Genomic DNA, 57,671 nt, shown 5'->3' on the forward strand with positions numbered 1-57,671 from the left:
GTTCATTGGATGGAGAAGATCGTGAAATGTTGACCGATTCTCTTTTCACAGAGAAGTATCAAAAATTATATGAAGATTTGTCTCAGGATTCAACATTTCTGCAATAGCTCTAGATAGAAATATTACTGAACTTTTCTAGAATGACAAAATTTGACTATTGAAGGAACATGTTGAAAAAGCGTAATTGTATATGAAAATTGCTATCTGGCATAACTTACCAAGTGGTGGTGGAAAGAGAGCCTTATATTATCACGTAAAAGGCTTATTGGAGCGCGGTCACACTTTAGAATCTTGGTGTCCTCCAACGGCAGACCAATCCTATCTTCCTTTAAATGAATTAATCAAAGAAAATATAGTACCACTTGCTCAGTCACCTATGAAAAGAAGGAGTAAGTTTATAAAACAGCCATTTTCACCTTATTTTCATGCGTTGAATAGCATCCAAGCGATGGATGCACATTGTCAACAATGTGCTGCTGAAATTAACTGTGGTGGCTTCGATGTACTTTTCGCCAATGCCTGTACTTTTTTTCGCACGACTGCAATTGGTCGATATGTCAAAGTACCAACAGCTATTTATCTTCAAGAACCTAATCGGGAGCTATACGAAGCGATGCCAAGCTTGCCTTGGGCAGCTATACCACCTCCGGCAAAGGCTTGGTGGTCGAGTAGTTATGTCTCAGCATTTCTCAAAAATCTGATTCAGGTACAAGGGTATAGACTTCAAGTTCGAGAAGAATTACAGAATGCGCGAGCGTTCGATGTAGTTTTAGTTAATTCCCTTTTTAGCCGAGAAAGTGTTTTAAGAGCTTATGGATTAGATGCTAAAGTTTGTTATTTAGGAATTGATACCGAACTCTTTAAGCCATCACAAGTTCCTCGAAAGAATATTGTCGTTGGTCTTGGAAGTATTTATTCTGGCAAAGGACTTGAGCGTGCAGTTCGCGCTATCGGCACAATACAGAAAGAAAAAAGACCAGATTTAATCTGGATCGGAAATTTTTCTGTCAATAGTTATCAGCAGAAAATTGCACAGCTTGCTAGAACTTTAGAAGTTAACTTCATACCCAAGGTGCGGATCGTTGATGATGAGATCGTCAAACTTTTGAGCCAAGCTTCAGTTATGATTTATACTCCTTTTTTAGAACCATTTGGTTTTGCGCCTCTTGAAGCAAATGCTTGTGAAACTCCGGTTGTGGCGATCGCTGAAGGAGGAGTTAGAGAAAGTATCAAAGATGGAATTAATGGTTTTTTAATTAATGGTGACGATCCAATTCTGATTGGTAAAGCTATCTCTTCTCTTTTAGATAATCCTGATATAGTAGAAAAAATGGGCGAACGAGCTAGAAAATACGTACTAGAAAATTGGAGTTGGAAGCAAGCAAATGACTGTTTAGAGAATCATTTACTGAGCTTAATAGTTAAACGTTAGAAACTGCTCGGGACGCGCTCGGTTCTGCGGTTGTCTCGATCGCACAAAGAATTACAAACTATCTGCCTGTCTGACACTGTTGCCAAGGTATTGTCAACTTAACCGCAATGTAAAATAATCGTACTGGTTCCACTCGGTTTGCGACTGCTTGTCCATGTACTCCCGTGAGTGATTAAGCGCCGAAATCATCAGCTACTGTGTCTGGCTCTACTAGACGTTTTTCGGCTGCGTCAATTGAGCGATTACCATCACTCAGGAATCGTCGTGCTTAATTTTGAATTTTTCCTGTTAAGTTGACAATGCCACTGAGAGTGATGCGTTACGCTGAAGTTTTTTTGTATACTACTGCTCCCTGCTCCCTTATCCCTATTCGGTCAAAAGTTAAAAAAACTGATGTTATGTGATGATGTGCAAGCACTCTTGAGTAAAAGATCCGCAACGGCGAAAAGAAAATGAGTAATACCAATTCTGTTTATTATTGCACTAGATTCGATCCCCCCTAGCCCCCCTTGATAAGGGGAGCCACTTGCGTGCGGAGGTGTCCTCCGTTGAGCAAAGTGGCGTGGGTTGGGGGATCTTCTGTGGCGTAGTTTTAAAGAAATGGTATAAGCCATCCCGAGCGGCTAGAAGTCTTCAACTTTGGTGTTCGGCAACTTTTGCTTTCAGCCAGTTAGCTACGAGTTCTGGTTGTTTTTTCTGGGCAAAAGTTCGTCCTGCATGGTAGCAGACTTTTTCCCGCAGTCGGTAAACTTGCCGCACGTCCAAATTTAATTGGTTGGCGATCGCCTGCTGCGATTTACCTTGGAGATAAAGCTGCAACCACTGTACTGCTTTCATCCCCAGTTTTACCTGCAAATAATCGGACAATTCTTGTTTGACAGCATCGTGCATCGCTTTTTGTTCTGCCTCGGTTTCAGCTTCTTGATATGCAACTAAGGCATGGCTATCCAGCCAGCTGAAAGAATTGTCGCTTTCCTCCGTGAAAAATTCGTCTGACACGAGTTGTAATTGCTCGCTGTTAGGTGAGTAAGTGATTCCGCCCCGTACCGTACGCTGTAAATAGTCAATCGTCCGATAGACTAACAGCGGTCGACCGCGGATCGGACGCATGGAATATTCTTCTATACTGGCGAATAGTAAAACACTACGGAGTTGGGAATTGTGAGTACACTGGGCAATCCAGGCTACTTGTTGTTGAATGTAGCGATCGCGCAGCAATAATTCCTGCAAGACTTCTTGAATGACATCTACCACAGTGCGGTGGCGATCGCGGCTGAGGGCGACTAAAGCGCGAATTTTGTGCCGCAGTACCAATAAACTACTCAAACGACTGATGAGGTGACGATAAGCTCGTTCTGGTGGTATGCCTAAATAACGCTTTTGCAGAATTCGATAGCGAAATGACAATCCTTGTTGAGTCATGTGTAGTTGAGCTGAAGTCAGGTTGTCAAATCGTTCTAAGTCATCGCCAAGCAACCACCGAACAATACTTTCCCTGTTGGCTACACTGGCTTGCGGGTAGTCTTCAGCTAATTGCGATCGCCATGTCTGTGTTAGTTGTACCATTGTAATTTTGGACATCCTCCGACTACCTCCTATGCTTGCTCCTTGTCATACTGTCGCAATGGTTCTAATCTACGAGCAGCAAGGGTGCGATCGCATCGAATAAATGTCATTTCCTGACCATTACATTTGTCATAGCAGTGGTAGTTGGTAGTTGGTAGTTGTTGGTTAGAAAGTGGTGCGTGATGCGTGGTGCGTGGTGCGTGGTACGTGTTTTTTCTCCCTCAGCAACCTTGCGCTCCCGATCGCTCCGCGACTCTCACTTCGCCCCCTTGTCTCCCTTGTCTCCCTTGTCCTCTCATTTTGCCCTAGCGGTAGCAGTTCCTAGCCCCTACTCTTTCAGCCAGGAGAGAAATGCATTGGCAATAATCGCGGCTTGGGTGCGATCGCGTAAATCCAAGCGCGTCAAAATTCGAGAAATATGATTTCTGACTGTCCCTTCAGAAAGAAAAAGCGTCTGAGCGATTTCTCGATTGCTAGCACCTGCGGCGATTTGGCGTAACACCTGTCGTTCGCGTTGCGTTAGTTCTGTAAATCCTGGTGGCGGTTCTTCTGGGGGTGGAGTTGGTGCTGAGGAGGGTGTCGTGGGAGCAATTTTTTCGATAATGCCAGGACCAAATTGAGTATATCCTTTATGAACGCTGCGGATGGCTTCTGCTAGCTCCTCCGCAGGAGTATCTTTCAATAAATATCCCTTCGCACCAAAGCGTAGAGCTTCCGATACATAATTGGCATCGTCAAATGTAGTTAGAACTAAAACTTTAATATTGGTAAATTCCTGGCACATTTGTTGAGTCGCCGTCACGCCATCCATAACTGGCATCCGAATATCCATGAGGACAATATCTGGTGGATCGGATTTGGCGTATAGCGATCTGACTGCGTCAATTGCTTGCTGTCCGTTACTAGCTTCTCCCACTACTTGCAAGTCAGGTTTAATTTCCAGCAAGGTTTTCAAGCCGCGTCGGACAATCTCTTGATCTTCAACCAGTAGCACCCGGATCATTTTAATTGGTAATTGGTAATTGGTAATTGGTAATTGGTAATTTGTATTTTTGCTACTCACCACGCACCAGGCACTACTCTCGATCTCTACTCCCGACTCCGGTACGGGCGGGTTTATCCGCAGAACTCTTTGTTTTACTAAAAGTATGCTCTAAAAACCCGCCCCTACACGACTCCCTCATTTCTAGGAAATCTGGCTGTAATTCTACATCCTTTGCCAGGTGCGCTGGTAATTTCTAACTGTCCTCCAACCGCTAGCACTCGTTCGCGCATTCCCTGCAATCCAAAGCCATTCTGGTTTTCATCCACACAAAAGCCGCCACCATTATCTTGCAGCTTCAGTGATAGCTCGGTGGGCGTGGTTTGAATTTGTAACTGAACAGATGTAGCTTTTGCATATTTGCAAATATTTGTCAATCCTTCTTGCACAATTCGATACACGACAGTATTGACTGAGTTGGAAAAGGGTAGGGAGAGATCGAGCTGACACTCAGGGGCGATGCCTGTTGTATGATGAAACTCTTGAATTAAGCCAGCGATCGCCCGATCTAATAATTGACCTTGCAGCGGATCTGACCTAATATCTGTTACCGAGCGGCGAACGGCGTTTAATGCCTCAGTGCCTAGTTTTTTTGCTTCGCCCAGAAACTCAAAAGCGCGATCGGGTGCTGTTTGCCAAAGCGTTAGCGCGGTTTCCATTTGAATGTTGAGTCCGACTAAAATATGTCCCAGAGAGTCGTGAATGTCACGGGCGATGCGATGGCGTTCTTCTATTGCAGTCATTTCTTCGATCCGCTGGTTTAATGTCCGTTCCTGTTCCAAGGCGCGGCGGAGATCGGCTTCTGCTTGCTGCAAGCGATCGTTTTGGGTTTGTAATGCCACTTGCATCCGACGTAAAGATAGCTGCGTTTCAATGCGGGCGAAGACTTCCTCTTCTTGAAATGGTTTGGTGATGTAATCGACTCCACCAAATGTAAAGGCTTTGACTTTATCCAAAACTTCGTTTAACGCACTGATAAAAATGATGGGAATATTTTGAGTCAGATGATTTGCTTTGAGGCGCTGACAAACTTCATACCCGTTCATTTCCGGCATATTAATATCTAATAATATTAAGTCTGGTGGCTGTGCCTGCGCTCCCATTAAAGCTGCCGCTCCGCTCATGACTGCGCGTATTTCATAGCCGCGATCGCTCAACATAGCAGATAATAGCCGTAGGTTGTCCGGCTTGTCATCGACGATCAGAATATCTCCATTTTTCTCATGCTGCATAAAAATAATTGACTCGTCTGATAATTATATAGAGTAATCCGACTGGATTCGTGAGATCTTGTGTAATGGTTGTCATTCGTTATTGGTCACTAGTCATTTGTATTTACTAATGACAAATGACAAATGACAAATGACAAAAGTAGATAAATTGGCAACTTAACAAAAACTTCTTATTGATGACCAAGCAAGTTCTTCGCAGGATATATCTCGTTGCATTGGTAATTTTGGCAATATTGGTAGCCATTTGGTGGCAACGCATCCAAACGCCTCAACCAATGAGAGAAGCTGTGTTTGAACGCATAGAAACCGTACAAGTGGATGAACCGATTCAACCAATTCCACTCCAGATTTCCTTGGATCGAGGTAAGGTAGCATTGGGCGAGCAACTGTTTCACGATCGGCGACTCTCCTCAGATAATAAAATTTCTTGCCTCAGTTGTCACGCTCTCAATCGCGGAGGGGCAGATCGCAAGGCTTTTTCAATTGGCGTGAATGGTGCGATAGGTAACGTTAACACCCCGACTGTATATAATTCAGCATTTAATGCTTACTTGAATTGGAATGGTAAATTTGCCACGTTGGAAGACTTCACCACAGCCGTGATTCAAAATCCAACAGCAATGGGAATTGAATGGCAAGTTTTGCTGCCAAAGTTGCAACAGGTTCCAGAGTACGTACGGGCATTTAACCAAAATTATCCTGATGGTTTGACAGCAACAAATGTTGTCAGTGCGATCGCCACTTATTTGCGATCGCTATACACTCCCAATTCGCGCTTCGATCGCTACTTACGCGGCGATAAATCTGCGATTAATGCTACCGAAAAAGAAGGTTATCGACTATTCCAAGCTTACGGTTGCGTCAGTTGCCATCAAGGAATGAATGTGGGAGGCAATTTGTTTCAAAAGTTTGGCATTATGGGCGACTATTTTCGCGATCGCGGTAAGATTGCGAAAGTAGATTTAGGGCGCTATAACGTCACTCAAGATGAGGCGGATATGTTTGTCTTTCGCGTCCCCAGCCTCCGCAATGTTGCCTTAACAGCACCCTATTTTCACGATGGTTCCGCTCGGACATTAGAGCAGGCAATTAACATTATGGCAAAGTATCAACTGGGGCGATCGCTTTCTGCTAAAGATACCCAGTTAATCGTTCAGTTCCTCCGCACTCTCACGGGAGAGCATTCTGAATTAAAATCTGGCGATCGGTAATTGGTAATTGATATGCGTCCACTGCATTTGAAAAAGTTCGTTTCTATCCTGAGTGGCTATTTGTTGCCAACAGGTGCAGTTATCTTATTTCTGCTGCTGTGGATGAAGTCACAGGCGATCGATCCCAATCGACACAATCGCTACATTAGTAATTTACTACGAATTCAAGAACTCGATGCGCGGATAAATCAAAATGTCTTACAAGCACGGTTGGGATTGCTGCCGTACTACGATCCAATCGTACATGAATTGGCAAAACTGAAACGAACTCAAGCAGATTTACAACAAATTCCGGCGTTTATGGATGCAGGCGAACGACAGTCAATCGATCGCGCTATTAAACTACATATTCAACTCTATCAGGACAAGGAAAGCCAGATCGAACAGTTTAAGTCTCAAATAGCTATTTTGCGTAATTCTGAATCATATTTCCCTGTTTCTGTCAATAGTTTGCTCCAGAATCAGACGATCGATCCAACTTTAGCAGCTCTTCTGAATAAATTATTGCAGGACGTACTGTTATTCAACCTCACCACCAGCCAAGAATTAAAACCACAGATTGAAGGTACAATTTCTCAAATTCTTGCTGTATCTCGCCCTATAGCTCAACGTGCGGATGTAGAACGAGCGATCGCCCATGCGCGAATCATCTTAACGCGCCGTCCCCAAGGAGATCGCTTAGTAAATCACATATTGTCGCTACCGACTGGCGATCGCGGTGAAGACATTGCCCAAACTTACTACAACGCCTATCAACAAGCACTCGATACTGCAAGTCTGAATCGACTGGCACTTTATTTACTCTCTACATTACTAGTCATTGGAATTGCCACTTCAATTATTTGGAAACTCCGCACCTCTGCAATCGCCGTACAACAAAGCGAAGTAAAATTACGGGCAATTTTTGAGAACTCCCTGTTCGGCATTTTTCGCGTGCGGCTAGAAGATGGCTTAATTTTGGCTGCCAACCAGCGATGTGCAAATATGTTAGGGCATGAATCGCCAGCAGAAATCGTCGGACACAAGCGTACTACTGATTTTTACGTCGATCTTAGCCAACGACAGTCTATTTTAGAGATCGTGCAACAGCAGGGCGAAATTAATAACTTCGAGCAGCAAGTTCGCCGACAAGACGGAACGACATTCTGGGGGTTATTTTCGGCACGGTTAAACGTTGTAGAAGGATGTTTGGAAGGCGCGATCGCCGATATTAGCGATCGCAAAGCTGCTGAAGCCGCCCTAGCGCAGGCAAAAGAAGCCGCAGAAGTCGCAAATGATGCCAAAACTCAGTTTCTCTCCCACATGAGTCACGAATTACGCACTCCCTTAAGCGTAATTTTAGGCTTTACGCAACTCCTGACTCGCAGCAACCAACTCGATCCCAAACAACAGGAATATCTCGATACGATTAGTCGCAGTGGGGAACACCTCCTCGCCTTAATTAACGACGTGCTGGAAATGTCCAAAATTGAAGCAGACAGAATTACGCTCAACGAGCAAGATTTCAACCTGCATCATTTACTGGATGGACTGCAACAAATGTTTCAATTGAGAGCCACATCCAAAGGGTTAGAATTTATCGTCGAGCGATCGCCCGATCTACCTGAATGCATTCGCACCGACGAAAGTAAACTGCGTCAGGTTTTAGTCAATCTAATTGGCAACGCGATTAAATTTACTCAGGCTGGAAGTGTAACTCTGCGCGTTAGTTTGGGGAGTCGGGAGTCGGGAGTCGGAAGCAGGGAGCAGGGGGGACAAGGGGGACAAGGGGGACAAGGGAGACAAGGAAGCAATTCTAGTCACCAGCCACTAGCCACTAGCCACTCATTCTCACTACTCACTTTTTCAGTCACAGACACTGGAGTCGGAATCGCTCCAGCAGAAGTCGATCGCCTTTTCGATCCGTTCGTGCAAGCGGAAGCGGGTATTAGTTCTCAGGAGGGAACGGGGTTGGGATTGCCGATTAGTCGTAAATTCGTGCAATTGATGGGTGGAAATATTACGGTGGAAAGCCGTTTGGGTGAGGGAAGTTGCTTTGAGTTTTATATTCAAGCAGAGAATATCGCAGCCGATGTCATTCCATCACCAACAACCTCCAGACAAGTTATCGGGTTAGCTGCGGGACAGCCTGCATATCGGATTTTGATTGTGGAGGATAAGCCCAGCAATCGACAGTTGTTATTAGAACTACTCCAGCCTGTAGGGTTTGACGTGCGAGAAGCAGAGAATGGACGAGAGGCGATCGCAATTTGGCAAAGTTGGCAACCGCACCTAATCTGGATGGATCTGCGAATGCCTGTCATGGATGGATACGCAGCCACCAAACAAATCAAATCAGCCCCAGATGCTCCCATTATCATTGTCTTAACTGGTAGTGCTTTTGAGGAAGAACGCCAAATTGCCGTTGCTACTGGCTGCGATGACTTTATCCGCAAGCCCTTCCGTGCCGAAGTCCTATTTGAGAAAATGACTGAATATCTTGGCGTGCAGTATATTTACAAGGAGGAAGAAGGGAGAAAAGCGATCGATTCAACCCGCAATCTTCATGCTTCATCCTTACAAGTCATGCCTGTTGAATGGATCGAACAATTGCGCCAAGCGGCAATTTGCGTTAATGCTAAGTTATTACATCAATTAATCGCCCAAATTCCTCCATCACATGCATCTTTAGCCCAGTCGATCGCGCATTTAGTCGATAATTTCCAGTTTGAAGAAATTGTAAATTTGACGAGTGCTTTCTGACACTAGTTCCAGTTCAGGGCGATCGCGACTTGGTTAGCCAAAGCTAATAAATCGAATGGTTTAGCGATCGCCACAATTACACCTAAATCAAGCGATTGTGGTAACTGATAAGAGTGTATGGTATTAGTTAATAAAATCACGGGAATATTCTGAGTCACGGGATTTTGCTGTAGTTGTTGTAAAATTGTTGACCAGTCGCGAACGGGTGTTAGCTCTGCTGCAACTTCTACTGAGCGATCGCTATACTTGGTAGTGCAGGCATCCAAGTCTAATAAAATCGCATCGACTTGTCTTGTCTGGGCTAAGACAATAATTTCGCAACGTGAATCAGCAACTAGAACTTCCCAGCCAGCAGCGATTTCTAAACAAAGCTGAGCTAGTTCTCGAATCGCATTCTCATTCTCAATCAGTAAAACACGGCGAGATGCACGATTAACCACAATTATCAGTTATCAGTTATCAGTTACCGTAGGGGCGGGTTTAGCAAAAGATTTACACCTGGCGGCAATTGATCTCGGTTCAAAACCCGCCCGTACATCGTAGAGTTGGGTTTAGCAAAAGATCGATCGCTAAAGTAATAAATCTCGGTTTAAAATCCGCCCGTACATGAATCATTTATCATTTGTTCGTCACTATTGAACCAGGACTTACGCAATCGATCCCCCAAACCCCCGCCAAATCGGGGGCTTAAAGTCCTCCCTTAAAAAGGGGGGAACCAGGGAGGATCGAGATCTCAGATTTCAACTGCGTAACTCCTGTGACTAATAGCTAGTAACAAAGAACATTGACAAAAGGCGAGATGACTACATTTCATCTTGTAGCGTAGACGAAAAATATGAATAATTCATGAAGGATGTAAACAGTCAATAATATATAAGCAAAAAGATATAGTTATAAGACTCTACAAACTACGTAATTCGACTCATAGAAAACAATATGAATAATTATTTATTTAAGTACCAAAATGTTTCATGACTTAGCAGCAATCAAAACTTGCTCGATTTGATTAGTCAAGGTAAAAGGATCGTAAGGCTTAGTAATTACTGCCGCTACCTGAATTTGTGTAAACTGTCTCTGTTCCGCAGGTTGAGCTTTAGCAGTGAGTAAAATCACAGGAATACTTTGCGTCAAAGGATGGGCTTGCAACTCTTGGAATGTGGTTAATCCATCCATATCCGGCATCATCACATCTAATAGAATCGCGTCAGGCTGTTCGGATGCAGCTGTCACCAATCCCTCTGCACCAGAGCTAGCTGTCAGCACTTCCCATTCCCCTGAGATCTCCAGGCAAATTTGAGTTGCTTCGCGAATATCCTGCTCGTCATCAATGATTAAAATGCGTTTCATGGTCATTGGTCATTGGTCATTGGTCATTGGTTGATAGTTGTTAGTCGTTAGACTCAACTCTTGCCACCAGCCACTAGTCATTAGTCACTCTCTACTGATAACTAGTCACTGTTTTGCGCTAAGGGTAGGGTGAAGGAGAAAGTACTGCCTGCGCCTAAAACACTTTCGACCCAGATTTGTCCTCCGTGTTGCTGTACAATGCTACGGCAAATTGCTAATCCTAAACCAGTCCCGCCTTGATGACCGGAGTTAGAAGCATCGACTTGCTGAAAGCGTTCAAAAATCGATTCGAGTTTATCAGCAGGAATACCGCGTCCGGTGTCTTTGACTTGGAATGTGATGAAAGAAGTCGGGAATTGGGAGTCGGGAGTCGGGAAAGGGTGTAGGGTGTGGGGTGTAGTGTGGGGTGTAGTGTTTGTGTTATTCTCTCCCTCAGCTCCCTCAGCTCCCTCAGCTCTCTTCTCTCCCTTGTCCCCCTTGTCCCCCTTGTCCCCCTTGTCCCCCTCAGCTCCCTCAGCTCCCTGCCCCCTGCTCCCTAATTCCGCACTCAGCCAAACTGTAGATCCTGGGGAGGAAAATTTAATCGCATTACTAAGTAGGTTAGTCAACGTCTGTACGATCCGGTCTGGATCTACGCATAACTTTGCTGATACTGGTGTGACGCACAGATTAATTTCTGCTTTCTCAGCCATTGCTTGCATAACTTCTGCCGATTGGACGATCAACTCAGATGCATCGCAAAGCTGTTTGTGCATGATGACTTTGCCAGAATTGATCCGTTCGATGTCAAGGATGTCGCTAATGAGCCGGACTAAACGGTTGGTATTGTCAAACGCAATTTCTAACATCCGCTGCCGTTTGGCTGGTTGAGTCTCCAGAAAACCCCGCGCTAGCAAACCCAAAGCAGTACGAATTGAAGTGAGAGGAGTTCGGAGTTCGTGGCTGACGACTGAGACAAACTCATCCTTCATTCGCTCGACTATTTGGCGCTCGGTAATGTCTTTAAATATGACAACTGCACCGACAATCTTTCCCTGTTCTCGAATTGGAGTGCTAACGTATTCAACTGGAAATTTTGACCCGTCGCGACGATAAAAGATATCGTTGGTTATGTATTGTACTGCTCCAGTTTGGAGGGTGGCGTAAATCGGGCTGTCTTCCCAAGTGTAAGGAGTGCCGTCCGGTTTGGAGTGGTTGAGGATGGCATGGATAAATTTAGCGTTGGAGCGATCGCGCGTTTCTGGTAAAAAGTAACTGGAATGAATTTCTAAATCGCGATCGCAATTAGATCCAATTAGCTCTCTAACTCGGTATCCCAACATCCTTGCTGCAGCGGGATTGACAAAAGTAATTTTGCCTTGAGCGTTTAAACCGTAAATTCCTTCGCCTGCCGAGTTGAGAATTAATTCATTTTGGCGGCTGAGGCGTTCTAAGGAAGCTTGCGCCTGTTCGCGCACGCTAATTTCTCTGAGTAAATCGACATTAGCACGTTGTAGTTCTGCGGTTCGCTCCTCGACTCTTTGCTCTAATTGGGCATTTAAAGCACAAATTTTAATCTCTGCTTGCTTGCGTTCTTGAATGTCGCGAGATAAATCGGCGTTGAGGGCATGAACTTGTAAATAAAGTTCATATTGCTGAATTGCTAGAGCAAAATGGCTACTTAAAGCTTGCACTAGTTCTATTTCCGCACTCGTCCAGGCTTGCGCTTGCCCTTGTTTTAATTCTCGCCAAGTTTCAAAAGATTGAATCGGGCGTAAGTGGCGCGGATCGTCGCGGTCGGGTCGTCGCGCCCATAGGGTTTCAATCTCAATTTCCCGTCGAAATACGCTCAAATAACCTAAAATTTGCTGTCGGTACTGCAAGCGCACGATTAACAAACCGCGAATTCGTACCGGAAACCATGCTAAAGCCAATTCTGGAGGAATTTCTAAACCGTGCCAATCGGCGATCGCCCAAGTACAGCGATCGTCATCAATAGTTGTTTGTGCGTCTAGCCACGATCGCCAACTCGAATATTCTTCCAGATACAACTGGCATCCCGCTTCAGACTGCCAAATTGGTTGTTCGCCACAAGTCAACAACTGCGCTGCGGTTCCTGGTCTTTGAGGACTAATATAAACTCTGCCACCCGTTCCCCCTAGCGCCGAGATAGTTAGCTCTAACGCTTGCTGTAACTGCATCTCGGTCATGGAATGCAATAATTTAGCCACGCGGTTAATCGTGGCTTCTTGTTGGGCTTGGAGGCGAGTTTGTTTGAGCAAGGTACTTTGGGCGATCGCAATTGATAATTGATCTGCTACCAACTGCACCACCTGCAACTCTCGGTCTGTAACTTGTCGGGGTAAACTGTGATGGGATACTAACAACCCCCACAGGCGATCGCGATGTAAGATCGGCACGACTAGAGAAGACTGCACCCCCATCGAAGTCAGATACTCCACATGACAGGGATCGACAGGGCGAAATCGGATGTCAATTTCTGGAAGCGATACTCCAGTAACCGGACAATCCAACGAACTTGAGCCAATTTCCTGTGCTGCCACATCGACAATCGAACGCTGACGCGCCTTCAAAAATAACTCTCGCGCCAGGGGCGGAATATCTTCGGCAGGAAAGTGTTGTCCCAGTAAAGATGGTAAACGTTCTTCCTGCACTGATTCTGCTACGACTTCGCCACTACCATCTAAATCGAACCGATAAACCATCACGCGATCGGTTCCCAAAAAGGCACGCACTTCAGCAACAGTTCCTGAGAGAATCGCAGGCAACTCCAAAGATTGACGGATGCGATTCATCATCCGATGTAGCAACACTTCCAGCGAAGCGATCTGTTCTTCGCTTGAAGCGGAACTTGACAGGGAACGATTTGTTTGCATTTGACTACAGTTATCAGTTACTTACGACTTACGACTTACTACTGAATGCTCTGCATTAATCGCATTTGCCCCAAGCGATTAAAAATCTGAGTCACGAGTTCCGTACCTAAAATCGACTTGCTCAAACAATCGTTTGCACCTGCGGTAAAGACTTGTTGTATGGTGCGATCGTCAGTGTGAGCTGTAAGAAAGAGGACGGGTAGTTTATGCCAACGTGGTTCGTTACGCACGATTTGACACAGATCGATGCCGTTAAACTGAGGCATTTCTACATCAAGTACGAGCATATCGGGGGCAAATTCTTCTAAAATTGCCCAAAAACGCGATGGTTCTTCCAACGTGTTGAGCTGAATGCCCCAAGGTTCTAATAACGCTTGCATTAGCGTCAGAATCTCTGGATCGTCATCCACAACTAGAATTTTGGTGGGATGAGAGCGAGTTTGTTGCAATCTCGTAACTGCTGCTAGCACCTCCTCTGGGTTGAAAGGTTGTCGTAAAAAAGCGTGAACGCCCAAACGAGACAGCTCGATTCGATCGCTTAATCGATCGCCTCTGGTACAGAGTAAGACTGGAATTGGTGGAGTACGGTTTGTCAGTTCGGCAAGAATGGCTAAATCTGCGGCGGTGGTATTGGCAAGGGAAAGATTGAGTATGACTACATCGGCTGGCGATAGGCGATTGAACTTTTCTAAATGGGCGATCGCTGCTTTTGCTGCTGATATATTCGGCGCAATTTTTACTCCCATCCCTGCGGTTGCAGCCAACTTGACGATTTGCTCTGCTAGTCCGGCATCGCCATCAATTGCTAGCATGACAATCGATTGCTGGCGCGGTAAGGGACGATCGAGCTGGCTCAGGCTAGGTCGTTGAATTTCTCGTTTTAATGCCATCACCATTTCATATACATGTAGCGCCTCACTACGGTCTAAAATTACGTCAGCTTGCCAGATATCCTCAATGTGTTTTGCCAACCGCGAACCTTTGGCAAACCCGAAAATACCCAACGCTCCTGCTAACTTGTGTGCTGCTTGTCGCGCTTTTTGACGCAATTCTTCTGTGAGCTTGTTGTCGAGTAAGGATATGGTTGCTTGCTCTAACACGGCAACGCGATCGCTACTTTGATGTTTGAGTTTTTCCCAAACTTCTGCCAAGGCTGCTTTTGTCTGCTGCTGGATCGAGTCCTGACTTTGGGGTAAAGACGCGCCGCGCAGTTTGGTTTTTTTAGTTGTCGGTGCGGGATGTTTCAGGCGATAACCCAGACCGTATACTGTTTCTATTAAATCGGCAGGTGCGCCGACTTGTTTCAATTTCTGTCGCAAACCCTTAATATGAGCCGTCACCGTGTCTTCTTTAGGGGCTTCTGGAACTGCCCAAACTCGATCTAAAATCTCACCACGGCTTAAGACGAGCTGAGGATGGCGCAGGAAAAGCTCTAGCAGACGATATTCGTTCGGTGTCAAATGCAAGACGCGATCGCCATATGTCACCTCGCACGTCCCGCATTGTAGTCGTAAGTCTCCCCACTCTAAAGCTTGTAAAATTGGTTTACTTTGTCGTCGCAACAGTACGCGAATTCGAGCCAGTAATTCTGGCATATCGAAAGGTTTGACGAGATAATCATCTGCGCCTGCATCTAATCCCATCACTTTGCGATCGCTAGAGTCTTGCGCCGTAATTAATAGCACGGGGGTTTGATATTTGCGATCGCGCAATCGTTGGCAAAGTTTAATACCATCAAGCTTAGGCAGGATCACATCTAGCAAAATTAAGTCATAGGTGAAAGTTTGAATGAGATCCCACCCAGTCTGACCATCAGTTGCAGTATCGACGACATAGTTTTGCTGCTGAAGCACATTTTTTAAAGCCTTAGCAACACATTCATCGTCTTCTATGAGTAAAATTCTCATTTTGTATCACCTATTAAATAAGTGAGTTGGTAATTGGTAATTGGTAATTGGTCAGTGAGAGATGCATGTTAGAACTTACGATTTATGACTTACGACTTCTCCCTCTTCCTTATCTTCACAAGTAAGTTCATAAAATCAAGCCGGATTCCTATAGCTAGCTAAGAATTACTAGCAGTCAATACTTCTTACGAAATATCCAAATTTCTAAGCCAGCAGTTACAAAGCGACAGTTATGTTATTTTTGTTACATTTCAATCTGCGATCGGGGATCGAATTGCTAGAAAGCTTCTAGCTAGAACGTTTACTCAAGCTATATCCTAGAATCTTAGCTATTAAAATGCTAAGTGTGAATGCCTCCGTGTCAATATATTTTTTGAGTAAGTTTTTTTACTAGTGGATATAAGTAGACGATGTTTCTTATTTGACAAATATTATTCACAAATCTCTAATTTTAGTCTGCTTATAGCAAGTAAAATTAATGTTTCTTAATCTATTTTTAACTTTTAGTGAGTCAATGCTCATTGAGGAACAAAAGACTTTTTGGGAGTTGCTGCTAACAAGCACATTGAGTTGCAAGTATCTGATAGTAAGGGCGATCGCGACTTCAAGGCAAGCGATCGCGCGAGCGTTTTCTTGGTAAAAATATTACTTTTTGTAAACGAATTTCATTTCTTCATTGGTTCTTCAGGTTTTTTCCCTATTCTCAAATACAATCAACGTCCAACAAGTTTTGTTGCTCCTACTTTGATTGCTTTGATTCGACTATCAAAAGTCAACTCATCGCATCAGGATTAAAACGCTGTTGCGGTGGGAAATTTCTCGCCCTTTATTAAACATCTATTCTCATGGTGTCAAAGACAGACAGTGCGATCGCGACTCCAACTCGTGGCGATCCTACTGAACAGATCCCAGTCACTAATGAATTAAAAAAACGCCAAAGCACTAGTATTTGGGATCGCTTTTGTAATTGGGTGACTAGTACTGAAAATCGGCTATATATCGGCTGGTTTGGAGTACTAATGATTCCCTGTATGCTGACAGCAGCCAGCGTGTTTATCGTTGCCATTATTGCCGCACCAGCAGTAGATATGGACGGTATGAGTTCGCCGATTACCGGCTCTCTACTAGACGGCAATAATATTATTACGGCTGCTGTCGTACCAACATCAGCGGCGATCGGACTGCATTTTTATCCACTTTGGGAAGCAGCCTCTTTAGATGAGTGGCTCTACAACGGTGGACCTTATCAACTGATCGTGCTGCATTTCTTGATCGGCATTATTTGCTATCAAGATCGCGAATGGGAATTGAGCTATCGCTTGGGAATGCGACCTTGGATTTCTTTAGCATTTACTGCACCCGTTGCGGCTTCAATTTCGGTCTTCTTAGTCTATCCAGTCGGACAAGGTAGCTTCTCAGCAGGAATGCCACTGGGAATTTCTGGAACTTTCAACTTCATGTTGCGGTTTCAAGCAGACCATAACATTCTCATGAGTCCTTTTCACGTCTTGGGAGTCATCGGAGTTTTGGGTGGTGCTTTCTTATGCGCTATGCACGGTTCCCTAGTGACTTCTACCTTGATCCGTACGGATGGCGATCGCATCGATGAATTGAGCGAATCGACCAATGCCGGATACAAGCTCGGTCAAAAGCGCCCGACCTACAGTTTTAGGGCAGCTCAACTGTACTTGTGGCGGTTAATTTGGCGGGGAACTAGCTTTCCTAATTCGCGCCGATTGCATTTTTTCCTAGCAGCTTTTCCAGTAGCAGGAATCTGGTCTGCGGCTTTAGGGGTTGACATTGCAGCATTCAACTTTGAAAAGTTGAACTTCGAGCCGACCCACATCGAGAGCCAAGGCAGAACGGTAAATACATGGGCAGACGCGATCTCGCTGGCAAATCTAGGCATAGATATGGCACGCGATCGCCAGTTGCACCAGTTCCCTACTGACTTGTAAAGAGTGGTGCGTGGTGCGTGGTATTTTTTCTCCCTCAGCTCCCTCAGCATCATAAGCTCCCTCAGCTCTCTTCTCCCCTGCTCCCTGCTCCCGTAATAACTGATAACTGATAACTGACATATGACTACAGTTTTACAGCGTCAATTAAACCGCGTCCCTGCGTGGGAAAGGTTCTGTAATTGGGTGACTAGCACGGAAAATCGGTTATATATCGGCTGGTTTGGCGTGCTGATGATTCCCCTTTTAGGAGTCTCCATTTGCGTCTTTACCATCGCTTTTATCGCAGCACCGCCTGTAGATATCGATGGTATCCGCGAACCAGTAGCAGGTTCTTTACTCTACGGCAATAACATCATTACTGGAGCCGTAGTGCCGATGTCTAATGCCATTGGCTTGCACTTTTACCCTATTTGGGAAGCAGCATCGATGGATGAGTGGCTTTACAATGGTGGACCCTATCAGATGATAGGTTTTCACTACATTCCAGCTCTGTGTTGTTATGCAGGGCGCGAATGGGAGTTGTCCTATCGTTTGGGGATGCGTCCTTGGATTGCAGTTGCTTATACCGCTCCCGTTGCTGCCACATCATCGGTGTTCTTGGTTTATCCCATCGGACAAGGTAGCTTCTCTGATGGTCTGCCAATGGGCATCAGCGGTACTTTCAATTTCATGTTTGTCTTCCAAGCCGAACACAATATTCTGATGCATCCCTTCCATATGTTGGGAGTCGCAGGAGTGTTGGGAGGTTCGTTGTTCTGCGCCATGCATGGTTCGTTGGTGACATCCAGCTTAATTCGCGAAACCAGCGAGAGCGAATCGCAGAACTACGGCTACAAGTTCGGACAAGAATCGGAGACTTACAATATCGTCGCCGCCCACGGTTATTTCGGTCGCCTGATTTTCCAGTATGCCAGCTTCAACAACAGTCGCTCGTTGCACTTCTTTTTAGCAGCTTGGCCCGTGGTCTGTATTTGGGCTACGGCATTGGGTATCAGTACGATGGCATTTAATCTGAACGGGTTTAACTTCAATAACTCAGTCCTCGACTCGCAAGGTCGCGTGTTACCTACCTGGGCTGATGTATTGAATCGGGCAAATCTAGGGTTTGAAGTCATGCACGAACGCAATGCTCATAACTTCCCTCTCGATCTTGCTTGTGGCAATGTCGTTCCAGTAGCGTTCAAAGCGCCAACAATTGGTGAAGTTACACCACAGGCGATCGCAAGTTAAGCACTCATTTAGCTATCCTCTGGCTATTTATTGGCAAGTCTTTTGACTTTCCGATTGGCTTGCCAATTTTACTCAAACCAACTTGACAAAATGACTTAGCAATTTTTAGGAGAAAACAATGAGCATTGTTACCGAATTAATTCTGAATGCCGACAGTGAATCTCGCTATCCTGCACCAAAAGAAATTCAGGTCTATCAAAATTTTGTTAAAACAGGCGAACAGAGAATTCGGATCGCCAAAATATTAGCAGAAAACGAGCAAAGAATCGTTCAAAATGGTAGCGCGAGATTTTGGGAACGAGTGCCCAATACTCCTAGCAATAGCGGTAACGAGCGCAAAACAGCTTCTTGCCAGCGCGATCAAGGTTGGTATATTCGTCTGATCGCCTATTCTATATTAGCAGGTAGCGAAAAGCCTCTAGAAGAAATCGGCACGATTGGCATCAAAGAGATGTACAACAACCTCGAAATTCCGCTCAGAAACATAGTTGAATGTATGCGCTGTTTGAAAGAAGAAGCACTATCGCTTATGAGCGAAGAAGATGCTTTAGAAGTATCCGCATATTTTGACTACGTGATGCGATCGCTCTCTTAGAGGGAGTAGGGAGTAGTGTTTTGACTTTTAACTTCCCCATTATCCATTATCAATTACCCAAATTCAGGAGATAAACAATGCAAGACGCAATTACTGCTTTAATTAATTCCTCTGACGTTCAAGGCAGATATCTAGATCCGAATTCTTTGGATAAGTTGCAAAACTACTTTCAAAGTGGTGATATGCGAGCAAAAACTGCGATCGCAGTCAGTGCAAACGCTAAAAACATTGTCACCAAAACAGTAGCAAAATCTTTGCTTTATACAGATATCACCGCTCCTGGTGGCAATATGTATACTTGTCGTCGCTATGCTGCTTGCGTGCGCGATTTAGATTACTTTTTGCGCTATGCCACCTACGCAATGTTAGCTGGTGATACCTCAATTTTAGACGAGCGTATTCTCAACGGTTTAAGAGAAACTTACAACTCTTTAGGCGTGCCAATTGGAGCCACAATTCGCTCCGTACAAGCCATGAAAGAAGTTGTCACTAGTTTAGTTGGTGCTGATGCAGGCAGAGAAATGGGTGTTTATTTCGACCACATTGCTGCTGGTTTGAGTTAATTAGTGAGTAGTGACTAGTGGCTAGTGAATAGACAAGATTCTAGCCACTAGTCACCAGCCACCAGCCACCGATCAATTACCCATTACCAATTACCAATGAGTATCATCACCAAAGCAATTGCTAGCGCCGATCGCGAAGCTCGTTATTTAAGTCCTGGGGAGTTGCGGACAATTCGCGACTTCTATAATGGCGGAAAAAATCGTTTGCGAATCGCTACAACTCTAATTGAAAACAGACAAGAAATTGTTGAAAGAGGTAGTTTGAAGTTTTGGGAATGCTGTCCCGACACGCCAAGCAATAGCGGTAATAGAACTTATCGGGCATCTTGTTTGCGCGATCAAGATTGGTATATCCGCCTAATTGCTTATACAGTTATTGTCGGAGATTTTGAAACTCTAAAAGACATCGGAATTGTAGGTGTAAAAGAAATGTACGAATCCCTGGAAATTCCTTTAAGAAATTGGGTGGAATGCATTCGTTGTCTAAAAGAAGTGACTTTAGACCTTTTAAGTCGGGAAGATGCTGCTGAAGTCACACCGTATTTTGATTGTTTGATTCAGGGAATGACTCCATAATTCGGAATTCGGAATTCGGAATTCGGAATTGAAAAGATAACCACCAATTACCAATTACCAATTACCAACTACCGTTTTAACAATGAGTGTAAAAGCAAGTGGTGGAAGTCCGGTAACTCAACCGCAACGATATCATACTGTCCCAGTTGCAGTGATTTCTCATGCGGTACAACAAGACCGTTGTTTAAAAAATACCGAACTACAAGAACTCGCTGATTTTTTCAGTTCTGGCGTGAAATTGTTAGAAATTGCCAACACGCTGACTCAACACGCTGATGAAATTGTCTTAGCTGGGGCTAACCGAATTTTTGTTGGCGGTTCGCCGATGGCTTATTTAGAAAAGCCCAAAGAAAAGATTGGATTGCCTGGTTCTGGTTACTACGTCGGTGAAGATTTTCTCACAGCTGCTAGAAGAAAAGCTGGGGCTATGATGGTCAAAGAGGCTTTAAAAATCCAAGAAGTTGCCTACTACAGCAATCCTTTGAGTGGTTGGTTGCAGCGTCTTCGCGACCTATTTAATAATCAAGATCCTTTGCCTGGTGGTTTTCGCTTCATCAACGTGTCTCGCTATGGTGCAGTCAGGATGAAGCGATCGCTGCGGGACTTGGCGTGGTTTTTACGCTATATCACCTATGCAATTGTGGCGGGTGATGGCAGTATTTTAAGTGCCAACGTCAGGGGCTTGCGTGGTGTGATTCCTGAAGATGTCACGGAAGCTACTATTGTGGCACTGCGGGCAATGCGGCGACAGTCGCTCGACTATTTTTTAGAAGATGGCGAGGCAACCCAATTAGTTAAGGGTTACTTTGACTTACTGATTGCCGAATATCTGACCGATAAACCTTCAAATCAAGTCAGAATCGGTGTTTCCAACGACCAACAAGGGTTGCAACTGCCGCAAAGTTATTCTATGTCAGCAGAAGTGCGACCGAAGTTTGTCTTCAAGCAGGGAGCAACGTTAACGCAGAAACAAGAGGCGATCGCAGCTATCTATCGTCACGTATTCGAGCGCGATGTCACCGATACGTATGGGTTTACCCAAAAAGCCGAGTTAGAATCTCAGCTCATTGGTGGAAATATCTCGGTGAAGGAGTTCGTGCGCCGTTTGGGTAAATCTCGTCTCTACCGCAGATTATTCTATGAACCTTTTACCATTAGTCGGGCGATCGAACTGGCGGCGCGACACTTCTTGGGACGGGGATTGAGCAGTCGCGAGGAATTTCAGACATACTTTGATGTCATGACTAAAGGTGGTTTGCCTGCCTTGGTCGATGCGTTTGTCGATTCTGCGGAGTACAGCGATTATTTTGGTGAAGAGACAGTCCCGTATTTGCGGGGATTGGGTCAAGAAGCGCAAGAATGTCGCAACTGGGGACCGCAGCTAGATTTATTTAAATACAGCGCTCCAGTGCGGAAAGTCCCTCAGTTTATTACTCTATTCGGTAGTTACCAAAAACCCCTACCCGAACAGCATCCATACGGTTGCGGTAATGACCCACTAGAAATTCAATTTGGGGCAATTTTTCCCCAAGAAACCCGCAATCCCCACCCTCAACCTGCATTTTTTAACAAGGATACGCGCCGCATTCTGATCGGTTCTGGTGCGGGTAGTCCTGACAAGCTCAACGGTCACGCTTTGGGTAAAGTGCCTGGTTCGTTAGGTACTAGGGTACTGAAGCTAGAACCCGTGCATCATGCCAACGGGAAATCAAACGGTGTGAGTCAGCCAGGGCATCAGAGTCCTAGCGTCAATCTTTTACATCACTCATCCCCAGCATTTATTGAAGGAGCCTATCGGCAGGTATTTGGACGCTCTTTATATGAAGGTCAGCGGCAACCGCTATCCAGTGCCGAATCAAAGCTGCTAGGGGGTGAAATTAGCGTGCGGGAGTTCGTGCGGCAGTTAGCCAAGTCGAAAGTCTTCCGTAGCTTATATTGGGATTCGCTTTACGTGACGAAGGCAATCGAATACATCCATCGACGGTTAATGGGTCGCCCCACCTACGGACGACAAGAAATGAATCGCTACTATGACATCTGCGCCACGAGAGGCTTCTACGCGCTGATCGATGCCATTATCGACAGTCCCGAATACTTAGAGTGTTTTGGAGAAAATACAGTGCCTTACGAACGCTACGTCACTGCAAGGGGTTACTTGATGCGATCGCCGCATCACGAAAATCAGCTACGGCGCGATCGAGAAGCAGAAACCGTTCCCGATAAATACAACCCTAGAAAAGCGAATTGGGCAGCACTATCGCAGTTTGTCGAACAACCGATTCTGAATCAAATTACCAGCGATGGGCGATCGAACAGAGCAACCGAGATGAGACATGCGGAAATAGTAGGCGATCGCAGTAATTCACCAGAAGAGAGCTTAGAGGAGAGCTATGAGTATAGTCAAGCAAATGATTCTGAACGCTGATGAAGAGGTACGCTACCTGACTCCTGGTGAAATTCACGCCCTGCAAAATTTCTATAGATCGGGAACAGAGCGTATTCGTCTGGCGAAAGTTCTAGCACAGAATGAAAAAAAGATTGTCGAACGAGCGACGCAAAAATTTTGGAAGATCTGCCCCAGAACCCCTAGTAATAGCGGTAACGCCCGTAAAACTGAGGCAGCTATGCGCGATATCGGGTGGTACATCCGTCTGGTGAGTTATTGCCTGCTAGCCGGAAATGAAAAACCGTTAGAGGAAATTGGCTTAATTGGGATGAGAGAACTCTACAACAGCGTCGGCATCCCCTTAGAAAATGTGCGCCAATATATGCTTTGCGTCAAAGCAGAAGTTAACGCCATGCTAACACCAGAAGATGCAGCCGAAGTTATTCCTTACTTCGACCTCATTTTACAGGTCATTTCCTCTCCAGGCGCACCCTATTTTCAAAATAACGGTCGAACAGATTGGCAACGGTAAGGGAGTAGGGAGCAGGGAGCAGGGGAGCAGAGGAGAGCTGAGGAAACTGAGGGAGCAACTACCGATTACCAATTACCAATTACCAATTACCCATTACCAATTACCCATTACCAATGACCAATGACCCATTCAAAAGGAATTTAACATATGACTATAGCAATTCGATCTACCCAAATTGGGTGGGGATGGTTCGGTGTACTCGATGACTGGCTGAAGCGCGATCGCTTTGTCTTTATCGGCTGGTCTGGTTTGTTGCTCTTTCCCTGCTCTTATATGGCAATTGGCGGATGGTTCACTGGCACTACCTTTGTGACCTCCTGGTATACCCACGGTGTTGTCAGTTCTTACATGGAAGGTTGCAATTTTCTCACCACTGCTGTCTCTACTCCAGCCGATAGTATGGGTCATTCTCTACTATTTTTATGGGGACCAGAAGCTAATTGGGATTTTACCCGTTGGTGTCAAATCGGTGGCTTGTGGAGTTTTGTCACTCTACACGGCGTTTTCGGTTTAATTGGTTTTTGTCTGCGGCAGATGGAAATTGCCAGAGTTGTAGGTATCCGTCCCTACAATGCCTTAGCATTCACTGCTCCAATTTCTGTGTTTGTGAGCGTCTTTTTAATTTATCCTTTAGGACAATCTAGCTGGTTTTTTGCGCCTTCCTACGGAGTCGCCGGAATTTTCCGTTTCTTACTATTCTTCCAAGCTTTTCACAACTTTACGCTTAACCCATTTCACATGATGGGGGTAACTGGTGTTTTAGGTGGAGCTTTGTTGTGTGCAATTCACGGGGCTACGGTACAAAATACTCTATTTAGAGATACCAAAGGCTTTAATTCTTTTCGGGGGTTTTCTACTACCCAAGCAGAAGAAACCTATTCTTTTGTGACAGCTAATCGCTACTGGTCGCAGATTTTTGGAATTGCCTTCTCTAACAAACGCTGGCTGCACTTTTTCATGTTATTCGTGCCAGTTACAGGTTTGTGGATGAGTGCGATTGGCATGGTGGGCTTAGCGTTTAACGTGCGGGCATACGACTTTGTTTCTCAAGAATTGCGTGCCGCAGAAGACCCAGAATTTGAAACTTTCTACACCAAGAATATTCTCCTCAACGAAGGAGCCAGAGCTTGGTTAGCACCCCAAGACCAACCTCACGAAAAATTCCAATTCCCCGAAGAAGTCTTACCGCGTGGAAATGCCCTGTAGGAGTGGTGCGTAAACTAACCAATTAACGCGATGTGGTAGTTTCTCTTGTTCCTCCCTTTCCAAGGGGGGCTAGGGGGGATCTTTCGAGGAGGTAACTTAATTTTTCGATCTCCCAACCCCCTTAAAAAGGGGGCAATAGATAAGTCGCGTAAATACCAATTACCCATTACCAAGTTAACAATGGAAACACCTTTCGATCGCTCAATTACAACAACAACTAATGTCGATACGCCCAGAGAGGGACGGGATGAAGCGTCTACTGGATATGCTTGGTGGGCTGGAAATGCACGGTTTATCAACTTGTCCGGTCGCTTTTTAGGCGCTCACGTTGCTCATGCTGGATTAGTGGCTTTCTGGGCGGGCGCAATGCTGATGTTTGAAGTTGCCCACTACGTACCGGAAAAACCAATGTACGAGCAGGGTTTAATTTTAATGCCCCACATTGCTACGTTGGGTTTTGGTGTGGGGCAAGGTGGTCAAGTCGTTGATATTTTTCCATTTTTTGCGATCGCCGCCATACATCTCATCGGCTCGGCAGTTCTCGGTTTTGGTGGTGTCTATCACTCGATTAAAGGACCGGAAAGGTTAGCAGGTTTCTACGATTTTGACTGGACTGATAAAGATAAGGTCACGAGCATCTTGGGATATCATTTGATTGCTCTGGGCTTGGGAGCGCTCTTGTTAGTCGCCAGGGCTATGTATTTGGGTGGCTTGTACGATACGTGGGCACCAGGCGGCGGCGATGTGCGTGTCGTGACCAATCCCACCCTCGACCCCAGAATCATTTTTGGCTATCTCTTCAAAGGTTTTACTGGTGGTGCGGGTAACATTGCTAGCGTCAGCAACTTAGAAGATATAGTTGGCGGTCACATTTGGATGGGAGCAATCTTGATTGCTGGAGGCATTTGGCACGTTTTAACTAAGCCCTTCAAGTGGGCGGAGCGCGTTTTCATCTGGTCGGGTGAAGCGTACCTGTCTCAAAGTCTGGGAAATGTGGCTGGACAAGCTTTAATTGCTGCCTGTTTTATTTGGTTTAATAACACCGCCTATCCCAGCGAGTTTTATGGACCCACTGCGCCAGAAGCATCGCAGGCGCAAGCATTGAACTTCTTGGTACGCGACCAGCAGTTAGGAGCAAACGTGGTTTCAGCCCAAGGTCCGACGGGGTTGGGTAAATATCTGATGCGATCGCCGACTGGAGAAATTATCTTTGGTGGTGAGACAATGCGTTTCTGGGATTTCAAAGGTCCCTGGTTAGAGCCACTACGCGGTCCCAACGGACTCGACCTGGAGAAAATCAGATATGACATTCAACCTTGGCAAATTCGGCGTGCTTCTGAGTACATGACTCATGCACCTCTGGGTTCTCTCAACTCTGTAGGTGGTGTGGCTACGGAGATTAACTCCTTTAACTATGTATCTCCTCGCGCTTGGCTGGCTTCAGCTCACTTTGTCTTTGCTTTTCTATTTCTAGTCGGTCACTTGTGGCACGCCGGACGCGCTAGAGCTGCGGCTGCTGGTTTTGAAAGAGGCATCGATCGCGAAGACGAACCAGTTTTATCTATGCCCCCGCTCGACTAGACAAGTTTGGAGCGCAGCGGGAAGAAGATTGTTCTGGCTTCTTCCCCTTTTCTTGGTCATTGGTCATTGGTCATTGGTCATTTGTATTTTCAATTTACATAGCAATCGATGACTAATGACAAAACCCGCAATGATTTTATCACTTGAATAGGGTTCACAGCTTAGATTCCAGCATGTAAAACATTGTCAAAATTTAAAAAACTACTTTTCATTCATTGTTTTTAGTCAAATACCATGCAAAAAACAGTTCAGAAGAAAATTCTCGATCCCATAATTGATTGGATTTTACTATTTGTTCTCGTCTTGTTTTTGATTGGAATAAAATACTTTTTTCCCAATTTTATATCGAGAACCTACCTACAACTTTTTGTTTGATGGGACAGTAAGTAGTGAGTAGTAAAGAGTAGCGATTGACCAGCGATCGTAGACCAATTACCAATTACCAATTACCAATTACCAATTACCAAAAGGAGCATAATTAATGGGATTACCTTGGTATCGAGTGCATACATCGGTCATAAATGACCCAGGACGACTCATTGCCGTACACCTAATGCATAACGCTCTGTGTGCGGGTTTTGCTGGTTCCATGCTGTTATTTGAACTAGCATTGTATGACTCTAGCGATCCAGTTTTAAACCCCATGTGGCGACAGGGATGTTTTTTAATGCCTTTTGTGGCTCGCCTGGGGGTGACTAATTCCTGGCAAGGTTGGAGTATTACGGGTGAATCGGTCGCCGATCCTGGTTTTTGGACGTTTGAAACTGTGGCGATCGCCCATATTATTTTCTCAGGATTAGAATTTCTTGCCGCTTGTTGGCATTGGGTTTATTGGGATCTGGCGACATTTTTCGACTCCAAAACAAACGAGCCAGTGTTAGATCTTCCCAGAATTTTTGGCATTCATTTATTGTTGGCAGGGTTACTCTGTTTTGGTTTTGGTGCTTTCCACTTAACGGGAATTTTTGGTCCTGGGATGTGGGTCAGCGATCCGTATGGATTAACTGGTCACGTCCAAGGCGTTGCGCCTGTCTGGGGAGCAGAAGGCTTTAATCCTTACAATCCTGGTGGTGTGGTGGCGCACCACATTGCGGCGGGAATTGTCGGTATTATTGGCGGATTGTTCCATATTGTGACGCGACCGCCAGAGGTACTGTATAAAGCCTTGAGAATGGGAAATATTGAAGGCGCACTTGCTAGCGGGTTGGCAGTATTCTTCTTCGCTGGTTTTGTTGCTTGCGGTTCGATGTGGTATGGCACTGCTACCACTCCGATTGAATTGTGGGGTCCTACTCGGTTTCAATGGGATCAAAATTACTTCAGAAAAGAGATCGATCGCCGCGTTCAATCTGATTTAGCTGAAGGTAAAAGCCTCTCGGAAGCTTGGTCGGCAATTCCTGAAAAGCTGGCATTTTACGATTATGTTGGCAACAGTCCGGCAAAAGGCGGTTTGTTCCGAGTTGGTCGGATGGTGGATGGAGATGGAGTCGCCAAAACTTGGCTCGGTCATGCCATTTTTAAAGATGACGAAGGAAGAGAATTAACTGTGCGGAGAATGCCAAATTTCTTTGAAACCTTCCCAGTCGTTTTGACAGATAAAGATGATGTCGTCCGCGCTGATATTCCTTTCCGCAGAGCAGAAGCCAAGTATAGCTTCGAGCAAAAAGGCGTTACGGTTAGCTTTGTGGGTGGCACATTAGACGGTCAAGCATATACAGAACCAAACACGGTGAAGAAATTTGCCCGTCAAGCTCAACTCGGTGAAGTCTTTGATTTCGATCGCGAAACCTATAACTCTGACGGCGTATTTCGCACTAGCAATCGCGGATTCTTTGCCTTTTTCCATTGTTGCTTTGCTTTAGTGTGGTTCTTCGGGCATATTTGGCACGGTTCCCGCGCTATCTTCCGCGATGTCTTTGCTGGTATCGATCCTGGTTTGGACGAACAGGTGGAGTTTGGTGTCTTCCAGAAGGTAGGAGACCTTACTACACGTAAGAAAATACCTGTCGCAGCTATGGCTGGAGCCAGAGAACCTGCTGCATAACTGGGGAGTCGGGAGTCGGGAGTCGGGAGTCGATAAATTCCCCCTTGTCTCCCTTGTCCCCCTTGTCCCCCTTGTCCCCCTTGTCTTCCTTGTCTTCCTTGTCTCCCTTATCTCCCTCACCCCTCATTTATGCAACAACCAAAATATCAACCTAAAAAAACTGCCCCCGTGCAGTACTTTTTCAGAAATTTCAATTCGGAAGCTGGTAAAGTTGCCCCTGGTTGGGGTACAACACCGTTAATGGTGGCTTTAATGCTGTTGTTTTTCTTGTTTTTATTAATCATTTTGGAGCTTGCCAATGCCTCACTCATGGTTCGAGGTATTCATGTAGGTTGGTAGAAACTCGGATAGATCGCCTTGCTGCGATCGCGTTAGAATCTTGACTTTGAGGTGGTTTCATGCATCACATCTATTATTTTGCCTACGGTGAAGGGCAATTCGCTTCAACTGCAACTGGAGTTTTATTTGGTTTATTAGCAGCCTTTTTATTGTGCTTTCTCTTAATTGTGTACGCATCGAGTACGTATCCCGCAGATCGCCGTTAGCCTCGGTGCGATCGCCTGGTTCAGACAAAAAACCTGATTTGACAAGAATCCAGGTTCAAAATCCTTAATGTTTCAAAAGTCCGCTGGTGCGGACTTTGTTTGTTTCTTCGTATCAGACTATACCCGACAAAGTACAATTAAGGTAGACTTTGAGATAGTGGAGTATGCCAATGTCTGATGCGATTAAAGCTTACAACTCCATGTCTGAGTTTTATGCATCAATGGGTGGAACCCTAAAACAAGACGTTGATTTTACGATTCATCAGCTTGAGGTGGTTCATAATAACGTGCCGATCGAGTCTCCCCTCTTTCGCGCTAACTATTACTCGATCTTGCTCATTCGTAAAGGGCGGGGTCGCTACATTCTTGACGGTCAATCCTACGAAATAAAGGACAGGACGATTTACTTTACTAATCCCGGTCACGTCAAGGGATTTAAGATTTACGAACTATCGCATGGCTACGTGATTACGTTTTCAGAAACATTTCTGAAGCAATACGTCCATGAAAATATTTTTGATGATTTTCCATTTTTAATTGCTGAGATTGTGCCACCGCACTATCCCGGTCGCGAAGTTTTTCAAATTTTTGACGACTTGGGAACGCAACTTTTACAAGAATACCAATCGGATTCTGCCTACAAATTCAAAATTATTGGCAGTTTGACAGTTGTACTGCTATTCAAAATTAAAGAGCAGTTTTGGAATACCTATAATCCTTTGGCTGAATCGCAAACGGGTTCAGAGATTGTCATGACATTCAAGCGCAACCTGGAAGCTCATTTTCGCGATCTTGCAATGGGAAAACTCGATCGCCCATATCGAGTGCAGGACTTTGCCCAAGCGCAGCATCTTCACCCTGCTTATCTCAGTACAGTGATTAAGAGCAAAACAGGTAAATCTGTCAACGCCTGGATGATTGAAAAAACGCTATCCGAAGCCCAAGCAATGCTGTCGAGATCGACTGAATCCGTGCAGGAGATTGCCTTTCGACTTGGCTTTAACGACGCAGCATACTTTTCTCGCTTCTTTAAAAAACATACTGCGACCACTCCTTCTAGCTTTCGCCAGAGTCTAAAAGCTTGAAGATCCAGCATTCCACGCCAAAAGACTAGCTAACTTTTTGTTTTGCCTGAAAACCGCGTTAGCTTGAGATAAATCCCATGCGATCGAGGGGGAAGAAGCGGAATACGGCGCGACCGATGATATTTTCTTGGGGTAAAAAGCCCCAAACGTGGGAATCGTTACTATCGTTGCGGTTGTCTCCCATGACGAAGTAAGTTCCTGCTGGAACTTGGACTGAGTTAAGTTGATAGGCAGGCGGTTCGGCAATATAATCTTCCGAGAGCGATCGCCCGTTGAGATAAACTCGACTATTCTTCACGCTGACGGTATCCCCAGGTTGACCGATAACTCGTTTGATAAAAACTTGGTTTTTGTGATAACCCATGCTTTGCAACTGTGCAGGTGGTTCAAATACTACAATGTCGCCTGTTTCAGCCGGGTGAAACCAATACGAGACTTTTTCGACTACCAAGCGATCGCCTGTATGTAAAGTAGGGATCATCGAATCTGAGGGAATATAGCGCGGTTCCGCCACAAAAATGCGAATTATCAGCGCCATAACTAGAGCGATCGCGACTAGGCGAATATTCTCCTCCTGCGATCGCCATAGTCGCAGCCATCCAGATACTTCTGATGTTTTTGTTTCTTGAGTTGTCGTTGCTGGATCTGGCGGATTAGTTTTCTGAGATGTCATAAACTGTGGTGCATGGTGCGTGGTGCGTGAAATACTGCTAACTTCTGGCTCCTAGCTATTATGCGGAACTACGTTTGTCTATAAATTACAATAATACCTTTATTTAGTTGGCTAGTTATTACTTATGTCACTTTGTCTGCGAGCAAGGCTCAAGTATTTTTTTATACAAAAAACGTATGTTCGTTGCAGTTGAAAGATAGACTTTGATAGCAAAAAGTAATTTTTATGACAGAAATTTTTGTATCGACTACATCGGTAGCCAAAAATACCAAATCTACATTATGGTACAGGTGGCAATAAACTCAGAAATGCCAAGCTGAGCTATGAATTTCTAGATTTCTGGCACGACAGCTAAAGCAAAGGAGACAGTAAAATATGCTCAAACAGTTTTTGACAGGTGGTTCTGTTCTCGCCCTATTGCTCGTAGGCGGTTTCTCAGCTCAAGCAAAGCCACAAACCTCAGTCTTATTACAAGCTCAAACCCAGGAAGTACCTACTACTCCCGATAGTCAAACAACTCCACCCGCAGGGACGCTTGAGCCTGGCACAAGCCCAGAAGGAACGACTACACCGGATACAACTGTACCCGATGCAACTACACCGGATGCAACTACACCGGATACAACTACACCGGATACAACTAGCCCCGCGCCAGGTACGAGTCCAGAGGAAACGACTACGCCTGACGTAACTCCTGATGCAGGTACGCCCGAAACCACGAGTCCTGATGCTACGACTAGCCCCGATGCTAGCGATACGTCTACCCCTGAATCGCAAACCTCAACTTCCGGCTCTAACACTGATAGAGCTGGAATATTTTGCGAGTCCAATCAAATTCCAGAACCAACTGGAGGAGGTTCAAGAGAATTTCGTGAATGCCAGCAATAGCAGCGTGCGGTAAGGCTTGCGTCTAGGTATGCAATTGTAAAGGGCAGGAGACAGAAGAAATCTTTTTCAGATTCTGCCTCTTGCTCTCTTTAGCGCTGCAACCAACGCCAGCAAGGAACAAGGATGTAGTGGCTAATCCCCAGACAGCAACTAGAGATCGCGGCGATCGCGCCAAAAAAGGTAGCATACAACTGAAGCTCAAACCAACTTGGTTGCGGGCTAAGATGAAAAATTAGGGCTGGGAAAAGATTGAGCCGAATAAGAATAGTAAAGACGATTGCCGTACTAACAGCAGCAACGGTGGCATGAAAAAAGCGATGACGGCGCAAACCCAAACCGGAGATGAGAAAGGCGATCGCCACGCAAACAGTTGCAGGCAAGCTCCAAATTCCAAGGTAAGGCGTAATTAAAGTCCAACACAACCAGCCCAAAACATAACCACTAGCACCTAGCAAAGCAGAGATTAAATAGCGCCGTCGTTGGTCAAAAACTCCTAGCGCGGTCAATCCCAACGCTGTAAATAACCCCGCAGAGGCAAACACGATCGATTCTGCTTCTGTGGCAATTTGAGAGTCTGTCATCAGTTGGGGTAGGTATTCTACTAGAAAGCTATTGACTGCGATTCCCAGGGGAGAAAAATAACCAAAGATAAAGCCGATACTAGTTCCGACAACAGCCGCGATCGCGCTCCACACAATTGCTCGGATAGTATCTATTCCAGCGTGTCCTACTTGAGTAGTCAATTGCCATAGAGAACGAGTTATATTTGTTAGGCTTCTACCGATCTTGGTAACAAATGGTATAGACGCAAAGCGGCTTGTCGATAGTCTGCGCTGGGTTGCTTGTCGTAGAGTATGCGATCCCTGGGGGGCAGTATTGTGAGTTTGAAAGGTTGATGGCGGCGATTGCTTCCTAATTGTTTCAGCGAACAAATTCGTCGTTCGCGCAGCAATCTGATGCATTTGATTCACAAGTTGGGGCGATCGCTGTTTGCTAATTTGCGCTAAGCGGTGAGTTAAGTAGGTAGCTATGAGTTGCGATCGCTTCCAGCCATTCAAACTCAGTTGATGAATCGCTTGATAGACAGATGGTGGCGTTTCGATCGGCGGATTTTGTAATAACCTTTGTCCGATTTCCCTGGTACTCGTTGGACGCAAGCGAGCATCTTCCTGCACTAATTCATCAAGGAGATCGGCAAATGCTGGGCTAACTTGGACTAAATGTCGCCAACTCAGCTCTTTGGTTACGGGATCTTCCAACTCAGAAGGAGGCTGACCAGTGAGTAATTCAATTGTCGTTCTACCCAAAGCATAGAAATCGGCGGCTGGTTCCACATCCCGTCCCGAAGATTGTTCTGGAGGGCTGTAGCCAGGGGAATAGAGACGAGTTGAGCTTTCTGCGGCTGACACGGAATGCTGACGCGATCGCCTTTTTTTAGCTCCACCAAAATCGATCAATACTAGCCGATTTGTTTCTTGACGTAGCATTAAATTTGAGGGTTTCAGGTCGCGGTGGATGATCTGCCTGCTATGCAATACCTGTAGAATTTCTAAAGCTTGTCCGAACCAATCTCGAACCATTTCTTCTGGACAACCTCGGTCGTACTTGTCGAGGATAGCCTCTAAAGTCTGACCATCGATTTTTTCCATGACCAGACAAAATAGATCCCGTTGGGAATTGCTGGCGGGTAGGTGAAAATAGCCGTCTGGCTCGACTCTAGGAACCCCAGGATGGTTGAGGCTGGTTAAAATTGCCGCTTCCTGCTGAAACAATTGTCTTGCTTTAGCGCTATTTTCTAGCAAAATCTTCAACACTCGTTCGGTCTGAGTTTGCAGATCCCAAACGGTGTAAATCACAGAAAATCCACCCGTTCCTAATTTTTTGAGTGGAATATAACGCTCTCGCAACGCGATCGCCGCGCCGCAAGTCGTACAAAACTTGTTTCCCCCTGCTTGGACGTGTGGATGCTGGGGGTCACTAGGATTGATACAGAGAGTAACGCTAGGCTGATAAGGCACAATCAGCTGTGGATGCAGGCTTTATAGATTTTACATTAGTCAGTTATCAGTGAATAGGGAGCAGGGAGCAGGGAGCAGGGGAAAAAGAGCAGAGGAGCAACAACCATCAACCGTCTTCACGGAGTGTAGCGCCGCGTTTACCGTCAACCAACAACTTTTTTCCCAATTTAGATTTAACTAATGAAATCATCTTCCTTTTTGCAGACATTATAAGTGCGACATTAAAAATATTTTTAACGTTATCTCTGAATTCCGAATTCTGAATTCCGAATTCCGAATTTTCCCATCCCTATCTTTGGATAGAGTGCGATCGCAGTTATATAAGTTGAATTAGAGAATATAGGGGTTAACCTTTTCAATAACAAGAATTTGTACTTAGTGACGGGAGAAATAGCGAGTATGGATGCCATGAAAATGGACAAAACGAACATGGCAGAGCGTTATTGCGCTCTAGTTCTTGGAATTACTTTTTTGATTCTCGGTATTGCTGGGTTTATTCCAGCTTTAGTTAACTTACCTGGAACCAACGCCTCATACGTTCCACCAGATGTTGCAACAGGAGCTTATTCTGCCGGATTTGGCTATTTATTTGGGATATTTCCTACCAATTTCTTACACAATTTAGTCCATTGTGCTGTAGGAATTTTTGGGATTGCTTCCTATACCAGTGCAAGTAGTGCGCGTGTATTTAACCGCTTTTTTGCTGTTTCCTACATCTTAATTGCTCTTTTAGGAGTCATTCCTGCGAGCAACACAGTATTTGGGTTGATGCCAATTTTTGGCGGCAACGTTTTGCTGAACGGTTTAACAGCAGTTGCTGCTTTATATTACGGCATCATTTTACCTGCAAAAGTCAATGACGTTGGAGTAGCACGAAATATTTAGTAGAGACACAAAATTTTGTATTTCTACAATTGCGATTCAAAAAAGAGAACAGTTTTAGCTAACGCCCTTTATGGCAAAGGGCGTTTTTTCCATTCAGTGAAACTGACTTGTTTGGATTTAGCAAATCCTTGTAAAAATATTTTTTCAACCTGCTTGACTAAGCGAATATCAGAAGTAGAAATATCTAACTCGTCATTATGAAAAAAACTACGCGGATCGAAATTAGCACTGCCAGTACTGAGCCAACAATTATCTAATAACAATGCCTTAGCGTGCATCATACTGGGTTGATATTCATAAATTTCTATGCCCGCAGCGAGTAGGTCGCGATATTGTTCGCAGGAAGCAAAATAGACAAACCTTTTGTCCGAGCGAATTCCATTCGTGAATATTTTGACATCAACCCCGCGCTTTTTAGCATCAACTAGGGCAATGCGAATATTTTGATCGGCAAGAAAATAGGGGCTGGCAATCCAAACCTGCTGTCTGGCAGCATGAATGCTAACTTGAAATAAAGCTTTAACTGATGCAGAACGATAGGAAGGATCGTCGCCTGCGGTGACGAGAATTGTTGGGTTGCTCGACGTTCCCAGATGGGGAACTGTAGTCGATAAGTCAGCAGTACCATGTACGTAAGTCCAGTGTTGCATGAACATACCTTCTAACACAGCGACAACTTCGCCTTCTAGCCGCGTTTCAAAGTCGTACCAAGGATGAGTTCCTCGAATATTATCTCTGCCATCCCAGTAATCGGAGACACCTGCACCACCAATTAAGGCAAATTCGCCATCAATAATTAATAGCTTGCGGTGACTGCGGGCAAAATAATCAATGGGCGATCGCCAGTTAAAATCATTGAAGAACCTGACTTCGACTCCAGCAGCTTTCAGTCGTTTCCAGTAACGCTGCGGTAAAGTTTTGACCCCATACTTATCGACAATGACTTGTACTTTAACACCTGCCTGCGCTTTTTCGGCGATCGCGGCGGCGAAATCGTTTGCCCTGCGCCCAGGAGTCATGAAAAATGTCTCGAAGTGAATCGTATGTTTGGCGCTACGGATGGCTTCCAGTCGTGCAGCATTGATTTCTTCTGCTTCCAGCCAAAAATCTGTCGAACGTCCGCTGGTAACGACAGAGTTAGATAAGCTAGCTAGGGCGAGGGAAAAGCGTGCATCTTGAGGCGCAGGAACATTTTTGACTTTGTATTCAATGCGATCGCGAAATGTGCCTCGAAAATATAGAATTACGAAGACACCGATAATGGCGGTTAAACAGCCACCACCAATCCACCATAATAGCGGGAAAAGTTGGGTCATTGGTCAGTCATTGGTCATTGGTCATTTGTTGTGGATAAACGCAATCCTAATCGAGTATAAAAAAATGCTATCAGACTTAGCCTGGTAGCACTGAAGATTATTTAGCTGTATCTGATTTGAGCGATCGCTTATTCCGCATTCTTGGGCGGTTCTGTGATGTTGGAACTCAACTCTTCCATACCTTTGACTACGAAATTAGCCATTTGCTCTTGTCCCATAGATTTGAGGGAGTTGAAGACTTGCATTGCTTCCGCCGAGGGGCTGTAGTCGCTAGGAATGGCAACAATTCCACTACCTAGTTTTTGTGCAAAAAGATACCAAACTGCTAACTTAGATTCAGGGTTCAATTTGCCATATTCCCCTGTAGGAACTTCTGATTTACCTTGAAGCAATTCAGGCAGTGCCTTAGCAGGATTGGGATCTAGTGTAGTTTCGTTTTGGTCTGTTTTGTTGGCTGGCAACAAATCGCGTAGAGCATTTATCTGCTCCTCAGAAGACATTTTTTGTATGCTTCCGACGATGCTTTGAACATCACTAGAGCTTGTTGGTAAACTATCTGCTGGAATCGAACCAGAAATTTCTTTGTAGATTAAAGCCATGACTCCTAGCTGATCGTCGATATCTAGGCTCGTAAATTGTTTTGCTAGTGGCTTGAGATCGTTAACGTTTGTAGATGCCATGTTTACCTCTTTGCTGTTAATTTTGGTGTGTAATTTCGTTCCAGAATCTTCTGAGGCACGAAATTTCGCGCCCCTTATCTCTATACTTCTGCACCTTGCTTAGGTTCAGCGCCCATCGGCGATACATAGTCGCGGAATAGAGTAATTTGTTGCTCGAAATCTATTCCTTCGAGCTGGCTTAATATCTCTTTTGATTCACTGGAAAGCTCGTAGTTTGGAGGCATAGGGCTGATGACATTGCTATCCATTCCTTGAGCCAGACGATACCAAAACAGTAGTTTAGTCGTATCGCTCATCGAGCCATACATCCGCGTGTATTCGTCATCAGCCTTATTAATTAAGTCCCGTTGGAATTGTAGTTGTTCTTCGTGAGACTTTTCTTTAATTTGGTTAAATAAACCTTCGGCTACATCAGCAGATGCAGTGCTAGCTCCTGGTGCGGCTGGGGTGATAGAATCACCCATTTTCTTGTAAATGAAGTAGAACAAAGCTAATTGATCGTCTACATTTAATTTTTGAATTGAAGCAACAAATTGACTGAGATTCTGGTCGTTGCTTTGAGTAAATGTCATATTAACTCCTTCTAAACTTCTTCGGCTAAACTTATCTTTGCCGTTAGCAGATTATGACTAACCTTTTGCACAGTAACAAAGATTTTTAACTTGCTTAAACCTACTGAAGATAGAAGTAGAAAACCTGACTACAGGCAGAGGAAAAATCAAATCTATCGAGAGTTAGGCAGTCGATCTCTTCCCAACTCCCTTTTGAAGGCAGGATGATTTTATACAAGAGAGGACAAAACCCAATACTTCTCGGTTAGATTACATAGCCCTTAGAGATCCCGCAACCCCCCTTATTAAGGGGGGCTAGGGGGGACGAATTTTAACCGAGAAGTGTTGGGACAAAACCCCTTTTTTAAAGGGACTGGGAGATCGACAAGATCTTGTCATTCCTAATCGAGATCTATTTGGATTTGCCAGACTATACAGAAGCATCCAACTGCTGTTGAGATACCCAAGTTCCGTGAAAGCCATAAGGTACGCGCTGAGGAATTAATACCCGCGCCACAGGATCGCTACTCAAATCTTGGGCATTTAGCACTAATAATTCAGAAGTTCCTGCATCAGTATCGTAGACAAAGGTAACTAACCACCCATCATCTTCTACAGTTGCATCAGGACGAGGAACAAATACAACCTCACCACCATAGCGTCCCTTACCGTACTCGTAGGTTTGAGAGTAACCTGCTTGAAGGTCGTATTTGATCGAACCGTCAAACAAAGGTAGAGGTGTAGGAGCCATTTTTCCTACATAACCATAGCGGGTTTTGCGCCCTAACAAATTTTCGTTAACGCGGGGAAACTCTCCTGATACGTCATCTAGCATTTCCTCCCGCACGGTTCCGGTGCTAAGATTGAACCGCCAACTATGCAAACGGGGAATATCGCCATCAGGATCGCGCTGTTCTGGCTGCGTCACAAAGACATTAGTAGAACTCATGCGACAGGCAATTAGCACAACTTCGTCTCCCTCCTCGTAAGCATTGAGGGTATGGAAGACATAGCAGGAAGGAGATTCAAACCAACGAATATTGCTGTTATCGCCGTGACGGGGGAGAATACCAAAACGGCTGGGGCGATCGCGTTCAAACATTAACCCAAGTTCGCCACGCTGCATCCGTGCGGGGTTAAAAGTCATCGGCAGATCCATAAATATCGTGTAATTGGCAGTGATGGCAAAGTCGTGCATCATCACCCCCATCGGCAACTCTATCGGTATCGTGCGCAATAACTCGCCTTGTGGAGAAACAATACTGTATTTGACAAACGGCGGAGCAAACGAGTAACCAAAAAACATCATCTCGCCCGTCACTGGATCGACTTTAGGATGGGCAGTAAAAGCAGAAGCTAACTTACCGTTATAGGTATACTCGCCCTTCGTCTCTAACTGGGAAACCTCGATCGCGTGGGGCGCACCTCCTTCCCAAGTTGCTAGAAGTTGCCCTGCGTGCCATACCAAGGCAGTATTCGCAGCGTTTTTGTAGCCGTCGCTGTCAGGTTGAGCTGGTTCCAATAAGCCACTCCAAACTGCTTTACCCGCTTTTTGCTCGATTTCAAAGCCTCGCGTTCTGACGTAGCGGTTGCGATAGCTAGCTTTGCCATGACGAATTTGGACTCCGTGCAACATCCCATCTCCATCAAACCAGTGATACTGTCCGATGGGTGTCCACTGAGGATTGGGACCATTGCGCACGAACATCCCTGATAAATCGGTAGGGAGTTCGCCAATCACCTTAAGCGGATCGGAAGTCATCTCTTCACGCACGGGCGCAAAGTTACCCTCAAGAAAGGGATTAACTACTGTTGTTGTTTCCATTCTGCCTATTCTGTATACGCCATCGCACTTTTTTCAATATAGGCGCGATCGCGGCGATCGGCTACGCGAGCAATTACTTCAAGTCTAATAATCCTTGTTCTTTGAGCTTAGGATTAAACCGTAATTGCATTTGCAAACCGCGAGTTTGTAATTGGGATGAAATTTCTGCTTCAACTCGCCTTGCCGCAGTTTTTAAAATTTTTATTTGAGCCAATTCATCACCATCTGCTAAACTTTTTTGTTCTTCAGATGTCAGCAATAATTTAGCATCAATTGGCTGAGTCCATATAGTTTCATCAGCACCATTTCCAGGGGGAACCGATCCATTTTCCTCAATCCACTCCTGGCGAATATTTTCCAAGACTGACCGACTGGGACGGTCGATGGTTTGTATTTTCAGCCAATAACACTTTTGCGGTTGGCGGACGAGATGCTGTTGCAAACTGAGATAAACATCGCGAGAATACCCGATATATTGCAGCACTTTGTCCGAGTCAAAAATTGCATAGACTCCTACTTTACCTTGGTACTGTGCTGGTAATTGACCGTCTGTATCAATATATGGAATTGCTGCTAAATCTGTCAGAGGGGTCATTGATAATTGGTAGTTGGTAGTTGGTAATTGGTAATTGGTAATTGGTAATAGCTCCTCTGCCCCTCTGCCCCTCTACTCCCTGCTCGTGCGCTCCCTCAGCCTCCATCTAGAAGTACTATCTCATATTTTTACCTAGCGTTACTATGCTTTTTAAGACTGCACTAAAAAGAAGCCAGTGCTATAAGCGGGGTTTCCCCGCTTATAGCACTGGCGGTGCATACGCCACATCCCACGGCTGGCAGGGCTTTGCTTTCTATTTTGTAAGGGTAGATCTGAAGGGGACTGATGCAGGAGGAATTCAACCTATTTCCTAGCGGGCAGGGACGCTTAAGCTCTGTGTGGATGAAGTGATAGTCTATTTGCGTCGATCGTCTTTTAACCTCAAGTAACCCAAACTTACCTAAAAATAGTACGAGCGTCCTAGTAGACTGAACCTATAGAACGCTTTTGTGGGCTGAACTCCTTAAGGCGACACCCGGATTTGAACCGGGGGATAAAGGTTTTGCAGACCTCTCCAACACACGTATTTACAGTAAATACAAGCTATATTCACATGACTTACACCAAATTTACACCAAATTTTACGAACGTAGTGGTAATTCGCTGACCAGATATTACATACATGGGATAATAATCAGGTATTGTAATCTAACAAATTATAGTCGCAGCCTTGCCAAGGCTGCGACTGTAATGCTCGAAACTACGTAGTAATATAAGGCATCGATCGCTCTCAACAATTTCAGCTACCAACAGTTGCTTGCCCCTAGACTACAATCATGACAGAGTTGCTTATCCTTAAAGTACAATAACGACAGTGTGTTAAGCAGAGATTGTGTGACAAAAAGGTGAATCAGTCAATGCGATCGCCAAAGAGCCAAGTTGCTCAAGATCCTGACGATTGACGTAGTATTGTAGCGATAACTTACTAATGTCAATTCCTTTAGCTTGCCAGTTTTCCGCCTTTTCTAAAGTTGCTAAATTAAGTAGATTATTTCCAGCAATTGCATTGACAGTTTCTACACTTTCTCCTAATAAAAAAGTTTTTCTTTAAGATTTTCCCACTCTAATGCTCCAGATTTAGCTGATTCGTAAACAATTTGCTTATAAGGTAGTCTGTAAATAGTTTTATAGTAATAATTTTCTTGTCCAAATCCCCAATAAGCAATCCGAAAATTAAGATAATCTCCTTCAACTTCCGACTCTAAAATCAGTGTCGGTTCCGATTTAAGCATTCCAAACAAAGCTTTGATACTAGATTCACTATGAAAACGTTTACTCTCCCAAGCTCCAGCTAAAAGCTCTGTTGGTCTAACTGGACTGTGCAGAGAGTAATGTTTGTTTAAGAAGTCTCTGAGTCCTTCAGCTAACATCAATTCGAGATCGTAATTTTCCTCATTCGTTGGAGCAAATTTATCGAACTTAATTTGAGGCGGAGCTAGAAAAATTTTGAGTGGTTTGCGCCCCTTATGAGGATAAGTTTCAAGAATTTGAGAAGGATATAGTCTTAAGGGCTAGCTTTCAAGGATTTTATGAACTTCAGGTAATTTAAGTGCCGTTTCTCGTTCTTTCCGAGCTAATTCAAATTGCGTTTGTCTATAGTAAACTGCTAATTGCTGTTGTAAAATTTTGGTTTGTTCAAATTCCTCTAGTGAGTTACTAACGGGGATTAGATCGCTAAAGTTTCGGAGAGATGCTTGAATTTCTTTGAAGGGAATATCTTTGTCTGTAGAGAGGTTATCTCTAAAGTCTTTTCGTTTTTGTACTACAACAGCAATAATAGAGGCAAACTCTAGTACTAATTGAATTAGTATCCCTAATCTCGGCTCCATACAAATTTCTACTTGGTGAATAAAACTGACGTGGTAGAGGCGTTGTATACACTATTTCTACAAATAGCATCTCTACAATGCGATCGCTCACCTCCGACTAGCTCTTGTAGTAGTATTGAAGTAGGTACAAGATTTTTTTAACTACTCGATTCCTTGCGGGTTTAGCTTACAGCTTTTAGCACGTAGTACTTTTAGTTTAGCTTGCAGCTTGTAGTGGCATAATTATGCCGCGTAAGTTACTTCTAGTAGTAAATGCATACGTTTGTGTAACATAATACTCCATCCACAGCTAAAAATTGCGAACGAACAGATATGGCTGACAAAGACGAGTTTTTACATCCCCGTAGCCGCTATCGTGGTGATTTCACGCCAGAATATTTAGCATTCAACGCCAATTTGCAAGAGTTTGCTCAAGAGATTGGTTATATTGTCAGCTTGCAAACGAATGGGAAGATTTCTACAGAGGAAGCTTGTCGTCAAATCAAGGAAATTTGGCAAGAGTTAGAACTCTCAAGAGAGCAAATGGGAATTGGGTATGACGAGCGAACCAAAGACTAACTAAGCAAGTCAAAAGTTAAAAGGAGCCAGTGCGTTGGAGCGAGTGCGTTGCGGAGGACAGTTGCGTGCGGGGGTGGAGGAGTTCGAGCAAACTATCCGTAGGGGTTTCCCCCGTTGTAGCACCTCGCGTCGGCTCTGCCGACTTAAAGCAACTGGCGTTCAAAAGTCGAAATCTCCAGAGTTAGAAGTGATACCATTTCTTTAAAAATACGCCACAAAAGATCCCCCCAACCCCCCTCGATCAGGGGGGCTAGGGGGATCGAATTTAGTGCAATGATAAACAGAATTGGTATGACAAGCGTTTTAGTTGCACTAATAAGCCGATCGGCAAACTACTAGTGCTAAGCCAAGCTGATGACGATCGTACTGTTAGTCCCGTTGAACCGTCGATCGCAGTCTATCCTAAAGTGCGATCGCTCTAACAAATTGTTGTGTCCCCAAGGGTAGTTCGTTATTTTTGTTCTGCTTACAAGTAGCGCCTTCTCTTGCGGAAAGATTCGTCAGTAGAATATTCTACAATCGTCTGAGCAGGGCGATCGCAACGGCTCCAAATCGTAGCGCGATTATCCGTGATATCGCCACTAGCGACTCCATAGGGAATAGTTGGGCGTAACTTGTCTGAGGTAATAATTGCTGGAGCTTGAGCCTTAATTCGAGATTGCGATAGCAAGCTCGCAGCCATTGCGCTAGTAAAAGCTGAACCGAGAAGAAATGAACGACGACCAATCCGCCACGATCCAATTCTCATAGATATTTCCTTTGATTAAAATGACTCATAGCGGTTTTCAATTGGGTAAAACACACGATCTGTAGGGGCGCACAGCTGTGCGCCCCTACAAATGTCACGCACGCAATCGAGAATTGCTCTCAAGCGCTATTTCGCTAGTAGTTGGGCGCGACTTTGCCGTAAATCTGCATGGTTGCGCTCTGTAGGATAAGGAACGTCCCCTTTCACTCCAGCCCAGAGAATGCGGTTAAATTTCTCAGGATCTAGCTTGTCTTCTACCGCAAAGAAAAAGCCCTTAGTCTTTTCCGTCCACCAGCGATTATTTTGCCGCAAAGGAATTGCTGCTGTTTTAATTGCATTAGGATCGCTACAAGCTGGTACTAAATTCAGATCGACCGGAGGACGACACAAGTTACCAGGAACGATCGCGGTATAAGGCGTAAGATCGGGTTGTCTGGTGAAAGCATCGGACATCGGTTGGGCATTAGCATCAGTTATGGCTAAGTAGTCGATACCTAACAGATCTTCGATCGTCCGCAGAATGCTCACTGTATTGTAGTTCGTGCTGACCAACGCGCCGCGCTTAGTGTAAGGCGAAATCATGTAAGCCAAAGATCTGTGACCGTCAACGTGATCCGGTCCGTTCTGGGAGTCATCTTCAATCACAACGATCGCTGTATCCTTCCAGTAAGGAGACTTAGAAATTTTTTCTACCAGCAAGCCCACAGCATAATCGTTGTCAGCCATTTGCAACTCAGGAGTATTGAGTCCAGCTACAGCATTATTGAAGTTGCCAAAGTGATCGTGATGTATGCGTACCAATGATAGGTCAGGCAGATCGCGATTCTGCTTGATGTATTCGTCAACGTCCCGCGCCCACTCGTTGTACAACCAGATATCGGGATGCTTCTGGTCGTATCCTCGGAAGTAAACATCAGTTTTGTCTTGCAGCACTCTTTTGGTAACTGGGGCTTGCGGGATCTTGCTAGCAAAAGGCGTTGGCGAGATCGGGATGTAAAATGGATTATTTGGATCGGATTGGGTTGGGTCAACCTGAGCAGAACTGGTGTTGTAGTAGGCAAGGTCAATGAAGAAACCGTAATTGCGTACTGTTTTGCCAGCCCGTAATGCAGCATCCCATAGATAACCACCGACAGCATCAGAGTCTAGCTCGCCGTCTCCCTCTGGGGCGCTAATGTCTGCCAACCCAGGTAAAATTGAGGAACTACCGTCAGGATCTAGCAGTCCCGTGACTCGGACATTCAGTGGTGCAGGATCGGATGCAGTTTGCGGCAAAGCTAGATTGATATTGCGGTTAGTACCTTCGTAATCGTAGGTAGTACCGTTCGTATCGCCACCATTACCATAATTAACCGATTGTGCTTTTTCCGTGTAGTCTGTAGTCCGAGCGTAAGTAGACCAGCTCCAGCCCACACCGCTCGACTCACCCGTATCATAAAAGTTATCAAACGTAGCAAAGCCGAGAGAAAGTTGGTGATGATTGGGCGAGATGGCTTGAGGGAATACAGTCAGTGCCGGATCGCCATTACCAATTGACAAATCCCCTAGTACTTGGTCGTAGGTACGATTTTCTTTAACTACATAAATGACGTGCTTAATTTTATTTTGCAAGAAAGCCATCATTGGATCTTGACGGCGATTGGCGAAACCATTGTTGATGTCAACCTGTTGGGAAAGAGCAGCAAGGGTGCGACGATTGGGAACGGGTATTACTGCAATTCCAGCTTTTTCTAGCGCCCAGTTGTATTCGTTTCTAAACGTAGTGTTGCGTGCTATTCCCGCCTGGGTAGTACGGACGTTTAACGGGTTAGTGCTACTAGAGGGATTTGAAGGATTGGGACCCGCGTTATCTTTGGCATTGACGACATAGAGGGTTTTACCATCTTGACTGATGCTGACAGAGTTAGGATACCAAGCAGTCGGAATTCGCCCTATGACGCGGCTAGAGATGGCGTTTCCTTGTCCTTTGCGATCGCGCAATTCTACTACAGCCACAGCATTCTCAACCCCCAAAGTGACGTAGAGAGTTTGACCATCTGGACTCAATGCTAAAGAGTTAGGGTTAGCACCTTTATACCTCTCCTTGGGGCGAGACAGGGAAATAGTGTGGACGACGCGATCGCGATTTGTATCGATAACCGAAACCGTGTCACTATTCCCATTAGCAACGAACAACAAACTCTCGTCAGCCGAGAGGAGAATTTTGTTGGGCTGGCTGCCTACTGGAATTCTAGTAACTGCTTGACTGGTAATGTCAACTGCTAACACTTCATTATCGCGCTGACTGCTGACATACGCCTTAGCAGCTGCACCCTGCTTTGTATTCTTAATGGCAACATCATAAGGAAATTCTCCGGTTGCTTCCTGTTGTCCAGGTACAAAAAACCTAACTTCCTTGAGAACTTTCCGATTATCGGTATCGACAATTGAAATTGAGTCGTTCTGAAAGTTAGCCGCTACCAAAGTTTTACCATCGGCACTCGTAGCAATTCCCGCCACATTTGCCCCTGTCGCCACAGATTGTTCTACTGCTTCTGCCGCAGTTTCCGCGTCGCTACCCTCTAACAACCCACCATCATAGCCAGAGAAGGGTGCAGTTTGATTCGAGTTGTGTCCCAGTAGGATAAATGGGGCATTTGGGACGTACTGGTTATTCTCTTTAGCGTAGACATAAACTCGGTCATCAGCGCCAGCTGAGACATAAAAGCGATCGCTATCAGCACCCCAAGTTAGACCGATATAAGTGTTAGGAATATTAATTTGCTGCTTCTTGACCAAGCTACCGCCACTAACGTCATATACAAATACCCATTCAGCTTTGCGAGTAATTGCTTGGGTTTGTTCCCCCGTGTCTGGATCTGTCGTCGGACTACCTGGTTGTCCTGTCTGCGGGTCTAAAACTGGATAAGTGAAAAACTCTCCAGTTTTTTCATCTTGAAAGTTTTGGTTATAGCCGCTAGTCAGCACCAATAAGGTTTTACCATCTGGACTGAGAGCAGTCGTTACAGCTTGAGCTGCATCGTCATTATCATCCGAACGTCTTTCTGTATCGAGGTTGATAAAAGTAGAGCCTGGAGCGGCTGTAGGTGTTACCGCTTGACCCGTAGGTAGTAGTGCTCCACCCTCAATATCCCCCACAGGGAGAGTAGTGCGAGCGATACTTGCAGTCGTTGAAGGTAGACTGACTAGAAATATTGCTGCTGCTACTACAAGGCTGAGGAGAAAATAGTATCGTTTACGCTTGAAAGTTTCCATGTAATTGCCTTCACAAGCATTTTTGTGGCTGATACTTCTAATACTCCTACTAGCGTGTTAAGAGAAAACTAAGATAAGGTTACTTTACGAGCTAACCAATTGCCTCTTCTTGTTTGTGCAATCCCATCCGCCAGCGCAGAATTGAAGCCGCAGCAGCCATCAACATTCCCCAAACTAAAGGCAACCATAGCATTGCCAAGCTACCTGTATACCAGTGGAAATCTAGTCCTTCCCCTAGCCAGTAAATCCCAAACCCCATTAATAGCATGGCAGCAAAAAATTTCATCAGCTTGACCGGAATTTGATTCAGGGGATGGCGCAGTAGGAAAGCAAAACCGAGTAACCCCACTCCCGCAGTTCCCGCTCCCGCGATCGCATCTAACCATTTTCCTGCCGTTACGCCTAATGCAACGATCGCCATTGCCACTTCTAAAGTTTCCAGCAGCGCACTCTTAAAAGTCGTGACGATCGCCAACCAACTCCAGCCTGACGATACTCTCTCCTGTTGTAGTTGCTGCTTTAACTGTTCGTCTTCATCATCTTTTGGCTTGAGGATACCGCCATAATATCGCACCACCGATCGCGTCCATTTTTGTCCAAAAGCGATTAAAAATCCTCCCGCAACAATTTTGAGCAGATTGAGGGGAATTAGCGTCAAACTTTTGCCTAAAACAAGAGAAGCGATCGCTGTCAAACCAATTCCGCCAACCGTACCCAGCAATGCATTATGCCAACCTGCCACTCTACCAACGACGATCGCGACTCCCAAAATTTCAACGAACTCAATTAAAGCTCCAGCAAAACTTCCCAGAAATATTTCCCAATTCATGTAATTAAAATCCTCTATGAACTAAGTTTGGTAATTGGTGGTTGGTAATTGGTAATTGAGTGGTATGTGGTGCGCGATCTACAACTTACGACTCCCGACTCCCGACTTCTGGCTTCTATCCCTAAAAAACCCGATTTCTGTTTCCCAAAATTCGCCACGATGTTTAGCAGGAAGAAAATTTGCTTGGGTGACAAACTGAGCCACAAAGCAAGAGGCTGGTTGGTAATAAATTTCTTCTGGCGTACCGACTTGTAACAATTTACCGTGGTGCATTACGGCAACTTTGTCAGCGATCGCTACCGTTCCTGCTGAGGGTGATACAAACCCAGCGATAATTCGTAACAACGTAGTTTTCCCGCATCCAGACGCTCCGAGTAATCCTAGAATCTCTCCCTTTGCCAATGTTAATTTAACATTGGCAATAGTTGGGGTAGTCATGGTAGAAAACTTGAAGCTTACATTTTCTAAGCACAAGATGTCTGATTTGTCATTTGTCATTTGTTAAATATCTTTGATATATTTTTGAATTTTTACTTTTTACTTTTTACTTTTCCACTAATCTACTTCCTTAATTAAAATAGGTGCTTCGGTAATGAGTTCTTTTAAACTAGTTTGGGACAGTAATAATAACGTCGAGCCTATAGAAACAACTAGCATCACTAGGGAGCTAGCCGCAGCATCGCTGTAAGAGACATTTTCAGTGGCTTTCCAAATATGTACGGCTAAAGTGTTAAAACCAATGGGAGCAAGTAATAGCGTTGCTGGCAACTCTTTAATTGCTGTTAAAAACACCAACAGCGCCCCACTCCACACGCCTGAACGTAACAAAGGAAACGTAATCGCAGTAAAGGTTTGCCAAGGGTTTTTACCCAAACTGCGGGCTGATTCTTCTAACTGAGGGGTAATCTGGAGTAAGGAACTACGGACAGTCCCTACTGACTGAGAGAGAAACATGACTAAATAGGCAAATACCAGCATGGGTAATGTTTGGTACAACCAAGGTAAATAATTTGCTCCCCAAAAGACTAAAGATAGAGCCACAACAATCCCTGGTAAGCCAAAGCCGATGTACGTACAACGTTCGATCGCTGTAGTCAGACGACTCGGAAATCGCACGGAGAGGACTACTACGGGTAAAGCGCAGGCGGTTGCAGCTACGGCTGCTAGTCCAGAGGCAAAAATCGAGTGCCATGCCAATTCCAGCAACTTTTGGAGGGAAGCAACTTCCGACAACCCACTACTGAGCCAACTACGCCACAGCCAGAATAAGGTGACAGCGAGGGGTAATATTAAGCCAAGGCTGACTACGACACAACAAAATATCAGAGCAGGAAGTTTCCAGACACGTAAACGCACAGTTGGGTGCGAATGGTAGCAAGTTGTAGTTTGGCTGTAGTAAACAGCCCGCGATCGCGCTTTAGATTCCAGCCACAATAGTAGGAGAACCAAACCCGCCAACATCAAAGCCAAAGTTGCCGCTTGGTGGCGATCGAAGGTATACCGATACAAAATGTAGATTGCCCGTGTAAAGGCATCAAACCGCATGACTGTAGTTGCCCCAAAATCCTGCAAAGCGTACATTGCGACGATCGCTCCGCCTGCTAACAGAGACGGACGCAATTGAGGTAAAGTGACGCGCCAAAATGTCTCGATTTGGTTATATCCTAAACTCCGAGCCGCTTCTTCTTGGGCTGGGTGGATGCCTTGCAATCCCGTCCAGATGCTCAGCAACATATAAGGATAGGTGAGTAGCGTCAGTGCTAGCAGTGTTCCACCCCAACCGTAGATCTCTGGTAACTCTTGCACTCCCAAAGGTTCTAGCAACCACTGCAACCAACTACCTTTAGGTCCAAAAGCGGCAATCAACGCAAAACTACAGACATAATCGGGAACTGCTAGGGGTAAAGTCGTAGCGATTAGCCAAAACCTGCGCCAGGGTAAATCTGTCCGCCAAGTGAGAAAGGCAAGGGGAACGGCGATCGCTGCCGTCAAGATGGGAGTTACTATCGCTAAGATGGCGCTATTGAGCAAGACTTGCAACGTGCGCGGACGAGAGATGAGAGTTAACAACTTTTCCTCACCAACGCCAGCCGTGCGGATGACGAGATAAGTTAGAGGCATTAAGACAGCGATCGCGATCGGGATAGCAACGCAGACAAGAACTAGTGGCGGCTTTTGAGCTGCCGTACCTCCCGACTCCCATGTACGGGCGCACAGTTGTGCGCCCCTAGCCGATTCCCCAATCGTCACAACAATCCTGCCTGCTGAAGTAATCCCAGCGTTCCCTTCAGATCGGACAACTGGCTCAGGTCGATCTTGGGAGGTTGCAACTGTTGTAGAGGAACTTGTTTTTGCGAGACTGAAATCCCCCCTACTAACGGATACTCGTAAAACTGTTGAGTCAAAAATTGTTGCGCTTCTGGGCTGAGCAGATAAGCAACAAACTTATCTGCGTCGTTTTTTTGGTCAGTCGTTTGCAACACTGCTACACCTGCGGCATTAATTAAGGCTCCCGCATCGCCCTGCGTATGGTGAATTGCTACAGGAAAGTTAGGATTATCTTTAGTAAAGCGATAGAGATAGTAATTGTTGACTAATCCTAAAGCAATTTCTCCTCGTCCCAAAGCTTCGACGATTGCAGAGTTCCCGTCGTAACTTTTAGCACCATTCGCTTTCATTGCTTTGAGCCACTCCAGGGTTTGGCGATCGCCTTCCATAATTCGCATGGCACTGACAAAAGATTGAAACGAACCATTGGTCGGCGACCAACCAATTTTCCCGCGCCATTTGGGATCGACTAGTTGCATTACAGAACTGGGGAGTTCGCCTGGTTTTACCAGTTTGGTGTTGTAATCAATTACCCGCGCTCTTCCAGAAATACCCACCCATTGCCCTGTAGGAGAACGAAACTGTGGTTCTACTTTTTGTAATAGTTGGTCAGGAAGTTTCTGAGTCAAATTTTCTTTCGCGACAGCTCCCAAGGAACCTGCATCTTGGGCATAGAATATGTCAGCAGGGCTATTTTTGCCTTCTTCAATCAGCGCGATCGCTAAAGAAGTCGAATCCCCATAACGGACTTCGATATCCATCCCTAAAGCTTTTTCGGCTTTCTCCATCAGGGGAGCCATAATTTTCTCTTCCCGCCCTGAGTAAACAGTTAGCTTCTTCTGCTGTTGAGCTGTAGCAGATAGCGCCACTCCCCACGCCACAAATACCGCAGCCATTACTGCTGAGATCTTCCTTACTTGCATCTCCACTCTTTTATTAACCTCCCATATAGAAATGCGATCGCGCTTTTATTCCCCAAGCTATAGACTGTCTGCCCGTGCAAGCGCGATCGTAGACACTTACGATCGCTGCAAGTTATGGTGAAGATCTGTACAATGCCGCACGACCAACCTGTAGCAACTTTAGGAAAAACAGGTTACGCTACGGATTAGAGCGGGTTAAGCTTTGGTTATTAGGAATTTGCGACCGCCACAATTTTTCAACACATACGCTCGCCGACCGCTCCCACAACTTCCTCGGTACGACTCGCATCCCCATCGGCAATCGATTCCTCTGCAAAGCCAAAAGATAGAGTCATTCCCGCACCGCTCAGGGCGTTAATAATCGTTACACCTGGTTCGGGTTGAGCGACAAATTCAGTTTGACCTGGAAGCTTAGCATAAACACCATGCCACTTTTCGGCGATCGCCAACACTGGAATTTTAGCAAAGGATTTTAGATAGCTCAGGACGTACTCGTTAACAATCTCCAGATCGAATGGTTCTGGATTCAAACCATATTCGTGAGAATCACCAATTATTAATTCACCTGCACTATTTTGAGACATCATGACGTGAATGCCCCACTGCGGAAAATGGGGTGTTTCCGTCGCAATTCTGTCTGTGAGGGCTGGAAGCGATCGACAGTTGGCAAAAGCAGCGTAGTGAGTCAACGTCAAACCCGCAGCTAACGATGCACCTAACCGCCAGTTATTGGCTTGAGGAACAGTCCGCATCATTTGTAACTTGACTTTCGTCAGTCCGCTAGCAGCATAAATTGCCGGATATAATGTTTCAAAATCCGCGCCGCTACAAACGAAGATTTGCTCTGCCGTCCATCGTTCTCCCCCAGCAATGAAATGAGGATAGGAAATCTCCGTTACTACCTTACCAAAGTGGAATTCTACGCCGTAAACTTCAGTCAAAAAGCCTGGTAGTTTCCGAATTGCCTCTCGCGGATCGACTGTCATCTCTGTAGGACTCCAGAGCGCCCCCAGCAAGCCATCAGTCTCAACTGCTGGACTTTTTTCGCTGGCTTCAGCCGCAGTTAATAACTTTACAGGACGATTTGCATCTCTTGCAGTCTCAACAAATTCTTCTAGCACATCCATTTCATCTTGACGATATGCCAAATGTAAAGAACCAGACTGTTCGAGATAAAACCCCGCCTGAGGAGCTATCTGCGTCCAAATCTCTCGCGACTTCATAGCGCGATCGAGCAACTTTCCTGTAGGCTGACCGATGGGCCAAATCATTCCAAAGTTGCGAATTGATGCCCCGACAACAGATAAATTTCTTTCAAAAACAACGACCTTTCGACCTCTTTTTGCTACTGCTAAAGCGTGAGCTAAACCAACGATTCCCGCTCCCACGATCGCCACATCTGCTTGTTTATGTGATGTCATGATGAATATCTAAATTGGTAATGGGTAATTGGTAATGGGTAATTGGCGATCGCTAACAACCATTTTCAAAACTAACAATCCTATCTTTTAATTCCAGTAAAGAACTAAGTAACCCATCATTAGGATATTGAGCTAATTGCGCTTTTGTATGCGTACCGTTAGTCACGCCAAAGGAAAAAAGACAACCTACATTGATGCCAGCTTCAATATCGGCGGGTGTATCTCCAATTGTTATAACAGTTTTTGGATCTTTTACGCCTAACCTATACATGGCTTTTTGAATCATAAATGGCGCTGGACGACCTTCATCGTTATAGATCTCTGAAGGCGTAACCGAAGCTTGAATGACTGACTCTTCTGTACCTACATAGTCACTACCTAAACCTCGATCCCAACCCAAACGATGCAAAACAATATCAGCGACTTGACGATAAAAACCCGTATTCAAAGCAATTTTAATTCGTCGAGATTTAAGCCACTCAAATAACTCTAAGCAACCTTCTGTAGGTTCAACAGATTGAGTTCTGTAATGTTCTTCTAGGATATATTTAAATTTTGTGAATGATTTTTCAACTTTGGATTGATAGTCTGGATTATCTCTACCAATTTGCTCTTGCCACAGGGTTTGAAATACTTGTTTTTTCGACCACCCCATCATCGAATTGATGCGATCGCCGTCTGCTTGCAATCCGTTACTGGCAGCAGCTTGAAAGAAGCAGGCTTGCACTTCACCCCGATCTTTCACCGTTGTCCCTGCCATGTCAAAAACGACGAGTTGAATTTTTGTCATTTTTCTAATCGTAGCGGTGACTTATTTGCCAAGCTTGTTCGTGCTTATAGCTGTTTATACAGGTAGATTACGATCGATGAGAATGTCAATATTGATAAGTTTTATTTCAATATTAGATTTAAATAAAAATAATTCTAGTGATAGTTTTAATCTCAGAATATTAATGGTAAAGAAGAATTTTACCGTACTTAGTTACTAGTAATTTTACAATTTTATCAACAAAATTAATGTTTCAATAAATCAAGCTTAACCATAAATTAACGCGCTGGTTATCCTCTTATCTTATTGTTTTGTGTAGGGGTTTGCACATCTGAATATTTTCTAAATAATTATTGCAAAATAATAATGCAAGTGGTGGGGCATGTTCAACGGAAAAAGCTGGCTTGCTATTAGTTGGAAATCCGCACTAGGAATGCTGGTGGTGATGGGAGTAACGGCGTGTGTCGTCGAGCGACCCCAGGCAACAAAGACGGCAACAAACACGACAAATGTTGCTCAGACGGGAACCGCATCAGCATCAACAATAACAGTTTATACGGCACTGGAAGACGACCAAATTAAGGAATATCTCGCTCTGTTTCAGAAAGAGCATCCCGATCTCAAAGTCAATATCGTGCGAGATTCGACGGGGGTAGTCACGGCTAAGCTGTTGGCAGAGAAAGATAATCCTCGCGCCGATGCAGTCTGGGGACTGGCTGCTTCTAGTTTGTTAATTGCCGACCAGCAAGGGATATTAGCACCTTATGCTCCCGCCGGACTAGAAAAGGTGCGATCGCAATTTCGAGACGATCGCAATCCGCCGCACTGGGTCGGAATTGATGCTTGGATGTCTGCATTCTGCGTCAATACGGTGCAGTTGCAGAAAAAGAATTTACCGATGCCCCAATCCTGGGCTGACTTGACAAATCCTAAATATAAAAACCAGATCGTGATGTCGAATCCGGCTTCCTCTGGAACGGGTTTCTTGTCAGTCTCGGCAATTTTGCAAATGAAGGGAGAAGAACAAGGCTGGAAGTATTTGGATGGATTGCATCAAAATATTGCCCAATATATGCATTCTGGCTCTCGTCCTTGTAAAGCAGCAGGTGCAGGAGAATATCCCATTGGGATTTCCTTTGACTACCGAGCAGTAAAACAGAAAAACGATGGCGAACCAATCGAGCCAGTGTTTCCTAAAGAGGGTTCGGGTTGGGATATTGAAGCCAATGCCTTAGTACAGAAGCCGCAAATTAACCCAGCCGCCAGGACATTTTTAGATTGGGCAGTTACGCCAGCCGTTTCCCAGAAATATGCCGAGAACTTTGCGATTACAGCAGTCAAGACAGACAAACCAATTCCGCAGGGATATCCGACCGAACCGTTGAAGCAGATGATTAAGAACGATTTTAAATGGGCGGCGCAAAATCGCGATCGCATTCTGCAAGAGTGGACGAAACGCTACGACTCTAAATCAGAACCAAAAACGTAGTTGTAGCAGATGGCAGACGGCAGATGGCAGACGGAAAAAACTTGTCAGACAGGAGCAAAGTCATGACGAATCTCCCCGAACAGCATACTACATCTCAACAGCGCGATCGCATATCCGAACAAATTCCCCTATCTTCTGCTACCGAATCCATACCGGAACTCTCGCGCCCCTACTTGCAAATTGAAAACATCCAAAAAAACTTCGGTAATTTCGTGGCACTGCGGGATATTTTCTTAGATGTCTATCCTGGGGAATTTATTTGTTTGTTGGGACCCTCTGGTTGCGGTAAAACAACGCTACTAAGAATTATCTGCGGTTTAGAAACGCAAACGAGCGGGCGCGTGATTCAAGCAGGGAAAGATGTTTCCCGTTTACCCGCTTCCCAACGAGACTTTGGCATCGTGTTTCAGTCCTATGCTCTGTTTCCCAACTTAACCGCTGCCCAGAATATTGCCTACGGGTTGCAAAATGCTAAGAAACCGCAGCGCGAAATTAAGACCAGGGTTGAGGAACTCCTCGAACTTGTAGGTTTGAGCGGTATGGAACAGAAGTACCCAGCGCAGATGTCTGGCGGACAGCAACAGCGGGTGGCTTTAGCTAGAGCCTTAGCCCTGTCTCCTGGATTGTTGTTGCTAGACGAACCTCTTTCTGCTTTAGATGCTCAAGTCAGAATCAAGTTGCGAACGGAGATCTCTCAGTTGCAGAAGCGATTGGGAATCACAACGGTAATGGTAACTCACGACCAAGCCGAAGCCCTGGCAATGGCAGATCGGATTGTCGTGATGGATAAGGGTTATATTGCTCAGGTAGGTGCGCCACAAGCCGTCTACCAGCGTCCCCAAACCGAGTTTGTCGCCAATTTCATCGGCACGATGAATCTCTTGCAAGGGGTTGCTGTTTCAGATACTCAAGTGCGTTGTGGCAATTTAATTTTGCACGCACCACAAAACATCTTTCCTGTCAATCAAAAAGTCACTGCGGCAATCCGTCCTGAAGACGTGCGGGTGTTAGCTAAAGATACGCTCCATTCCTCACTCGCGAATATCGTCACAGCCGAAGTGCAAGGGATGGAGTTTCTCGGTGCGGGGTATTTGGTGAACTTGCTGCCAGAGGGAGACTCAAAAGAAGCGATCGCGATCGATCTATCAGTCCACGAAGCACGGCGGTTGGATCTGGGTTCAGGTTCTCTGTTACAGATTCAACTCCCGCCAGAGTCAATTCAGGTATTTGCAGCTTGAGTAGGGAGCAGGGAGCAGGCGAAAAAGCCTTGGATAAGCTTACTTACAGTCACAGGAAGTTTAACCAATATGACAACAACTCAAAGAGCGGTTTTTCGCCAACGATCGCAAATTGTTACTACCGAAGACTGGATAATGAGAGTGCTGCTAATTCTCGGCACTCTTTGGCTTTTGGTAGGGGTGGTTCTGCCGCTTTACCCGATGATGGCGCGGAGTTTTCAAGATTCTAGCGGTCGGTGGGTTGGTTTTGCCAATTACATCCAGTATTTGACGACACCAGCTCTAGCAGCTTCCTTTTTTAATAGTTTATATATTGCGATCGCCAGCACTATTATTGCTGTCATGTTGGCGTTTATTTATGCTTATGCTCTCACCCGCACGGCAATGCGAGGAAAGAATATCTTCCGGATCTTGGGTATGTTACCGCTTTATATTCCGCCTCTTGCCCATGCGATCGGACTGATTTACTTGTTTGGCAACCAAGGTGTTGTTACAACGGGTTTATTCGGTTTGTTACCTGGTTGGAATATCGGACTCTACGGTGCTAACGGCATCATTATCGGGGAAGTCCTCTACTGTTTTCCTCAAGCACTCGTAATTCTCATCACAGCTTTGAGTTTAACTGATGCTCGCTTATACGAAGCATCTGAGGTTTTGGGCAGTTCTCCCACTCGCACGTTCTTGACTGTCACCTTACCTGGAATCAAATACGGCTTAATGAGTGCGATTTTTGTCTGTTTTACGCTTGCCTTTACAGACTTCGGCGTACCGAAGGTTGTCGGCGGTAACTTTAACGTGCTAGCAACAGATATCTACAAGCAAGTCATCGGTCAGCAAAATTTTGCGATGGGTGCAACCATCAGCGTGTTTTTATTAATACCAACAGTCGTTGCTTTTATTATCAATCAAATCGTGCAACGCCGCCAGACAGCAGCAGTGAGTGCTAAAGCGGTTCCTCTCCAACCAAAACCCAATCCTAGTTTGGACGGGATGATGTTTGGTTTTTGTACTTTAACTGCTGGATTTGCTGTCATCGTTCTGCTGACAATTGTTTTTGCTTCTCTAATTCAAGTTTGGCCCTACAACTTTACTTTGGGTTTCAAACATTACAACTTTAGTACCGTAGGTGGCGGTGGTTACGGTGCCTATTGGAATAGCATTCAAATGTCGTTTTACACCGCAGTAGTGGGAACGATCGCAGTCTTTATCAGTGCCTACCTAGTAGAAAAGGGTAAAGGGTTCAAATGGTTGCGCGGCGTTAACTACTTTTTGTCTACAATTCCGCTTGCCTTACCAGGGTTAGTTCTCGGTCTTGCCTACGTTTTCTTCTTCAACAATCCTTACTGGGAAATTCCTTTTATTCAAAATTATCTCCTAGTCAATCCCTTCAATTGGCTCTACGGCACGATGGGGATTTTGGTGTTGTGTAACATCATTCATTTCTACACGGTTTGTTTTCTCACAGCAAATACAGCCCTCAAACAGATCGATCCAGAGTTTGAGGCGGTTTCTGCTGCCATGTCTGTGCCATTTTATCAAACGTTCTGGCGCGTCACAGTTCCCCTCTCCTTACCCGCGATTTTGGAGATTGGGATTTATTACTTTGTCAACGCTATGATTACGATTTCCGCCATTATCTTTCTTTATCCTCCCACGCTCCCAGTCGCAGCAGTGGCGATCGTCAATATGGATGATGCGGGAGATACGGCAGCGGCGGCGGCTATGTCTGCACTGATTGTCTTTACCAGTATTGGGATACGTATCCTCTACTGGTTTCTGACGCAAGGGTTGCAAAAGCGCACCCAAGCTTGGTTGCAACGTTAGAGATCCCCCAAACCCCCCAAAACACAAGGGGGGCTTTGAAATCTCTCTAAAAGGAGCGGGAGATAAAAACAAATTGGTAACTTGGAGGTGTTATACATATGTTAATTTGGTTTTAAATTGCTCGTCCAAACTCATAGCGATTAATAAATAACCCGATGACAATATCATGCATAACAATAGATTTAGAGAAACAAATTGTCTTCCGAGCGAGTCGCTTAATACGAGTCCGTAAATTCAAGTGTTTATTTTCAATTTTTTGAGTGTTTTTCTTGCTAATTTCATGCTGACTTGCTTCTAGATGGCGTTCATATGCACCCCAACCGTCAGTATAAAATCGAGTAATTCCCAATGGTTCCAATAGTGCTTTGAGTTGTAAAAATATATCGTCTTTGCGTCTCCCGAACACATAAGACAAAACTTTGCCACTATGACGCTCGATCGCGTGCCATAACCACCTTTGATTAGCTTTGTTTCCCACAAAACTCCACATTTCATCGCTCCTCAGATTCTCTTTGTGGCTCTGCTTCGTCTAGCTTAACCAGACAAATATCAACTGCAACTGCCTCGGAATCCAGTTGCTTCAATACTGATATATTCACTTGTTGCAGTTGTGGTTTCTTTTTTTTAATTCTTTGATAACAGTGCTAGTACTCACACGTAATACTCTTGCTGTATCTCGAATACCGCTTCCATTAAGTGCCATGTCTGCGATTTGTTCTTTGACTTTTTTGGATTGACCAGGATAAGCATAATCCAAAATGAATGTTCGACCACTACAAGGATCTTCTCGACATTGATATCGTTGCTTTCCTTGGGGAGTCTTACCATTCTTAACAAGATCTGTTCCCTGGCAGTAAGGACAATGTAGTATTTGTGTAATCATGGCTACTCTTAACACAGTTGATGTTGCTACTTTTTAAGTGGAAATTGTTATATCAACAATTCTACAACATCTCCCTCCTCCCTTTCCTCCCGACGCTGACCTTACGGTACAGCGCGGATCTCCAGGGAGGTTGAAGATGAATAATATAGAAGGTAAGGTAGTTAAAAAGCGATCGCTGCCTTGACAAAATACCTTTAATCCCCCCTTTTCCTTTGGAGTTGTCCTCATGAGCATCGTCAGCCAACAAAAAAATCGTAAAGTTGCTGCTACTCTGGCTTTTGCTTGTACGGTGTTGCCGATGCCAATTGCTGGATTGCACAAATTTTACTTGGGACAGCCTTTGTGGGGACTGCTTTATCTACTGCTCTCATGGACACCTATACCCCGCGTAGCTAGCGCCATTGAAGGATTTTGGTATTTAGTACAAGACAGTGAGGAGTTTGACCTCAACTTTAATTCTGAATTCGGTGAATTAGGCATGTCTGGAACG

General features: G+C 45.1%; 50 protein-coding genes and 2 pseudogenes (1 of these 52 running past the window's edge). 24 read left to right on the forward strand and 28 right to left on the reverse strand.

The annotated features are described in order from the left end of the window. The first annotated feature begins 190 nt into the window (after positions 1 to 190). The gene (locus tag H6G17_RS02645; protein WP_192153900.1) at positions 191 to 1,432 is read left to right on the forward strand and encodes a glycosyltransferase family 4 protein; all 1,242 of its coding nucleotides are present in this window, start codon (positions 191 to 193) and stop codon (positions 1,430 to 1,432) included. 633 nt (positions 1,433 to 2,065) lie between these two features. Here the strand turns inward: H6G17_RS02645 and H6G17_RS02650 are convergent. The 3 genes from H6G17_RS02650 to H6G17_RS02660 all read right to left on the reverse strand — a co-directional run bounded on the left by H6G17_RS02650 (position 2,066) and on the right by H6G17_RS02660 (position 5,272). Continuing rightward, entirely contained in the window at positions 2,066 to 3,013 is a 948-nt protein-coding gene (locus H6G17_RS02650; RefSeq protein ID WP_192153903.1) for a HetZ-related protein 2, read from the reverse strand. 313 nt (positions 3,014 to 3,326) lie between these two features. Further along, positions 3,327 to 4,001, reverse strand: a complete 675-nt coding sequence (locus H6G17_RS02655) for a response regulator transcription factor (RefSeq protein ID WP_192154278.1) — start codon at positions 3,999 to 4,001, stop codon at positions 3,327 to 3,329. A gap of 164 nt (positions 4,002 to 4,165) precedes the next feature. Further along, positions 4,166 to 5,272, reverse strand: coding sequence for a response regulator (locus H6G17_RS02660; protein WP_192153905.1), 1,107 nt, complete (start codon positions 5,270 to 5,272; stop codon positions 4,166 to 4,168). Positions 5,273 to 5,448: 176 nt separating this feature from the next. Here H6G17_RS02660 and H6G17_RS02665 point away from each other — a divergent pair, with 176 nt between their 5' ends. Both H6G17_RS02665 and H6G17_RS02670 read left to right on the forward strand, forming a co-directional pair. Continuing rightward, complete coding sequence (locus H6G17_RS02665; RefSeq protein WP_192153907.1) at positions 5,449 to 6,483, forward strand: cytochrome c peroxidase; 1,035 nt, start codon at positions 5,449 to 5,451, stop codon at positions 6,481 to 6,483. A gap of 12 nt (positions 6,484 to 6,495) precedes the next feature. Next, entirely contained in the window at positions 6,496 to 9,225 is a 2,730-nt protein-coding gene (locus tag H6G17_RS02670) for a DAHL domain-containing protein (protein ID WP_199316396.1), read from the forward strand. A gap of 2 nt (positions 9,226 to 9,227) precedes the next feature. On the opposite strand, the gene H6G17_RS02675 is transcribed toward H6G17_RS02670, so the two are convergent. The 4 genes from H6G17_RS02675 to H6G17_RS02690 form a co-directional block, all read right to left on the reverse strand. After that, on the reverse strand, positions 9,228 to 9,665 hold the full coding sequence (locus tag H6G17_RS02675) for a response regulator (protein ID WP_192153909.1): 438 nt from the start codon (positions 9,663 to 9,665) through the stop codon (positions 9,228 to 9,230). Between the two features lie 529 nt (positions 9,666 to 10,194). Then, positions 10,195 to 10,578, reverse strand: a complete 384-nt coding sequence (locus tag H6G17_RS02680; RefSeq protein ID WP_192153911.1) for a response regulator — start codon at positions 10,576 to 10,578, stop codon at positions 10,195 to 10,197. 95 nt (positions 10,579 to 10,673) lie between these two features. After that, positions 10,674 to 13,448, reverse strand: coding sequence for an ATP-binding protein (locus H6G17_RS02685; RefSeq protein WP_192153913.1), 2,775 nt, complete (start codon positions 13,446 to 13,448; stop codon positions 10,674 to 10,676). Positions 13,449 to 13,486: 38 nt separating this feature from the next. Then, positions 13,487 to 15,355, reverse strand: coding sequence for a response regulator (locus H6G17_RS02690; RefSeq protein ID WP_192153915.1), 1,869 nt, complete (start codon positions 15,353 to 15,355; stop codon positions 13,487 to 13,489). An 845-nt stretch (positions 15,356 to 16,200) separates the two neighbouring features. Between H6G17_RS02690 and H6G17_RS02695 the strand changes: the two genes are divergently transcribed. Continuing rightward, a complete protein-coding gene (locus tag H6G17_RS02695; RefSeq protein ID WP_192153917.1) occupies positions 16,201 to 17,313 on the forward strand; it encodes a photosystem II q(b) protein in 1,113 nt (370 codons plus the stop codon). On the opposite strand, the gene H6G17_RS02700 is transcribed toward H6G17_RS02695, so the two are convergent. Continuing rightward, positions 17,257 to 17,433: a hypothetical protein gene (locus H6G17_RS02700; RefSeq protein ID WP_192153919.1), complete on the reverse strand. Its 177-nt coding sequence runs from the start codon at positions 17,431 to 17,433 to the stop codon at positions 17,257 to 17,259. The genes H6G17_RS02695 and H6G17_RS02700 overlap by 57 nt on opposite strands. Here H6G17_RS02700 and psbA point away from each other — a divergent pair, their 5' ends adjacent. The 9 genes from psbA (at position 17,434) to psbB (ending at position 28,026) form a co-directional block, all read left to right on the forward strand. Next, positions 17,434 to 18,543, forward strand: a complete 1,110-nt coding sequence (psbA, locus tag H6G17_RS02705; RefSeq protein ID WP_192153921.1) for a photosystem II q(b) protein — start codon at positions 17,434 to 17,436, stop codon at positions 18,541 to 18,543. 118 nt (positions 18,544 to 18,661) lie between these two features. Then, a complete protein-coding gene (gene apcD, locus H6G17_RS02710) occupies positions 18,662 to 19,138 on the forward strand; it encodes an allophycocyanin subunit alpha-B (RefSeq protein WP_192153923.1) in 477 nt (158 codons plus the stop codon). A 77-nt stretch (positions 19,139 to 19,215) separates the two neighbouring features. Continuing rightward, a complete protein-coding gene (locus tag H6G17_RS02715; RefSeq protein WP_192153925.1) occupies positions 19,216 to 19,701 on the forward strand; it encodes an allophycocyanin subunit beta in 486 nt (161 codons plus the stop codon). Between the two features lie 96 nt (positions 19,702 to 19,797). Then, complete coding sequence (gene apcD, locus H6G17_RS02720; protein WP_192153927.1) at positions 19,798 to 20,277, forward strand: allophycocyanin subunit alpha-B; 480 nt, start codon at positions 19,798 to 19,800, stop codon at positions 20,275 to 20,277. An 82-nt stretch (positions 20,278 to 20,359) separates the two neighbouring features. Further along, on the forward strand, positions 20,360 to 22,702 hold the full coding sequence (locus H6G17_RS02725; protein WP_192153929.1) for a phycobilisome rod-core linker polypeptide: 2,343 nt from the start codon (positions 20,360 to 20,362) through the stop codon (positions 22,700 to 22,702). Further along, entirely contained in the window at positions 22,668 to 23,195 is a 528-nt protein-coding gene (gene apcD / locus H6G17_RS02730) for an allophycocyanin subunit alpha-B (protein WP_192153931.1), read from the forward strand. Before H6G17_RS02725 ends, apcD (H6G17_RS02730) begins: the two co-directional genes overlap by 35 nt. A 147-nt stretch (positions 23,196 to 23,342) precedes the next feature. Further along, positions 23,343 to 24,401, forward strand: coding sequence for a photosystem II D2 protein (photosystem q(a) protein) (psbD, locus tag H6G17_RS02735; RefSeq protein WP_192153933.1), 1,059 nt, complete (start codon positions 23,343 to 23,345; stop codon positions 24,399 to 24,401). A gap of 180 nt (positions 24,402 to 24,581) precedes the next feature. Then, positions 24,582 to 25,982, forward strand: coding sequence for a photosystem II reaction center protein CP43 (gene psbC / locus H6G17_RS02740; RefSeq protein ID WP_192153935.1), 1,401 nt, complete (start codon positions 24,582 to 24,584; stop codon positions 25,980 to 25,982). A gap of 481 nt (positions 25,983 to 26,463) precedes the next feature. After that, positions 26,464 to 28,026: a photosystem II chlorophyll-binding protein CP47 gene (psbB, locus tag H6G17_RS02745; protein WP_192153937.1), complete on the forward strand. Its 1,563-nt coding sequence runs from the start codon at positions 26,464 to 26,466 to the stop codon at positions 28,024 to 28,026. On the opposite strand, the gene H6G17_RS02750 is transcribed toward psbB, so the two are convergent. Continuing rightward, positions 27,995 to 28,153: a hypothetical protein gene (locus tag H6G17_RS02750; RefSeq protein ID WP_192153939.1), complete on the reverse strand. Its 159-nt coding sequence runs from the start codon at positions 28,151 to 28,153 to the stop codon at positions 27,995 to 27,997. The two genes, psbB and H6G17_RS02750, sit on opposite strands and share 32 nt — an antisense overlap. Before the next feature lie 2 nt (positions 28,154 to 28,155). Between H6G17_RS02750 and H6G17_RS02755 the strand changes: the two genes are divergently transcribed. The 3 genes from H6G17_RS02755 (at position 28,156) to H6G17_RS02765 (ending at position 29,656) form a co-directional block, all read left to right on the forward strand. Next, positions 28,156 to 28,365, forward strand: coding sequence for a photosystem II protein (locus H6G17_RS02755; protein WP_192153941.1), 210 nt, complete (start codon positions 28,156 to 28,158; stop codon positions 28,363 to 28,365). 59 nt (positions 28,366 to 28,424) lie between these two features. Continuing rightward, entirely contained in the window at positions 28,425 to 28,571 is a 147-nt protein-coding gene (locus H6G17_RS02760) for a hypothetical protein (protein WP_192153943.1), read from the forward strand. 170 nt (positions 28,572 to 28,741) lie between these two features. Continuing rightward, positions 28,742 to 29,656 carry an AraC family transcriptional regulator gene (locus H6G17_RS02765; protein ID WP_192153945.1) on the forward strand — a complete coding sequence of 305 codons (915 nt, stop codon included), beginning with the start codon at positions 28,742 to 28,744 and terminating at the stop codon, positions 29,654 to 29,656. 58 nt (positions 29,657 to 29,714) lie between these two features. Here the strand turns inward: H6G17_RS02765 and lepB are convergent, their stop codons facing one another. After that, positions 29,715 to 30,329 (reverse strand): signal peptidase I, encoded by a 615-nt coding sequence (lepB, locus tag H6G17_RS02770; RefSeq protein WP_192153947.1) that lies wholly within the window; start codon positions 30,327 to 30,329, stop codon positions 29,715 to 29,717. Between the two features lie 375 nt (positions 30,330 to 30,704). Here lepB and H6G17_RS02775 point away from each other — a divergent pair, with 375 nt between their 5' ends. Then, on the forward strand, positions 30,705 to 31,217 hold the full coding sequence (locus H6G17_RS02775; RefSeq protein ID WP_192153949.1) for a hypothetical protein: 513 nt from the start codon (positions 30,705 to 30,707) through the stop codon (positions 31,215 to 31,217). Positions 31,218 to 31,306: 89 nt separating this feature from the next. Here the strand turns inward: H6G17_RS02775 and H6G17_RS02780 are convergent, their stop codons facing one another. After that, positions 31,307 to 33,235, reverse strand: coding sequence for a serine/threonine-protein kinase (locus H6G17_RS02780; RefSeq protein WP_199316398.1), 1,929 nt, complete (start codon positions 33,233 to 33,235; stop codon positions 31,307 to 31,309). 399 nt (positions 33,236 to 33,634) lie between these two features. Here H6G17_RS02780 and H6G17_RS02785 point away from each other — a divergent pair, with 399 nt between their 5' ends. After that, positions 33,635 to 34,120: a DUF4383 domain-containing protein gene (locus tag H6G17_RS02785; RefSeq protein ID WP_199316407.1), complete on the forward strand. Its 486-nt coding sequence runs from the start codon at positions 33,635 to 33,637 to the stop codon at positions 34,118 to 34,120. 68 nt (positions 34,121 to 34,188) lie between these two features. Here H6G17_RS02785 and H6G17_RS02790 read toward each other — a convergent pair whose 3' ends face one another. From H6G17_RS02790 to H6G17_RS02810, 5 genes are all read right to left on the reverse strand, one after another. Beyond that, positions 34,189 to 35,436, reverse strand: a complete 1,248-nt coding sequence (locus H6G17_RS02790; RefSeq protein WP_192153951.1) for a phosphatidylserine/phosphatidylglycerophosphate/cardiolipin synthase family protein — start codon at positions 35,434 to 35,436, stop codon at positions 34,189 to 34,191. A gap of 128 nt (positions 35,437 to 35,564) precedes the next feature. Then, complete coding sequence (locus H6G17_RS02795) at positions 35,565 to 36,116, reverse strand: orange carotenoid protein N-terminal domain-containing protein (protein WP_192153953.1); 552 nt, start codon at positions 36,114 to 36,116, stop codon at positions 35,565 to 35,567. Positions 36,117 to 36,196: 80 nt separating this feature from the next. Continuing rightward, complete coding sequence (locus H6G17_RS02800) at positions 36,197 to 36,688, reverse strand: orange carotenoid protein N-terminal domain-containing protein (protein ID WP_192153955.1); 492 nt, start codon at positions 36,686 to 36,688, stop codon at positions 36,197 to 36,199. Positions 36,689 to 37,097: 409 nt separating this feature from the next. Beyond that, complete coding sequence (locus H6G17_RS02805) at positions 37,098 to 38,492, reverse strand: carotenoid oxygenase family protein (protein ID WP_192153957.1); 1,395 nt, start codon at positions 38,490 to 38,492, stop codon at positions 37,098 to 37,100. Between the two features lie 73 nt (positions 38,493 to 38,565). After that, on the reverse strand, positions 38,566 to 39,087 hold the full coding sequence (locus tag H6G17_RS02810) for a GIY-YIG nuclease family protein (RefSeq protein ID WP_192153959.1): 522 nt from the start codon (positions 39,085 to 39,087) through the stop codon (positions 38,566 to 38,568). Between the two features lie 143 nt (positions 39,088 to 39,230). On the opposite strand from H6G17_RS02810, the gene H6G17_RS02815 reads away from it, so the two are divergent. Beyond that, on the forward strand, positions 39,231 to 39,401 hold the full coding sequence (locus H6G17_RS02815; protein WP_192153961.1) for a hypothetical protein: 171 nt from the start codon (positions 39,231 to 39,233) through the stop codon (positions 39,399 to 39,401). A 714-nt stretch (positions 39,402 to 40,115) separates the two neighbouring features. Here H6G17_RS02815 and H6G17_RS02820 read toward each other — a convergent pair. Together H6G17_RS02820 and H6G17_RS02825 are read right to left on the reverse strand one after the other, a co-directional pair. Beyond that, positions 40,116 to 40,457 (reverse strand): hypothetical protein, encoded by a 342-nt coding sequence (locus tag H6G17_RS02820; protein ID WP_192153963.1) that lies wholly within the window; start codon positions 40,455 to 40,457, stop codon positions 40,116 to 40,118. A gap of 141 nt (positions 40,458 to 40,598) precedes the next feature. Continuing rightward, positions 40,599 to 40,916, reverse strand: coding sequence for a hypothetical protein (locus tag H6G17_RS02825; protein WP_192153965.1), 318 nt, complete (start codon positions 40,914 to 40,916; stop codon positions 40,599 to 40,601). A 312-nt stretch (positions 40,917 to 41,228) separates the two neighbouring features. On the opposite strand from H6G17_RS02825, the gene H6G17_RS02830 reads away from it, so the two are divergent. Next, the gene (locus H6G17_RS02830; RefSeq protein WP_192153967.1) at positions 41,229 to 41,474 is read left to right on the forward strand and encodes a hypothetical protein; all 246 of its coding nucleotides are present in this window, start codon (positions 41,229 to 41,231) and stop codon (positions 41,472 to 41,474) included. Positions 41,475 to 41,940: 466 nt separating this feature from the next. Here the strand turns inward: H6G17_RS02830 and H6G17_RS02835 are convergent, their stop codons facing one another. The 8 genes and pseudogenes from H6G17_RS02835 to H6G17_RS02870 all read right to left on the reverse strand — a co-directional run bounded on the left by H6G17_RS02835 (position 41,941) and on the right by H6G17_RS02870 (position 51,768). Continuing rightward, positions 41,941 to 42,222, reverse strand: coding sequence for a PhoD-like phosphatase N-terminal domain-containing protein (locus H6G17_RS02835; protein WP_242038213.1), 282 nt, complete (start codon positions 42,220 to 42,222; stop codon positions 41,941 to 41,943). Positions 42,223 to 42,348: 126 nt separating this feature from the next. After that, positions 42,349 to 45,477: an alkaline phosphatase family protein gene (locus tag H6G17_RS02840; protein WP_192153969.1), complete on the reverse strand. Its 3,129-nt coding sequence runs from the start codon at positions 45,475 to 45,477 to the stop codon at positions 42,349 to 42,351. Between the two features lie 91 nt (positions 45,478 to 45,568). After that, on the reverse strand, positions 45,569 to 46,306 hold the full coding sequence (locus H6G17_RS02845) for a COG4280 domain-containing protein (RefSeq protein WP_192153971.1): 738 nt from the start codon (positions 46,304 to 46,306) through the stop codon (positions 45,569 to 45,571). Between the two features lie 129 nt (positions 46,307 to 46,435). Then, positions 46,436 to 46,804: pseudogene (locus tag H6G17_RS02850) on the reverse strand (ATP-binding cassette domain-containing protein); the annotation flags it as partial. Positions 46,805 to 46,861: 57 nt separating this feature from the next. Then, entirely contained in the window at positions 46,862 to 48,523 is a 1,662-nt protein-coding gene (locus tag H6G17_RS02855; RefSeq protein ID WP_347276404.1) for an iron ABC transporter permease, read from the reverse strand. Between the two features lie 29 nt (positions 48,524 to 48,552). Further along, positions 48,553 to 49,557, reverse strand: coding sequence for an iron ABC transporter substrate-binding protein (locus tag H6G17_RS02860; protein ID WP_192153975.1), 1,005 nt, complete (start codon positions 49,555 to 49,557; stop codon positions 48,553 to 48,555). Between the two features lie 236 nt (positions 49,558 to 49,793). Next, positions 49,794 to 50,978, reverse strand: a complete 1,185-nt coding sequence (locus tag H6G17_RS02865; protein ID WP_192153977.1) for a TIGR03364 family FAD-dependent oxidoreductase — start codon at positions 50,976 to 50,978, stop codon at positions 49,794 to 49,796. A gap of 52 nt (positions 50,979 to 51,030) precedes the next feature. Further along, the gene (locus H6G17_RS02870; protein WP_192153979.1) at positions 51,031 to 51,768 is read right to left on the reverse strand and encodes an HAD family hydrolase; all 738 of its coding nucleotides are present in this window, start codon (positions 51,766 to 51,768) and stop codon (positions 51,031 to 51,033) included. Between the two features lie 361 nt (positions 51,769 to 52,129). Between H6G17_RS02870 and H6G17_RS02875 the strand changes: the two genes are divergently transcribed. The 3 genes from H6G17_RS02875 (at position 52,130) to H6G17_RS02885 (ending at position 56,298) form a co-directional block, all read left to right on the forward strand. After that, positions 52,130 to 53,236: a putative 2-aminoethylphosphonate ABC transporter substrate-binding protein gene (locus H6G17_RS02875; RefSeq protein WP_199316411.1), complete on the forward strand. Its 1,107-nt coding sequence runs from the start codon at positions 52,130 to 52,132 to the stop codon at positions 53,234 to 53,236. Between the two features lie 62 nt (positions 53,237 to 53,298). Further along, positions 53,299 to 54,474, forward strand: a complete 1,176-nt coding sequence (locus H6G17_RS02880; protein WP_192153981.1) for a putative 2-aminoethylphosphonate ABC transporter ATP-binding protein — start codon at positions 53,299 to 53,301, stop codon at positions 54,472 to 54,474. A gap of 69 nt (positions 54,475 to 54,543) precedes the next feature. After that, positions 54,544 to 56,298, forward strand: a complete 1,755-nt coding sequence (locus H6G17_RS02885; RefSeq protein WP_192153983.1) for a putative 2-aminoethylphosphonate ABC transporter permease subunit — start codon at positions 54,544 to 54,546, stop codon at positions 56,296 to 56,298. A gap of 112 nt (positions 56,299 to 56,410) precedes the next feature. On the opposite strand, the pseudogene H6G17_RS32360 reads toward H6G17_RS02885, so the two are convergent. Next, positions 56,411 to 56,812, reverse strand: a pseudogene (locus tag H6G17_RS32360) (IS1 family transposase); the annotation flags it as partial. Between the two features lie 81 nt (positions 56,813 to 56,893). After that, on the reverse strand, positions 56,894 to 57,181 hold the full coding sequence (locus H6G17_RS32365) for an IS1 family transposase (RefSeq protein ID WP_199316450.1): 288 nt from the start codon (positions 57,179 to 57,181) through the stop codon (positions 56,894 to 56,896). 232 nt (positions 57,182 to 57,413) lie between these two features. Between H6G17_RS32365 and H6G17_RS02895 the strand changes: the two genes are divergently transcribed. Beyond that, positions 57,414 to 57,671, forward strand: partial view of an NINE protein gene (locus H6G17_RS02895; protein ID WP_192154290.1) — the 5' portion only. 180 nt of this gene lie beyond the right edge of the window; 258 of the gene's 438 nt are visible here — the first part of the coding sequence; its start codon is at positions 57,414 to 57,416; its stop codon lies beyond the right edge, outside the window.

Source organism: Chroococcidiopsis sp. [FACHB-1243] (assembly GCF_014696895.1).
Taxonomy (GTDB): Bacteria; Cyanobacteriota; Cyanobacteriia; order Cyanobacteriales; family Chroococcidiopsidaceae; genus Chroococcidiopsis.

Excerpts from the sequence above, each read along its gene's own strand:
- H6G17_RS02885 (WP_192153983.1), top strand. The coding sequence starts at position 54,544 with ATGACAACAACTCAAAGAGCGGTTTTTCGCCAACGATCGCAAATTGTT.
- H6G17_RS02775 (WP_192153949.1), top strand. The coding sequence starts at position 30,705 with ATGCTCAAACAGTTTTTGACAGGTGGTTCTGTTCTCGCCCTATTGCTC.
- H6G17_RS02680 (WP_192153911.1), bottom strand. The coding sequence starts at position 10,578 with ATGACCATGAAACGCATTTTAATCATTGATGACGAGCAGGATATTCGC.
- H6G17_RS02660 (WP_192153905.1), bottom strand. The coding sequence starts at position 5,272 with ATGCAGCATGAGAAAAATGGAGATATTCTGATCGTCGATGACAAGCCG.
- psbA (WP_192153921.1), top strand. The coding sequence starts at position 17,434 with ATGACTACAGTTTTACAGCGTCAATTAAACCGCGTCCCTGCGTGGGAA.
- H6G17_RS02760 (WP_192153943.1), top strand. The coding sequence starts at position 28,425 with ATGCATCACATCTATTATTTTGCCTACGGTGAAGGGCAATTCGCTTCA.
- H6G17_RS02820 (WP_192153963.1), bottom strand. The coding sequence starts at position 40,457 with ATGTTAGCTGAAGGACTCAGAGACTTCTTAAACAAACATTACTCTCTG.
- H6G17_RS02830 (WP_192153967.1), top strand. The coding sequence starts at position 41,229 with ATGGCTGACAAAGACGAGTTTTTACATCCCCGTAGCCGCTATCGTGGT.
- H6G17_RS02860 (WP_192153975.1), bottom strand. The coding sequence starts at position 49,557 with ATGCAAGTAAGGAAGATCTCAGCAGTAATGGCTGCGGTATTTGTGGCG.
- H6G17_RS02725 (WP_192153929.1), top strand. The coding sequence starts at position 20,360 with ATGAGTGTAAAAGCAAGTGGTGGAAGTCCGGTAACTCAACCGCAACGA.
- H6G17_RS02815 (WP_192153961.1), top strand. The coding sequence starts at position 39,231 with ATGCTTTTTAAGACTGCACTAAAAAGAAGCCAGTGCTATAAGCGGGGT.
- H6G17_RS02810 (WP_192153959.1), bottom strand. The coding sequence starts at position 39,087 with ATGACCCCTCTGACAGATTTAGCAGCAATTCCATATATTGATACAGAC.
- H6G17_RS02825 (WP_192153965.1), bottom strand. The coding sequence starts at position 40,916 with ATGGAGCCGAGATTAGGGATACTAATTCAATTAGTACTAGAGTTTGCC.
- H6G17_RS02695 (WP_192153917.1), top strand. The coding sequence starts at position 16,201 with ATGGTGTCAAAGACAGACAGTGCGATCGCGACTCCAACTCGTGGCGAT.
- H6G17_RS02650 (WP_192153903.1), bottom strand. The coding sequence starts at position 3,013 with ATGTCCAAAATTACAATGGTACAACTAACACAGACATGGCGATCGCAA.
- H6G17_RS02875 (WP_199316411.1), top strand. The coding sequence starts at position 52,130 with ATGTTCAACGGAAAAAGCTGGCTTGCTATTAGTTGGAAATCCGCACTA.
- psbC (WP_192153935.1), top strand. The coding sequence starts at position 24,582 with ATGGAAACACCTTTCGATCGCTCAATTACAACAACAACTAATGTCGAT.
- H6G17_RS02785 (WP_199316407.1), top strand. The coding sequence starts at position 33,635 with ATGGATGCCATGAAAATGGACAAAACGAACATGGCAGAGCGTTATTGC.
- H6G17_RS02670 (WP_199316396.1), top strand. The coding sequence starts at position 6,496 with ATGCGTCCACTGCATTTGAAAAAGTTCGTTTCTATCCTGAGTGGCTAT.
- H6G17_RS02790 (WP_192153951.1), bottom strand. The coding sequence starts at position 35,436 with ATGACCCAACTTTTCCCGCTATTATGGTGGATTGGTGGTGGCTGTTTA.
- H6G17_RS02685 (WP_192153913.1), bottom strand. The coding sequence starts at position 13,448 with ATGCAAACAAATCGTTCCCTGTCAAGTTCCGCTTCAAGCGAAGAACAG.
- apcD (WP_192153931.1), top strand. The coding sequence starts at position 22,668 with ATGAGTATAGTCAAGCAAATGATTCTGAACGCTGATGAAGAGGTACGC.
- H6G17_RS02755 (WP_192153941.1), top strand. The coding sequence starts at position 28,156 with ATGCAACAACCAAAATATCAACCTAAAAAAACTGCCCCCGTGCAGTAC.
- H6G17_RS02655 (WP_192154278.1), bottom strand. The coding sequence starts at position 4,001 with ATGATCCGGGTGCTACTGGTTGAAGATCAAGAGATTGTCCGACGCGGC.
- H6G17_RS02750 (WP_192153939.1), bottom strand. The coding sequence starts at position 28,153 with ATGAGGGGTGAGGGAGATAAGGGAGACAAGGAAGACAAGGAAGACAAG.
- H6G17_RS02865 (WP_192153977.1), bottom strand. The coding sequence starts at position 50,978 with ATGACATCACATAAACAAGCAGATGTGGCGATCGTGGGAGCGGGAATC.
- lepB (WP_192153947.1), bottom strand. The coding sequence starts at position 30,329 with ATGACATCTCAGAAAACTAATCCGCCAGATCCAGCAACGACAACTCAA.
- H6G17_RS02870 (WP_192153979.1), bottom strand. The coding sequence starts at position 51,768 with ATGACAAAAATTCAACTCGTCGTTTTTGACATGGCAGGGACAACGGTG.
- H6G17_RS02840 (WP_192153969.1), bottom strand. The coding sequence starts at position 45,477 with ATGGAAACTTTCAAGCGTAAACGATACTATTTTCTCCTCAGCCTTGTA.
- H6G17_RS02765 (WP_192153945.1), top strand. The coding sequence starts at position 28,742 with ATGTCTGATGCGATTAAAGCTTACAACTCCATGTCTGAGTTTTATGCA.
- psbB (WP_192153937.1), top strand. The coding sequence starts at position 26,464 with ATGGGATTACCTTGGTATCGAGTGCATACATCGGTCATAAATGACCCA.
- apcD (WP_192153927.1), top strand. The coding sequence starts at position 19,798 with ATGAGTATCATCACCAAAGCAATTGCTAGCGCCGATCGCGAAGCTCGT.
- H6G17_RS02835 (WP_242038213.1), bottom strand. The coding sequence starts at position 42,222 with ATGAGAATTGGATCGTGGCGGATTGGTCGTCGTTCATTTCTTCTCGGT.
- H6G17_RS02795 (WP_192153953.1), bottom strand. The coding sequence starts at position 36,116 with ATGGCATCTACAAACGTTAACGATCTCAAGCCACTAGCAAAACAATTT.
- H6G17_RS02690 (WP_192153915.1), bottom strand. The coding sequence starts at position 15,355 with ATGAGAATTTTACTCATAGAAGACGATGAATGTGTTGCTAAGGCTTTA.
- H6G17_RS02645 (WP_192153900.1), top strand. The coding sequence starts at position 191 with ATGAAAATTGCTATCTGGCATAACTTACCAAGTGGTGGTGGAAAGAGA.
- H6G17_RS32365 (WP_199316450.1), bottom strand. The coding sequence starts at position 57,181 with ATGATTACACAAATACTACATTGTCCTTACTGCCAGGGAACAGATCTT.
- H6G17_RS02880 (WP_192153981.1), top strand. The coding sequence starts at position 53,299 with ATGACGAATCTCCCCGAACAGCATACTACATCTCAACAGCGCGATCGC.
- H6G17_RS02665 (WP_192153907.1), top strand. The coding sequence starts at position 5,449 with ATGACCAAGCAAGTTCTTCGCAGGATATATCTCGTTGCATTGGTAATT.
- H6G17_RS02715 (WP_192153925.1), top strand. The coding sequence starts at position 19,216 with ATGCAAGACGCAATTACTGCTTTAATTAATTCCTCTGACGTTCAAGGC.
- H6G17_RS02700 (WP_192153919.1), bottom strand. The coding sequence starts at position 17,433 with ATGTCAGTTATCAGTTATCAGTTATTACGGGAGCAGGGAGCAGGGGAG.
- H6G17_RS02845 (WP_192153971.1), bottom strand. The coding sequence starts at position 46,306 with ATGAATTGGGAAATATTTCTGGGAAGTTTTGCTGGAGCTTTAATTGAG.
- H6G17_RS02805 (WP_192153957.1), bottom strand. The coding sequence starts at position 38,492 with ATGGAAACAACAACAGTAGTTAATCCCTTTCTTGAGGGTAACTTTGCG.
- H6G17_RS02800 (WP_192153955.1), bottom strand. The coding sequence starts at position 36,688 with ATGACATTTACTCAAAGCAACGACCAGAATCTCAGTCAATTTGTTGCT.
- apcD (WP_192153923.1), top strand. The coding sequence starts at position 18,662 with ATGAGCATTGTTACCGAATTAATTCTGAATGCCGACAGTGAATCTCGC.
- psbD (WP_192153933.1), top strand. The coding sequence starts at position 23,343 with ATGACTATAGCAATTCGATCTACCCAAATTGGGTGGGGATGGTTCGGT.